Source organism: Pandoraea sp. (genome assembly GCF_004297875.1).
Taxonomy (GTDB): domain Bacteria; phylum Pseudomonadota; class Gammaproteobacteria; order Burkholderiales; family Burkholderiaceae; genus Pandoraea.
Window position 1 is genome coordinate 54,399 of record NZ_SCSK01000047.1, and the last position, 51,564, is coordinate 105,962.

Below are 51,564 nucleotides of genomic sequence, written 5' to 3' on the forward strand. Positions count from 1 at the left end.
GCTTCGACAATATCGGCGGGCTCAAGCTGCGCGCGCCGGTCAAGAGCGCCGGCGTGGTGGTCGGACGGGTCGCTGCGATCAAATTCGACGACAAGCGCTTTCAGGCTGACGTCACGCTCGATATCGATTCGCAGTATCAGTTTCCGAAGGACTCCTCGGCCAAGATCCTGACCTCGGGCCTGCTCGGCGAGCAGTACATCGGCATCGAGCCGGGCGGCGACGATCAAATGCTCAAACCCGGCGATACAATTTCCATGACGCAGTCCGCGATCGTACTTGAGAATCTCATCAGCCAGTTCCTTTACAGCAAGGCGGCTGACGCCGGCGGCGGGCACTCGCCAAGTGCTCCCGGCACTCCTGCCCCGCAAGGGAAATAAGCCATGAAAAACAAAAAACACATAACGTTACTTTTGGCGACGTGCATGAGCGTCGCGGGGTGTTCGACGGTCCGGGCGCCGAGTCCGGCCGATCCGCTCGAAGGATTCAACCGCACCGTTTTCCAGTTCAATGACGATCTCGATCGTTATGCGATGAAGCCGGTCGCGCAAGGGTACAAATTCGTCTTGCCCACGCCGATACGTGCCTCGGTAACCAACTTCTTTTCAAATTTGGGCGATGTCGACAACCTGGCGAACAATCTGCTTCAGGCCAATGTCACGGCGGCCACGCAGGACTTGATGCGCATTGCCATCAACTCGGTGTTTGGCGTCGGCGGGCTGTTCGATTTCGCCACGCCGGCGGGATTGCCCAAACATAACCAGGACTTTGGTGTCACGCTGGGCAAGTGGGGACTGCCCTCAGGGCCCTACCTCGTGCTGCCGCTGTTTGGTCCGAGCACGGTACGCGATACGGTTGGCACGGTAGCCGACCTGCAAATCGATCCGTCCGGCTATTTCAAACCGATCTGGTTCCGCAACACGCTTTACGGTTTGCGCGTGGTCAACACGCGCGCCAATTATCTCGGTGCCACCAATCTGTTGGCTCAGGCGGCGCTGGACAAATACTCGTTCACGCGCGACGCCTATTTGCAGCGCCGGCAATATCTGATCAAGGGCAGCTCGGCGAGTGAACAGAACCTGCCCAACTATGACGATGAAAGCGGACCGACCTCGGCTGCGCCTGCTGCGCCGTCGAGCGCATCCGAACCGGCGAGCGAGGCCGCTCCAACGGGCGCGCCCGCGCCGGCAGGCGCCTCCGCGCCAGCGGCCGAACCCTCGGGCACTGGCAACGGCAACAACAATGACAACGCGATGCCGGTGCCGAACCGGCAGATGGTGCCCAATTCGTTGCGGCTCTTCCGTTAGCGAAACAGTTTGTTACAAGGGCGCCGTTGCCGGCGCCGAACTCCGTTTGCGGTATTTGTTCCAAGTCGGACAATCATGAGAATTCAAGGAAGGCATTACATGAAAAAATTCTTTCTCATCCCCGTCATATCGTTTTTCATTGCCGGCGCGGCACTCGCGCAGAGCAATCTGGGGCCCGAGGATCTGGTCAAGCAGACGGTCAACGAGGTCATGGCCGCAGTCAAGGCGGACAAGTCGATACAAGCCGGCGATATTCAGCATATCTCCGAGTTGGTTCAGGAAAAAATCCTCCCGCACGCCGACTTCCAGCGGACGACCCGCCTGGTGATGGGGCGCAACTGGAACAAGGCAACGCCGGAGCAGCAGCAACAAATCACCGAGCAATTCAAGCAACTGCTGATCCACACCTACTCGGGCGCGATCGCGCAGATTCGTAACCAGACTGTGACCTATCTGCCCTATCGAGGCCAGCCTGGCGACACCGATGCGGTGATTCGCACGCAAGTGATCAATAACGGCCAGCCGATCGAGATCGACTATCGTCTCGAGAAAACCCCGGCGGGTTGGAAGGTCTACGATATCAACGTGCTTGGCGCGTGGCTGATCCAGGCTTATCGGGATCAATTCACGCAGCAGATCAGCGAGCGCGGCGTCAGCGGCCTGCTGAGCTTCCTGACCGAGCGCAACCGTCAACTGGCATCCGGTACAGCAAAGTAACCTATGCTTGCGTTGCAACCCGAACTGACGCACGACACTGCTGCCGCGGTGCTGCGTGATGGCATGGCGTCGATCGACGCGGGGGAGACCCAGGTCGATTGCGCTGCGCTGATGCGCTTCGACTCCTCCGCGCTCGCGGTGTTGCTGGCGCTGCGGCGTCATGCGATCCGCCGTGGAGCGACACTGGCCTTCAGTAATCTGCCCGGCGAATTGGCGAGTCTGGCGCAGGTCTACGGCATCACCCATTTGTTGGCTAACTGAACATCGCGCCGGCCGGCCGCTCGGCGGTCGGGGGCGACTTCCCCTATAATCTGGGGTTTCTTCAAATTCCCGTTCCAATTTATCCGGATGCGCCGCCCGCGAGCGGCGCGGATCGTTTATGGCGGCTATCGAAATCCGTAACGTTAGAAAGCGCTATCGAGCCCTGCAGGCGCTCAAGGGCGTTACGTTCTCAATCGAGCAGGGCGAGTTCTTTGGCTTGCTCGGACCCAATGGCGCCGGCAAGACGACACTGATCAGCATTCTGGCCGGCCTCGCGCGCGCCGACTCGGGCAGCATTACGGTGCTCGGGCACGATGTGGTGCGCGACTACCGTCAGGCGCGTCGCGAGTTGGGCGTGGTACCCCAGGAATTGGTGTTCGATCCGTTCTTTACGGTGCGCGAGACGTTGCGCCTGCAGTCCGGCTATTTCGGGTTGCGCCACAACGACCCCTGGATCGACGAGGTCATGGCCAATCTGGATCTGACCGACAAGGCCGACGTCAACATGCGCGCGCTGTCCGGCGGCATGAAGCGCCGCGTGCTGGTGGCGCAGGCGCTGGTCCATCGACCGCCGGTGATCGTGCTCGACGAGCCCACCGCCGGCGTCGACGTCGAATTGCGGCAGACCCTGTGGAAGTTCATCGCTCGGCTCAACCGCGAGGGGCACACGATCGTGCTGACCACCCACTATCTGGAGGAGGCCGAGGCGCTGTGCGACCGGATCGCGATGCTCAAGCTCGGCGAAGTCGTCGCGCTCGAACCTACTGCTCAGTTGCTGCAGCGGTTCGGCGGACCCCGGCTGGTGCTGCGGTTCGCGCAGGGCACCCTGCCGGACAGCCTGCGACCGCTGCTGATCGAATCCCATAACCTGGACGGCCGGCACTTCGCGCTGCGCCTGGGGGGGTGTGACGAGGTCGAGTCGATCCTGGCGACGTGCCGCGCCAACGGCTGCGTGATCGAAGACATCGATATCCAGCGGGCCGATTTGGAAGACGTATTCGTGCAGATCATGGGCGACGCGCACGGCACCAGGCCGGCGTCGCTGGAAGAGGCGGCAATATGACAGGTTTTCGCACGCTGCTGTACAAGGAGTTGTTGCGCTTCTGGAAGGTCGGTTTTCAGACGGTCGCCGCGCCGATCATCACGGCGCTGCTTTACCTGCTGATCTTTGGCCACGTTCTCGAGGGCCGGGTAAAGGTCTACAGCCAGCTCAATTACACGGCGTTCCTGGTGCCGGGTCTGGTGATGATGAGCGTGCTGCAGAACGCGTTCGCCAACAGTTCGTCGTCGCTGATCCAATCGAAGATCACCGGCAACCTGGTGTTTGTGCTGCTGCCGCCGCTCACCCATTGGGAAATGTACGCCGCCTATGTGCTGGCATCGGTCGCGCGCGGCCTGACGGTGGGGCTGGGGGTGTTTCTTGTCACGGTGGCGTTCACGCACCTGCTGTTTGCCGATCCGCTATGGATCCTGATGTTTGCGTTTCTGGGCGCGGCGATTCTCGGTACGCTCGGATTGATTGCCGGCATCTGGGCGGAGAAGTTCGATCAGTTGGCCGCCTTCCAGAATTTCCTGATCATGCCGGCCACTTTCCTGGCGGGAGTGTTTTACTCGATTCACTCGCTTCCCCCGTTGTGGCAGGCTGTTTCTCATCTGAATCCTTTTTTCTACATGATCGATGGCTTTCGCTATGGCTTTTTCGGCGTCTCCGACGTCGATCCGTTCGTCAGCCTGACGGTCGTCGGCATCACCTTCCTGGTGCTGGCGGCGATTGCAGTGCGCCTGTTGAGCACAGGCTATAAGCTGCGCCATTGAACAAATTCGTAAGGAGCGGCCATGCTGCCCACCCCCGAACAGATCAAGCAATATATCGAGACAGGCCTGGCCTGTGAACACGTCGAAGTCGAAGGCGACGGCCAGCACTTCTATGCCACCATCGTCAGCAGCGCATTCGAGGGCAAGCGGCTGATTCAGCGCCATCAACTCGTGTACGGCGCGTTGGGTGAGCGCATGAAAGCGGAAATCCATGCGCTGTCGATGAAAACTTTGACGCCGACCGAATGGCGTGCCTGAAACCAAGCGGCAACCCCCGACATCACGGCAGGAACGAGAGCAAGGTGACAAACGCATCAAACGAGCGGCGTGACTCATGAGAATCACGCAAGACGATGGGCTATCGGGCGTTGCTCGGTCCAAAGCAAAGCAGACCACGGAAGAGCCAAGTATGGATAAACTGGTTATTGAGGGGGGGGGACGTCTGGCCGGGGAAATACCCGTATCCGGCGCGAAAAATGCGGCCTTGCCGATCCTCTGCGCCAGTTTGCTGAGCGCCGAGCCTATCGCACTGAGCAACGTACCCGAACTGCACGATATACGCACAATGCTCAAGCTGCTGCGGCAGATGGGCGTGACGGCGACTCGCGACGGCGACGCGGTGACGATCGGCGCGCAGCATATCACGCACCCCGAGGCGCCATACGATCTGGTCAAGACCATGCGCGCGTCGATTCTGGTGCTTGGCCCGCTGCTGGCGCGCTGCGGCGAGGCACGCGTCTCGCTGCCAGGCGGTTGCGCGATCGGTGCGCGGCCGGTGGACCAGCACATCAAGGGCCTGCAGGCAATGGGCGCGCAGATCAGCGTCGAGCACGGTTACCTGGTGGCCAAGGCCGCCCGCCTCAAGGGCGGAGCGCGCATCGTCACCGACATGATCACGGTCACCGGCACGGAAAACCTCATGATGGCCGCGGTACTGGCCGATGGCGAAACGGTCCTGGAAAATGCAGCCCGGGAGCCCGAAGTGGGTGATCTGGCAAATCTGCTGGTAAAGATGGGCGCCCGCATCGATGGCATCGGTACCGACCGTCTGGTGATTCACGGTGTCGAGCGACTGCATGGCGCCGAGCACCGCGTGATCCCCGATCGCATCGAAGCCGGCACGTTTCTCTGCGCGGCCGCAGCGACCATGGGCGACATCGTGCTGCGTGAAGTGATGCCGGGGCTGCTCGATGCCGTGCTGGAAAAACTGCGCGAGACGGGGGCCGCCGTCAGCGCGGGCGACGACTGGATCCGGGTCGCCATGCAGCGCCGGCCCAAGGCCGTGAGTTTCCGCACCTCTGAATACCCGGCGTTTCCGACCGATATGCAGGCGCAGTTCATGGCCCTCAACAGCGTGGCCGAAGGAACGTCGCAGGTAGTGGAAACGATTTTCGAGAATCGTTTCATGCACGTGCAGGAATTGACTCGACTGGGCGCGAACATCGTCGTCGAGGGCAATACCGCCGTGGTGACCGGTGTGCCGCGCCTGTCCGGCGCCACGGTCATGGCCACCGACTTGCGTGCCTCGGCCAGCCTGGTGCTGGCCGGGCTGGTGGCCGACGGCCAGACCACGATCGACCGCATTTATCATCTGGATCGCGGCTACGACCGCATGGAAGCCAAGCTGTGCGCGGCTGGCGCGTCAGTGCGTCGTGTCGGCGCCCGTCAGGGAGATCTTGCATGACTCGCACCACTGCCACCCCCTCCGTGAACACGCCGGAACCGGTTCGTCGCGGCTCGCCGCAACCGCTCACACTGGCGTTGTCAAAAGGGCGTATCTTTACAGAAACGATGCCCTTGCTGGCGGCGGCGGGCATCGAGGTCACCGAGGACCCGGAAACGTCGCGCAAATTGATCTTGCCAACCACCGATCCGAATTTGCGTGTCATTATCGTGCGCGCCTCCGACGTGCCGACCTACGTGCAGTATGGTGCGGCCGATTTCGGAGTGGCGGGCAAGGATGTGCTGCTCGAGCATGGCGGCAATGGGCTGTATCAGCCGATCGATCTGAACATTGCCCGATGCCGCATGTCGGTGGCCGTGCCGGCGGGCTTCGACTACGCCAACGCGGTGCGACAAGGCGCCCGCCTGCGAGTCGCGACCAAATACGTGCAGACGGCACGCGAGCATTTTGCCGCCAAAGGGGTTCATGTCGACCTGATCAAGCTTTACGGGTCGATGGAATTGGCGCCGCTGGTGGGTCTGGCCGACGCAATTGTCGATCTGGTCAGTACGGGCAGCACCCTGCGGGCGAATCATCTGGTTGAGGTGGAGGAAATCATGCCGATTTCCTCGCGCCTGGTCATCAATCAGGCTGCGCTGAAGCTCAAACGGGCATCATTGCAACCTATTTTGGCGGCTTTTGAACGGGCCGCCCGGTAACACAGCATGAAGATGAAGATACGCAAACTCGATGCGGCCGCGGCGGACTTCCCGCAGCAGCTGAGCCAGTTGCTCGCATTCGAAGCGAGTGAGGACGAAGCGATCGAACGCGCGGTTGCCGCGATCCTGGCCGACGTCAAAGCGCGCGGCGACGATGCGGTGCTTGAATACACCAATAATTTCGACAAGCTCGATGCGACCAGCATGGCGAGTCTCGAACTGCCGCCCGGCGAGCTCGAGGCCGCGCTCGATGGCCTCGAGCCCAAGCGTCGCGCCGCGCTCGAAGCGGCGGCCGCCCGTGTGCGCGCCTATCACGAAAAGCAGCGCATCGAATGCGGCAGCCACAGCTGGCAGTACACCGAGGCCGACGGCACCGTACTGGGGCAAAAAGTCACGCCGCTGGACCGCGTCGGCATTTATGTGCCTGGCGGCAAGGCGGCCTACCCGTCGTCAGTGCTGATGAACGCGATTCCGGCGCGCGTGGCCGGTGTCAAGGAAATCATCATGGTGGTGCCAACGCCGGGTGGCGTGCGCAACCAACTCGTATTGGCGGCCGCCCATATTGCCGGAGTCGACCGGGTCTTCACTGTCGGCGGCGCGCAGGCGGTCGGCGCCCTCGCGTATGGCACCGCGACCCTGCCGGCGGTCGACAAGATCGTCGGGCCGGGCAACGCCTATGTTGCCGCCGCCAAGCGGCGGGTGTTCGGCACCGTCGGCATCGACATGATTGCCGGTCCGTCCGAAATCCTGGTGCTGTGCGACGGTACCACCAACCCCGACTGGGTGGCGATGGATCTGTTTTCTCAGGCCGAGCACGATGAGTTGGCCCAATCGATCTTGCTGTGCCCGGACGCCGCGTATCTGGCCAAAGTCGAAGCGGCCATTCAACGATTGATCGACGAGATGCCCCGGCAAGCGGTCATCCGCGCTTCGCTGGAAGGGCGCGGCGCGCTCATCAAAGTGCGCGACATGGACGAGGCGTGCGATATCGCCAACCAGATTGCCCCCGAACACCTCGAGATTTCCGCATTGAATCCCCAGCCGTGGGCCGACAGGATCCGCCACGCCGGTGCGATTTTCCTGGGGCAGTTCGCCAGCGAGAGCCTGGGCGATTACTGTGCCGGACCGAATCACGTGTTGCCGACCTCGCGTACCGCGCGCTTCTCGTCGCCGCTGGGGGTATATGACTTTCTCAAGCGCTCCAGCCTGATCCAGGTCAGCGAGGAAGGCGCCCAGATGCTGGGCGAGATCGCCGCCGAATTGGCTTACGGCGAGGGATTGCAGGCGCATGCCCGCAGCGCCGAATATCGATTGCGCTCTTCCTGAACCCTCGAGAACAGGCTATGTCCGCTTCGCTCGTGCAGCAACTGATTCGTCCTGACGTGCTGTCGATGCACAGCTACCCGGTGCCTGATGCCGCCGGCTTGCTCAAGCTGGATGCGATGGAAAATCCCTACCGCCTGCCCGATGATTTGCGCGTTGCGCTGGGCCGGCACCTGAGCGAGGTGGCGCTGAACCGCTATCCGGCGCCGCGGCCGCAGGCGCTGCTCGACAAACTCAAGCACGTCATGCAGGTGCCCGCCGGCCATGAGCTCCTGCTGGGCAACGGTTCGGATGAAATCATCAGCATGATCGCGCTGGCCTGCGCGCGGCCCGGCGCCTGCGTGCTGGCGCCGGTGCCGGGTTTTGTGATGTACGAGATGTCGGCCCGCCTGAACGGCCTCGAATTCGTTGGCGTGCCGCTGCAGGAAGATTTCACGCTCGACCTGCCCGCCATGCTGACGGCGATCGAGCGCCACCGGCCGGCCGTTATCTATCTGGCCTACCCGAACAATCCGACCGGCAATCTGTTCGACGAGCAGGCGATGCAAGCGATCATCGTGGCCGCAGCCCATAGCCTGGTGGTCGTCGACGAGGCTTATCAGCCATTCGCGCAACGCACATGGATGGCGCGCCTGCCCGATTTCGCCAATTTGGTGGTGATGCGCACCGTGTCCAAGCTTGGCCTGGCGGGCATTCGACTTGGTTACCTGGCTGGCTCGCCGGCGTGGCTGGCGCAATTCGATAAAGTGCGGCCGCCCTACAACGTCAATGTGCTGACGCAGGCGACGACTGATTTCATGCTCGATCACGTCGACGTGCTCGACGCGCAGGCTGCCGCCCTGAGGGCCGAACGGCAGCGCCTGAGCGAGGCGCTCGGCGCGATACCGGGCGTGACGGTGTATCCCAGCGACGCCAACTTCCTGCTGATCCGCGTGCCGGACGCCGCAAAAATCTTCGATGGGATGCTGGCTCGCGGGGTTTTGATCAAAAACGTGGGTAAAATGCACACATTGCTGTCTCAATGCCTGCGTCTGACCGTCAGCTCGCCGGAAGAAAATGCCGTTATGTTGGCGGCACTCAAGGCCTCGCTGTGAGTGGGCGACCGGGATAGGCGGCAATTACCATTTCTCTGAACGGACCCAACAACATCATGCGCATCGCGGAAGTCGTTCGCAACACCAGCGAAACGCAAATACGCGTCCAGGTCAATCTCGACGGCACCGGTGAGCGCCGTCTGGCCACGGGCGTGCCGTTTCTCGATCACATGCTGGATCAGATCGCCCGCCATGGACTCATCGATCTGGATGTCGAGGCCAACGGAGATCTGCATATCGACGATCACCACACCGTGGAAGACGTCGGCATCACGCTGGGTCAGGCAGTAGCCAAGGCCGTTGGCGACAAGAAAGGCATCGTGCGCTACGGGCACAGTTACGTGCCGCTCGACGAAGCGTTGTCGCGCGTCGTCGTCGATTTCTCGGGGCGTCCGGGGCTCGAGTTCCATGTGCCGTTCACGCGCGCGCGGGTCGGCAGTTTCGATGTCGACCTGACCATCGAGTTTTTCCGCGGCTTCGTCAATCATGCCGGCGTGACGCTTCACGTCGACAATCTGCGTGGCATCAATGCCCACCATCAGTGCGAAACGGTGTTCAAGGCGTTTGGCCGCGCATTGCGCATGGCGCTTGAAATCGATCCGCGTGCCGCTGGAGCGATTCCGTCGACCAAGGGCAGTCTATGAAATCGCCGGCGTGGCCGTTCGGGTGCTGAGGTCATGACGAACACCCATACGCTGGATGTTCTCAAATCGTTCATTTCGCTGTTGGCGCTGATCAACCCGGTAGGCGCCATCCCGCTGTTCATCAGCCTGACGGAGCAGCAAACACCCGCCGAGAAGCACGCCACGCTCCGGACGACAGCGATTTCGGTGGCGCTGGTGGTGGCTTGCTCGGCGCTGTTCGGCGAGCGAATCATTCATTTTTTCGGGATCTCGGTGGCGTCGCTGGAAGTCGGCGGGGGCGTGATCATGTTGTTGATGGCTGTCAACATGCTGAATGCGCAGGTTGGCAACACGCGCTCCACCGCCGAGGAGCGCGACGAAGCGGGGGCGCGCCAGAACGTGGCGGTCGTGCCGTTGGCGATCCCGCTGTTGACGGGACCGGGAACGATCAGCACGGTAATCGTCTACGCCGGACGGTCCCAGCATTGGTATGACCTGTTGTTCCTGTTGGCAGTCGGGGCGTTGCTCGGGTTTGTCACTTGGCTGGCCTTGCGCATGGCCGAGCCGATTGAAGGCTGGATCGGCCGCACCGGCATCAATGTCGGCACCCGACTGATGGGTTTGATTCTGTCCGCATTGGCGGTGGAATTTATCGTGGATGGTTTGAAAATACTGTTGCCAGGTTTGAGATGACGAACAAGATTGCGATTGTCGACTATGGGATGGGCAATATCCGCTCGGTCTATCAGGCCCTGCGTGCCGCCGCGCCGCAAGCCGACGTCCACGTCAGCGCCGATGCCGGCCGGATCCTGGCGGCCGATCGCGTCGTTTTGCCCGGTCAGGGGGCAATGCCCGACTGCATGCGCAGCCTGCGCGAATCGGGTCTGCGCGATGCGGTGCTGGAAGTCGCACGGCGCGGCAGCCCGTTGCTGGGCGTGTGCGTTGGCGAACAGATGTTGTTCGACGCGAGCGAGGAAGGCGATACGCCGGGGCTCGGTTTGTTACCCGGCAAGGTGGTGCGCTTCAGGCTGGAAGGCCGCCTGCAGGACGACGGCTCCCGTTTCAAGGTGCCGCAGATGGGCTGGAATCGCGTCCATCAGCGCCGCTCGCATGCCCTGTGGCAGGGCATTGCGGACAATAGCTATTTCTATTTCGTGCACAGCTACTACGTGCAGCCGGCCAACGAGGCCGATATCGTCGGCGAAACCGAGTACGGCGTGCGCTTTACGTGCGCGGTGGCAAACGCTAATATTTTCGCGACGCAGTTTCACCCTGAAAAAAGCGCAGAGGCGGGCCTGACCTTATATCGCAATTTTGTTCACTGGAACCCCTGAAATCTTCCTGCGGCGGGGCTTGGCGCGGTCACCGCGATCCGAGCGCCGGTGCGGGATACCCATCGCGCCGCATGTTGTACTAATATGAACCCGACACGCCGTCGCCAAGCCTGGCTAGTATCGCAGCCGGCCTGATTCCTTTCTTTTACTTGTAAGCGTCACGATTATCTATGCTGCTCATCCCGGCCATCGACCTGAAAGACGGTCAATGTGTTCGCCTCAAGCAAGGCGATATGGATCAAGCCACCGTGTTTTCCGAAGACCCCGCCGCCATGGCGCGCCATTGGGTGGAACAAGGGGCTCGCCGGCTGCATCTTGTCGACCTGAACGGCGCCTTTGCCGGCAAGCCCCGCAATGAGGCGGCCATCCGCTCGATCATTGCGGAGGTTGGCGACGAAGTGCCGGTGCAGCTGGGCGGCGGTATTCGCGATCTGAACACGATCGAGCGTTATCTCGACGGCGGTCTGTCCTACGTCATCATCGGCACCGCGGCGGTCAAGAATCCGGGTTTCCTCAAGGACGCCTGTGCAGCCTTCGGCGGCCATATCATCGTCGGACTCGACGCCAAGGACGGCAAGGTCGCCACCGACGGATGGAGCAAGCTGACCGGCCACGAGGTCGTCGATCTGGCACGCAAGTTCGAGGACTACGGCGTCGAGGCGATCGTCTATACCGACATCGGCCGTGACGGCATGCTGCAGGGGATCAATATCGACGCAACGGTGCGCCTGGCGCAAGCCGTCACGGTGTCGGTGATTGCCAGTGGCGGTCTGTCCAGGCTCGACGATATCAACGCGCTTTGCGCGGTCGAAAGCGAAGGCGTCGACGGCGTGATTTGCGGCCGCGCGATCTATTCCGGCGAATTGAATTTCGCCAGCGCGCAAGACCGCGCAGACCAATTGAGCGAAGGAGCGGCGTAGCCGGCCGGCGGCCGCGCGCACATCTATGGCACTACCCAAACGCATTATCCCCTGTCTTGATGTGACGGCAGGACGAGTTGTCAAAGGGGTCAATTTCGTCGAACTGCGCGACGCCGGAGATCCCGTCGAAATCGCGCGCCGCTACGGTGACCAGGGCGCCGACGAACTGACCTTTCTCGACATCACGGCGACGTCTGACGGGCGTGACCTGATTTTGCCGATCATCGAGGCCGTTGCAGCGCAGGTATTCATTCCGCTGACCGTCGGCGGCGGCGTGCGCACGGTGCCGGATGTGCGGCGCCTGCTCAACGCCGGTGCCGACAAGGTCAGCATGAACTCCTCTGCCGTGGCCGATCCACAACTGGTGGGCGACGCCGCCGGCAAATACGGCTCTCAATGCATCGTCGTGGCGATCGACGCCAAGCGCAGCGCCAGCGCCGAGGCCGGCGAGGCGCCCCGCTGGGAGGTCTTCACGCACGGCGGGCGCAAGGGCACCGGGCTCGACGTGATCGAGTGGGCCAGGCGCGTCGAATCTCTCGGCGCCGGCGAAATCCTGCTCACCAGCATGGATCGAGATGGCACGAAGAATGGATTCGACCTTGCGCTCACACGCGCGGTGTCGGACGCCGTCGGCATTCCGGTGATTGCCTCCGGCGGGGTCGGCAGCCTGGCCGATCTGGCCGACGGCATCACGCAGGGGCACGCCGACGCGGTGCTGGCCGCCAGCATTTTCCATTATGGCGAGTTCACGGTGGGGCAGGCCAAGCGCTACATGGCAGACCACGGCATTGCCGTGAGGCTCTAGCTCGGGCATCCACTGGCGCTTGTGAATCGGCAGGTGCCAACGAACCGCAACAACAGGACACGATCATGTCTGCGAACTGGCTGGACAAAGTGAATTGGGACGAACGCGGGCTGGTGCCTGCGATCGCCCAGGAGGTCGGCAGCAACGATGTGCTGATGGTCGCGTGGATGAATCGCGAGGCACTGGCGCGCACGGTCGAGACGGGCGAAGCGGTTTACTGGTCGCGCTCGCGCAACCGGCTATGGCACAAGGGCGAGGAATCCGGCCACGTGCAGGCGGTCCACGAAATCCGTCTGGACTGCGATGAAGACGTGGTGCTGCTCAAGGTCGAGCAGCGCGGCGGCATCGCCTGCCACACGGGGCGGCACGCCTGTTTCTTTCAGAAGTTCGAGGGCAATGCGGCCGATGGCACCTGGACCGCGGTCGAGCCGGTACTAAAAGATCCGCACTGCATTTACAAGTAAATAGGTCCCAGCATGAGCGATACCCTGCGCCGCCTGGCGGCTGTCATCGAATCCCGCAAGGGTGGCGATCCCGAGAAGTCGTATGTGGCTCGCCTGTTTCATAAGGGCGACGATGGCATCCTCAAGAAGATCGGCGAGGAAGCCACCGAAGTCGTGATGGCGGCCAAGGACGCCCAGCATGCGGGCAACCAGGGCGATACGCGCGCCAGGCTGGTCGGCGAAACAGCCGATCTCTGGTTTCATTGCATGGTGATGCTGGCCCACCACGGCCTGTCGCCGGATGACGTACTGGCCGAACTGGGGCGTCGCGAAGGGCTCTCGGGCATCGAGGAAAAGGCCCTGCGCAAGGTGCGCGCGCGCGAGCAGGCGGGCGACTGAGTCGCCTGCGGCGCATCTCACCATTACTTGTCGGGAAGACCTGATGACCGATTATCCTGCGATGCACACGCCGCTCGACGCCGAAAAAGATGAGAAGCTTCGCAAGCTCACGCATATTCTGTACGCGTTGTACGCCATCTTCTGGCTGACCGGCGGGGTGACCGCCCTGGTGGCGATCATTATTAATTACGTCAAGCGAGACGACGTCGCCGGCACGCTTTACGAATCTCATTTCGACTGGCAAATTCGCACGTTCTGGTGGTCGGTTCTCTGGGGCGTGATCGGTGTGGCGCTGGCTCTGGTGCTGGTCGGCTTTGCCGTGCTGTGGGTGCTGGGCATCTGGACGCTTTACCGCATCGTCAAGGGTTGGCTCTATCTCCATGACGGCAAGCGCATGTACTCATGATGGCGACCCGGCCATGACAACGTCGCGCCGCGCGACTCAAAAAAACGAGGGCATATGAGTCACGAAAACTGTATCTTCTGCAAGATCGCCGCCGGCCAAATTCCCGGCAAGCGAGTGTTCGAGGACGACCAGCTGATCGTCATTCACGACATCAACCCTGCCGCGAAGCTGCACTTGCTGGTCATCCCCAGGCGGCACATCGAGACGCTGGCCGATTGCCGGCTCGAAAATCCGGCGGATCAGGCGTTGCTTGGTAGAATGCTTGCGTTGGCGCCCAATCTGGCGCGTGAGCAAGGCCATGGTTATGCCGATGGCGCAGGCGGTTTCCGTGTGGTAATTAATACGGGGCCGGATGGCGGCCAGGAGGTCTATCATTTACATATGCATGTGCTGGCCGGACCACGGCCATGGAAGCGCATGGGGTGACGGTGTGGCAACCGGTCAAATACCGGACACCACGGGTTTTTTGAAGGGGTTGACGCCCATCCGAGTGGAGCGGCGTCGTGTTCGCCGAGCGGCATCGCCGCGCGGCTGCAAGGAGAGAGGATATGGGTTCGTTGAGCATTTGGCATTGGCTGATCGTGCTGGTCATCGTGATGATGGTGTTCGGCACCAAGAAGTTGCGCAATATTGGCAGCGACTTGGGTGGCGCGGTCAAGGGTTTCAAGGAAGGCATGAAGGAGAGCGATAGCACTGCAGCGGCGTCATCCGCCGCCGAGAAGCCGGCTGTGAAAGAACTGCGCGATGGCGACGCGATCGACGTCGAAGTCAAGGATAGCAGCGGCCACAAGCAAGGTTGAGGCGCGCGGCATGTTCGATTTCGATCTTTCCAAGATGATGCTGATCGGTATCGTGGCGCTGGTCGTCATCGGTCCCGAGCGTTTGCCCAAGGTGGCGCGTACCGCGGGCGCGCTGTTCGGCCGGGCGCAACGCTATATCAACGACGTCAAGGCTGAGGTCAGCCGCGAAATCGAACTCGATGGCCTGCGTTCCATGCGCGCGGAATTCGAGGACGCAGCCCGTCAGACCGAAGCGGCCATCCGCAAGAATCTAAAGGAGCAGGAAACCGCGCTCAACGAAGCCTGGCAAGGCGCGGTAGCGGGGGATGACGCGACTGCCGGGACGACCGACGGCATGATCGAGTCGCGTATCGGCAGTTCGTTGCGAACAACGACCAAGCGCCGCAACTGGCGCGTACGCCAGAGTGCGACACCGGTGTGGTTCAAGAAGGCGAGTCTCAAACGGACCCAGGTGCAGTCGGCGGCGGCGCGCGTGGCGCGCCACACGCCGGCCCGCATGCGGCGGCCGGCCAGATTCTTCTAATAATGCGGCGCCAGTCCGGCGAACCGCGATAACCTTTCATTAAGGTCGGGCGTGAGCGACGACAACCAAGTTTCGGATGAGGGCAACGAAACCTTCATCTCGCATCTGATCGAATTGCGTGACCGGATCATTCGGGCAGGCGCTTCGGTTATCGTGATTTTCTTCGGGCTGGTGTACTGGGCGCCGGATATTTTCCGGCTGCTGTCGCGGCCGCTGACGCGCAATCTTCCGGCCGGCGGCAAGATGATCGTGACCGACGTGACCGGCTCGTTTTTCGTGCCGATGAAAGTCACGATGATGGTCGCCTTCGTCATCGCGCTGCCATTCGTGTTGTACCAGGCCTGGGCGTTCATTGCGCCGGGGTTGTACAAGCATGAAAAAAAATTGGTCATGCCGCTGGTGGTCAGCAGCTATGTGCTGTTCCTGCTGGGGATGGTCTTCGCGTACTTTCTGGTGTTTCCCACCATCTTTCATTTCATGGCGCATTACAACGCCCCGTTGGGTGCGCAGATGAACACCGACATCGATAACTACGTCAGCTTCGTGCTGACCATGTTCCTTGCGTTCGGCGTGACATTCGAGGTGCCGGTGGTGCTGGTGGTGCTGGTGCGCATGGGTTTCGTCAGCATCGCCAAGCTCAAGCAGATGCGCCCCTACGCGGTCGTCGGCGCGTTCATCATCGCTGCCGTCGTCACGCCGCCCGACATGCTCTCAATGATGATGCTCGCGGTGCCCTTGTGCCTGCTTTACGAATTCGGCATCATCGCGGCTCGCCTGTGGGCCAGGGGACGGCCGGATGAGGATACCGACGAGGCCGACGAGGCGGAGGAATCCGCGTCCTGAGTGTCGCCCCCCGACCGGGCGCTGCGCGCGGCTCACCGCGCGTCGGCGCTGAGGCGCTGACTCACGAGCGACCGTTACTCGGTGCTGCCGCCATCGTCCGATTGCGGCGGCGGCGGCGGGCGTTTGCCGATCGACACTGTGATATCCATCGGCTTTTGCTTGCGCAGTACGTGCAGGACGGCAGCGCTGCCGGGCTTGAGCTGCGCGATGACGTTCAGCAGTTGCGACGTATCTGTAATCGATTGCTTGTTGACCTGGGTGAGAATGTCACCCGGTTGAATGCCGCCAAGGTCGGCCGGCCCGCCTTGCACGACGCCGGCGACGATCACCCCGGTGTCCTGCTGCAGGTTGAACGATTCGGCGATGTCGGAGGTAATATCCTGCGGCTCGACGCCGATCCAGCCACGCGTCACCGCACCGGTCGTGATGATGCTCTCCATCACCGAGCGCGCGGTGGACACTGGAATGGCGAAGCCGATCCCCATGTTGCCGCCGTTGCGCGAGTAGATTGCCGTATTGATGCCAACCAGGTTGCCCTGCGTGTCCACCAGCGCGCCGCCCGAATTTCCGGGATTGATCGCAGCATCCGTCTGGATGAAGTTTTCGAACGCACTGATGTCGAGATGATTGCGCCCCAGCGCACTGATGATGCCCATCGTCACCGTCTGGCCGACGCCAAACGGGTTGCCAATAGCCAGCACGACGTCCCCGACATGGACGCGGTCCATACGACCGAGCGTGATGGCGGGCAAATGATCGAGATTGATCTTCAGTACCGCGAGATCGGTTTCCGGATCGCTGCCTACCAGCTTGGCGGCCGCTTTACGGCCATCCGAGAGCGCCACCTCGATCTCGTTGGCACCCGCGACCACATGATGGTTGGTTAGAATGTATCCGTCGGAACTGACGATAACGCCCGAGCCCAGGCTCGACACCGGTTCCTGGTGCACGGCGCCGCCGTCGCCGAAGAAATAGCGGAATAGCGGATCGTTTGCGCGCGGATCGGGGCGCGGGCCGGTATCCTTGCTCGAAAAAATGCTGACCACCGCTGGCGTCGCGCGCTCGGCTGCGTCGGCGTATGAGCCAGGCGCCGGCTTGTCGCTGAAGCTGGGAGCGACTTCCTGAAGGGCGATGATCGGGCTGGCCAGTTGACGTCCGAACGAGCCTTGGCGCTGCAGCCACTGCGGTTTAAGCGTCGCAACGATGAACAGCAGTGCCAGCAGGACCGTCACGGCTTGCGCAAATAACAGCCAGAAGCGTCTGAGCATGTAAGGGATATGGACGATGAACCGAGTTGAACTGGAATTGTATCTGAACGAAGCCCTGCAAACCGCGCAATTTCGAGATTACTGCCCCAACGGGCTGCAAGTCGAAGGGCGTCCCGAAGTGAATCGGTTGATCACTGGCGTCACGGCCAGCCAGGCCCTGCTCGAGGAAGCCATGCGGTGGCAGGCCGATGCCGTGCTGGTGCATCACGGCTACTTCTGGAAGGGCGAGGACCCCCGCATCGTCGGCTACAAGCGGCGACGTCTGGGCCTGTTGCTTGCCCATGACATCAATCTGTTTGCCTACCATTTGCCGCTCGACGCGCATCCCGAGCTCGGCAATAACGCGCAGCTTGGCGCCCGGCTCGGGTTGAGCGCAACGGATCGTTTCGGCCCTGACCAACTGGGCTGGCTGGGCACGCTCGAGACGCCCACGGATGCCGGCGCGCTGGCTGAACGGGTCGCTGCGGCGCTGGGGCGCACGCCATTACTGCTGGGTGAGCCCGGCCGGTTGGTGCGGCGCGTGGCGTGGTGCACTGGTGCGGCGCAGAGCATGTTCGAGGCGGCCGTGGCAACCGGCGCCGATGTCTACCTCAGCGGCGAGGTCTCGGAACAGACCACCCATCTGGCGCGCGAGACGGGCATCGTCTATATCGCGGCCGGGCATCACGCCACCGAACGCTGGGGTGTCATGGCGCTGGGCGAGCACCTGGCCCAGCGCTTCGGCATCGAGCACCGTTTCGTCGACATCGCCAATCCGGTGTGAACCGGGGCTGTACGTTCCGGCTCAATGAGGATTTATTTTTTCAGGCTGTCGCGAATTTCACGCAATAACAGGATATCTTCTGGGGTAGGCGCGGGCGGTGCGGGCGGCGGCTCTTTTCGCAGACGGTTGACCTGCTTGACCATCACGAAGATGATGAAGGCCAGGATGATAAAGTTCAGCAAGGCAGTGATGAAGCTGCCATAGCCGAGCACCGCGACGCCGGCCTTCGTCAGGTCGGCATACGATTCCGGATTGCCCTTGAAGGTTGGCGGAATCGCGGCAAGCCTGATGAAATGATTTGAGAAATCCAGACCGCCGAACAAGGCCCCGACCACTGGCATGATGAGATCCTTGACGACTGAATCGACGATTTTGCCGAAGGCGGCGCCGATGATGACGCCCACCGCCAGATCCATCACATTGCCTTTGAGTGCGAATGTCTTGAATTCCTGCAGCATACTCATGCTAAACCTCCCGCTGTTGGTTTTGTTTCGCGCCGGTCGAGACTGCACGACGATCATGAACAAATACGCGCCTGGCGTCAATGCAAGGCGCTGGTCGATACCGAGATGCGTTATGACGGCGATACCTGCCAACAGACGGGTCGCCGAGGGTGGTGGAGTATAATTTACGGTTGACGGAAAATCCAAATTCAAACTTGGGGACTGTGATGGGTGACAATCAACAAAAAAAAGTCGACAACAGCCGCCGAACTTGGCTAATCGCAACGTCTGTCGTCGGAGGAGTCGGCGGTGTAGCAACCCTGGTGCCTTTCGTCAGTTCAATGGAGCCCTCGGAACGCGCCAAGGCGGGGGGGGCGCCGGTCGAGGCGGACATCAGCGGTCTCAAGCCCGGCGACAAGATGACCGTCAGCTGGCGCGGTTTGCCGGTCTGGATCGTGCGGCGTACCCCCGATGAAATGGCCTCCCTGAGCGCCGACACCAGTCAGCTGGCAGACCCCGATTCAAAAAGTCCGTTCAATTACCCGATGCCGTCCTACTGCGAGAACCCTTACCGGGCCCGCGTCGAGCACAAAGACATCCTCGTCGTCATCGGCATCTGCACTCACCTCGGTTGCATTCCTTCCGGTCCGTTCGAAGCCGATATTGTTCCGGCTCTCGGCAACTATCCTGGCTTCTTCTGCCCCTGTCACGGTTCGACCTACGATATGTCCGGGCGGGTCTTCAAGAACAAGCCGGCGCCCAAGAATCTCGATGTCCCCCGTTACATGTACCTGTCCGACACGCACATGGTGATCGGTAAAGACGAAAAAGGAGAGGCGTAACATGGCCGCCGATAAGAAAGTCGAAACGACAGGGCTGATCGGCTGGATCGATCGGCGTTTTCCGTTGACCAAGCTCTGGAAGGAGCATCTCTCCGAATACTACGCGCCCAAGAACTTCAACTTCTGGTACTTCTTCGGCTCGCTGGCCATGCTGGTTCTGGTGATTCAGGTACTCACCGGCATCTTCCTGGTGATGAACTACAAGCCCGACGCGAAGCTGGCGTTCTTCTCGGTCGAGTACATCATGCGCGACGTGCCATGGGGCTGGCTGATTCGCTACATGCACTCGACCGGCGCCTCGATGTTCTTCGTCGTGGTCTACCTGCACATGTTCCGCGGCCTGCTGTATGGCTCCTACCGCAAGCCGCGCGAACTGGTATGGATCTTCGGGTGCCTGATTTTCCTGTGCCTGATGGCCGAGGCCTTCTTCGGCTATTTGCTGCCGTGGGGGCAAATGTCGTACTGGGGCGCTCAGGTGATCGTCAACCTGTTCTCTGCCATTCCGTTCATCGGCAAGGATCTCTCGCTCTGGATTCGCGGCGACTACGTCATCAGCGACGCCACGCTCAATCGCTTCTTCGCCTTTCACGTGATCGCCATCCCGCTGGTTCTGATCGGCCTGGTGGTCGCGCATATCATCGCGCTGCATGAGGTCGGATCGAACAACCCCGACGGCATCGAAATCAAGGAAAAGAAAGACGAAAAAGGCGTACCGCTCGATGGCGTGCCGTTCCACCCCTATTACACGGTGCATGACATCATGGGGGTCGGGGTCTTCCTGATGGTGTTCAGCTTCATCGTCTTTTTCGCCCCGACCATGGGCGGTTACTTCCTCGAGGCCAACAACTTCATTCCGGCCAATCCGCTGCAGACGCCGCCGCACATCGCGCCGGTGTGGTACTTCACGCCGTTCTACTCGATGCTGCGTGCCACCACCGATGACTTCAAGCACATCCTGATGGGCATCGCCGCCATCCTCACGCTGCTTTGGCTGGTGCGCGGCAAGGCGAGCCTCAGGTGCAAGGGCATCGGCACAGTGCTGGTCGTGCTGTTGCTGCTCGCGATGTACTTCACCGAGGCAAAGTTCTGGGGCGTGGTCGTCATGGGCGGCGCGGTGCTGACACTGTTCTTCCTCCCATGGCTCGACAAGAGTCCGGTCAAATCGATTCGTTATCGCCCGGGATTCCACAAGGTCCTGCTCGGCATCCTGGTGATCGTTTTCTTCATCCTCGGCTACCTCGGCACGCAAGAGCCGACCCCGCTCAAGACCGCGCTGTCGCAAGTCTTCGCGCTGTACTATTTCGCGTTCTTCTGGGGCATGCCGTTCTGGACGCGAGCCGGCGTTTTCAAGCCGGTGCCGGAGCGCGTCACTTACGCGGCCCACTGAGCGAAACCAAACGACACGGGATACCAAGATGAAGAAACTGTTCGCAATTCTCGCGCTCATCGGTTTGTTCGCCACGCCGGTGCTCGCCCAGGAGGCGCCTGTACCTCTCGACCCGGCCCCCAATCGCATCGACGACCTGGCGGCATTGCAGCACGGCGCGAAAATCTTCGTGAATTATTGCTTGAGCTGCCACAGCGCCGCGGCCATGCGCTACTCGCGCCTGACCGATCTCGGGCTGACCGACAAGGAAATCAAGGATAATCTGCTCTTCGCCACCGACAAGATCGGCGCCACCATGACCGTGGCGATGCGCCCCGAAGACGCCAAGAAGTGGTTCGGCGCGGCGCCCCCCGACCTGTCGGTCGAGGCCCGCGCGCGCGGCACCGCCTGGCTCTACACCTACCTGCGCGGGTTCTACCGCGACGATTCGCGCCCGACCGGATGGAACAACATTGTGTTCCCCAATGTCGGCATGCCTAACGTGCTGTGGGAGCTGCAAGGCGAGCGGGTGTTGAAGCAAACCGCTAATGCCGGCGCGGGTGGTGAGGAGGGGCATGCGACGGCCTTTGCGGGGTTCACCCAGGTGACGCCGGGCAAGCTTACGCCGGTGCAATTCGATAACACCGTGGCCGATCTGGTATCTTATCTGGATTGGATGTCCGAACCGGCCCAGCGTACCCGCCGTCAACTTGGCGTGTGGGTTTTGCTGTTCCTCGGGTTGTTCACTGTGCTGGCCTGGCGCTTGAACGCGGCCTACTGGAAAGACGTCAAGTAATTACAATTTTGGAGTGGGGCTAGGAACGGGGGAAAAGGCCTTCCCGCTGCTAGCCCCTTTGGTTTTCAAGGATAACGCTTATGATGGTTCTATATTCGGGCACCACCTGCCCCTTCTCCCAGCGATGCCGACTGGTGCTGTTCGAAAAAGGCATGGATTTCGAAATCCGCGACGTCGATCTCTTCAACAAGCCTGAAGACATCGCCGTGATGAATCCCTACGGCCAAGTGCCCATCCTGGCCGAGCGCGATCTCATTCTGTATGAGTCCAACATCATCAACGAATATATTGACGAGCGCTTTCCGCACCCGCAACTGATGCCGGCCGATCCGGTGCAGCGCGCACGCGCGCGCCTGTTCCTGTTCAACTTCGAGAAAGAACTCTTCGTGCACGTCAGCACGCTCGAGAACGACAAAGGACGCGCGGCTGAAAAGGCGCACGAAAAGGCGCGTCTGGCTATTCGCGATCGGCTCTCGCAACTCGCGCCGATCTTCCTCAAGAACAAATACATGCTGGGCGACGAATTCTCGATGCTCGACGTGGCCATCGCGCCGCTGCTGTGGCGTCTCGACCACTATGGCATCGAACTCTCCAAAAACGCCGCCCCGCTGCTCAAATACGCCGAGCGCATCTTCAGCCGGCCTGCCTACATCGAAGCACTGACCCCATCGGAGAAAGTGATGCGCCGCTGATCCATCAGCGGTCCGAGGCGCGCCCGCCTGTCGGCGCGCCGGTTTTCACGCCACACCTCATGCCAGAAACCTCAACCAAACCCTACCTGCTGCGCGCGCTCTACGAGTGGTGCACCGACAACGGCTACACCCCGTACATGGCGGTACATGTCGACGCGGCCACACGCGTGCCGCGCGAATTCGTCAAGGACGGCGAAATCGTCCTGAACATCAGCTTCGACGCCACCAGCGGATTGCAAATGGGCAACGACTGGATCGAATTCAGCGCGCGCTTTGGCGGCGTCGCGCAGAAAATCGAAATCCCGGTCAACAACGTGCTCGCCATCTACGCCCGCGAAAACGGACAAGGCATGGCTTTCCCGGTCGACAAAACCGCCCCGGCCCTCGCGCCGCTGTCGACCGCCGGCGCCGCCCCGGAGCTCGCCTCGACCGATGCCGGTGACGACAACGACGAACCGCCGCGCGGCCCCAACGGCAATCGCGGCCACCTCAAAGTCATCAAATAGCGCAACTCGGCTCACTGCGCCGCACGCGGCCCGATTCGGGTGAATGCGGCCAACGGAATCGGGTACAATACGCGTCTTCGCCGGCTTAGCTCATCTGGTAGAGCAGTTGATTTGTAATCATCAGGTGGCGGGTTCGAGTCCTGCAGCCGGCACCAATACAGGCGGGGTTTAGCGGTTGTTTTTCGTTAAGCCCCGCCGTTTCCAAAAGCGCCACCGCGTTTCCAAAAATCATCTTGACGGCTTTACGGGGCGTGCGCCGCGCGAGTAGTGCGCAGTCATGTTCGGGCTGCTATGGCCGGCCAGTCGCTGAGCCTCTTCCAGTCCCTCGTTGATCGCCTTGCGAGTCACGCTGCGTGCTCGTAAATCGCGAAATTGGAATGTCGTTTTGTCGATTTGAGCCAGCTCGCGCGCCCTGTCAAACCGCGAGCGCAGTTGCCCTTTCGAGAGCGGGTTGCCTTTCTCGTCGCGCACCAAATACGGCGACATATCGATTTCGGAACCGCGCCAAGCCAGGAGTTGCTCAATAAGTGTCTTGAGCGCGCCGGAGATCTCGATGACTACATTACGACCTGTCTTGCCTTGTCGTAGCACCAGATGCGAGCCAATGAGATTGCCGCGTGTGAGCGATAGCACGTCCGACGGGCGCTGGCCGGTAAGATCGGCGAGATCCATTGCATGTTTGAGCGGCTGGTCGGCGGCCGCGTGGACTCGTTCATACAGCTCGTCCGTCACCAGCACATTCTTGCGGCCATGCTCCTTGCGCCCGCGTACGCCGCCACAGGGGTTTGCCTGAACCATCATTCCCCAGACCCTAGCGCAATTCAACGTGGCCGAGAGAATGGCCTTTGTCCGATTGGCTGTAACGGTGCCACGTTTGGCCGCTGTGGTTTGCCAAATCTCCGCCACGTCCGATGGCTGGATCGAATCGAGTGCGCGGTCGCCCAGAATGGCTTGCAGTCTCGTCAACACGATATCGTACAAACGCCGGGTAGCGGGGGCTTTCGCAGGCAATTCGCGTCGTCGATATTCGGTTGCCAAATCGCTGAACCGATGGCCTGACTCATCTGCGGTTGGAACTCGACGTCCCTCGATCTCGGCCCATAACTGCAATGCTACCGCTCGGTTGTTGCCGAGCGGTTGAAGCACACGCCGGCCGCCCACCAGCCCGTGATCGTAGTAGTACCTGATCGTACGATCGGCGTTTCGCCGCGATCGAAGGCGGGGTATCGCACCTGGCGAGGAGGCTTTTCGGCCCATTTATGCAGCATCCAAATTAAGAGGCACATCAGCTCGCGTCGCGCGCCCAGTACCGTGTTCGGAGATACCCAGGCGTTTGTCGTGATAAGCGCGCGCGACTCGGATTTGGCCTTGCACAGTGACGACAAATGGCCAACCCTGCTCGGTGAGCCACGATATTTGACGCGCCCGACGCGGCGTGCCTGTGAGTTCGCACAGCTCGTTTCGGGAAAGGTATTGTGTCATGCCGTTTCCGCCTCCGATAACCCCCCCACACGCAGCGCAACTCGTGGATTGATGGATAGCCGCCGTTTTCCATCTATCCAATTGATTTCATTAAATATTTTTCCCATCAATTCCCATGAATCAACACGTGGGAACACGTGTGACTCGTGGCTCAAAAAATAGGCAGCACCGCCAACTCGTGGGAAATCGGCATCGACTCGTGGGAGCGTCCGCGTTCGCCTGCTACCTGCCTTCTTCTCAGTATTCTTCTTTCTTTTCAATAAAATAAGAGAGAGAAGATAGACAGGCCGAGCACCGGGGTCGCAAAGCCGACTCGTGGGAAAAATCGCCGGACTCGTGGGAAATTCGATCCAACTCATGAAAGGGTTCCTCTCAACAATCAATAACTTAGCGTGCGACTCCCATGAAATCCACGAGTCGCGTGCGCTGCCTGTGCCTTGCCGATGAAGAAAAAGGCCATCCGCAGCCCCAGATGCCCCGCCTAGCGGTAGTTTTTGCTATGCATGGAGTTGCACCGGGCGCGACATGCCAGCGCGAGCGGACGCAAGCCGGCCGCCCCGACGGGCGTCGGTAATTCGCATAGGGATCTCCTCGAGGCTACGGGGGGGTGGTGCGGATGGCCACATGCAGACCGAAGCGCTGCAGGCGATGCACCGAGATGGGCGTCAGGTAGGTCACGCGCCGGTTGTAGATTTGCTTTTCGGTCTCGCTGTTGCCCACCACCACGCCCGCGCCATACAACTGGCGCTTGAAAACGCGGTCGCTCTTCACCGGCAGGGCGTTCCACTTCTCGCGCAGGCTCGACGAATGCGCGATGTGATCCATCACATGACTGGTGCGCACCAGCAGGCACGACTCGCCTTCCACATCGTCGAACGTGTATGGGTGCTTGAAATTGCCCGCGTCGATCTCGGAGAGCACCGTTTCCATGATCCACACCCACGGCTCGCGATCGGCGCTCGTCTCGGCGATATGCGTATTCATCTCCGCCAGCAAATCGCGCGAGAAATCGCCCTCGCTCTCGTCCATGCCGGCGAACTCGCACAGCAACTGCCAAGCCAGCAACACCGCCGCGTAGTTGCCCGCCATGCGCATCGCGCCATCGTCGGCCCCGCTGGCCCGGCTGTTCCGAACGCAGAACTCGCGCAGCGCGGCATACGTGGCTCGAACCTCGATCTTGTTCAAGCCCGCCAGAAACGTCAGCCACTGGCGCAACGGAAATCGTGGCAAGTCCTCTGGCATGAGCGGCCCTTTCTTGCCCGTCAGTGTCGTGCGCACCAACTTACCCAGCAGACTGCGCACCGGCACATCCTCGCCGGCCAGCATCACCGGGGCCGCCAGCAGGTACTCCGTCATGTCCGCCCCGCGCCGTGTCACCGTGTACTGATAGTTCTCCTGCAACAGGCCCACGGCCTTGTCGATCACCTCCTGCCGGCGTGCCGAAAGCTCTTCCCACCCGACCGGATGGCTCGTATGGCTGATGCTCGTAAGCAAGCGAAACTCCGTCTGCAAGCTCTGCCCGGAAAACATCGTGAACGCCAAAGTACGCTCCAGCCGCTTGATCAGCGTGGACTTGCCCGCCCCCTTGTCGGCCTGTACGGTCATGTGCGGCCAGAAGCCCAGCAGCGCCTTCAAGTGCCCGCCCAGGCCCCACACCAGGGGCAATGCCGCGGCATTGCGCCCGAACGTCGCCTGATAAGCCTTCACCACGCGGCGCGCATCGGCCACGGGCCCGGAGGGAAACGTCAGATTGTGATACGGACATTGCTTGTCGGCCTCGGTGAAATAGCAGTCCGGCCCCTCGTTGACAATCAGCGCGCCATCGCGCCACGCCAGCCCCACGAAATTCGCGGCGTGCCGCGCCCCCAAATGGGCGGTACGCTCCAGAATGTTCACCATGCGCAGAAACGGCGAGCGTTGCCAGATCGGGCCGAACTTCGCCCACTGGTCGGTGTTGTGCAGCTGCTCATCGAGCATCACCTTGCGCAACAGCGTCGGCCCGTGGCGCGGCGCCTGCACCGACACCGCGAAATACACCGTCGGCGACTGGTCGGCATCGCCGGTCATAGTCGCCGTCGCGCTGGCTACCGACACCCGGGTAATCGACGCGATGCGAAACCCGGCCAGGTCGACGTGAATCGGCGTCTCCACGCCGGTATCCTCGTTTTTCTCGACCTTTGCCACATAGCTCGTGAAGTCCGGCCGCACCCGAAACTTCCAGTACTGCGCGAAATCGTGCGACGGTAAATACACACGCGGTTTGCCCTGGCGCGAATCGTCGCCCGGCAGCCCGGCAATCAGCCACGGCTCATATCGCTCCAGCGCACGCGCCAGCGCCGGTGCACTGCGCAACTGCAAGTAATCGTTCACATCGTTAATCGGCTCGGCCTTGCGCTCGCCGTCAGCTAAATCCTTCAGCCATTCGCTTTGATCCACCAACACCGCGCTGATGTTCAGCGCCGTCAGCCGCTCATACAACGTCCAGGCCGCTTCGGGCCCCGGCCGGTGGCCGGCACGCGGCTTGCCCTCGGCGATCGGCGCATCATTATCCAGGCAGATCACGCACTGCTTGCCGCGCAAAAACGTGAAATCGATGCCCGACACATTCGCCAGCCCGCGCAGCGCGAACGCGGCCACGCCGGGCAACCCGCAAGTGTCGATCGACAAAGCATTGATCGCGCTTTCCACCAGATACACCCGGCCGGCGTGGCGCAACCTGCGAGGGTCTGCTGTCCAGCCAATGCCATCCTTGGCGCCCTTGGTCTGCGTTTTCACGCCGCCGTTGAGCGAAGGGTCGACATAACGCATATCGACCGCCGCCACCTGGCCCGAGTCCAACGCGCGCACGATAAACGCCGCGGCCGGCCCGCCATGGCCGACCTGGCCGCTGGCCACCTTGGCGCTGGTCCACGTATTGAAGCCGAGCGTGCGCGCGCCGAGCGCGGCGTCGATCGCCGCCTCGCTTATGCCGCGGCCGGCAAGGTAAGCGCGCACCGGGTCTGGCTCCGCCAGGCAGCGGTCGGCGATGAACTCAATCGTGGTCTTCTCGCGCCGCTCGACCGGCGCTGGCGAGTCGAGCGGCAGGCCGTACGCCTCATGCAAAAACCTCACCGCCTCGCTCACGCCACCGCCGCGCGCATACATCACCAGGTCGACGCACGAGCCGCCGGCATCCGAGCTATGGTCGCGCCAGCCCGTGCCATGCTTCGGGTGAGCCTGAAAAATCGACAGCGACGGCGTCGTGTCCGCGTGCGCCGGCGAGTGATACAACGCCTTGTCGCCCCCCGGCCCGCGCTTGAGGCCCAAGCGCTCGGCCAGGTCGTGCAAATCGATACGCTGCTTGAGTTGCTCGATGCTCGCCACGGCCACCTCACAAATTCAGGACGGCGCACCGCCTACCGTCGTACCCTGTAAAAGCCGCCCCCATCACCGGCCACCCGTGCGCTGCGCAATGATCAAATTCGCCATGCCGCGATGCATCACCGCCGTACGCAGCGCGTAAAGCAAGTCCGCCTGATTGCCGGCGTAAGCCAATTGCGCCACGCGCCGCAGGGCCGTCACCTCCTGGTACGAGAACATCTCCCCGTCGGGCGCCCCCACCACGATCACATCGTTTGCCACCACATGCAGTTCGGGTTTCATCGCCAACCTCCCAGCCAGTGAAAAAAGCGCGTGAGCGTTTGCCGCAGCGTGCGGCGCCGGTAATACGGGCCGTCGATCGTGTAGCCGCCCAGGCCAGTGGGGTGAACGCGTTGTGTTTTCTTCATGACAAGGCCCCCTCGACGCGAAAGACTGAACGAGCGCCTGGCGCAGGCCAGGGCACAGACATAGGGCAACACTTTGCTTGGTGCATGAATAAGCTCCTGATCCGCCAAGATCGAGACAAAACCATCCCCTCGCGCCGGGCGGGCGCGATGCGAGGGGAAGCGGGGGGAGTAAGAAAGGAGAGGGAGCTAGCCGGCCTTGTCGAGCAGATCCAGCTGCCTGGCATCATGCGCTTGCCGATCGCCCTTGCCGACCCGCAGAAACACCTTGGGGTTCGGCCGTTGGCTGGGGTTGCGGGTGCGCACGATCTCCGTGTACGACACGCACGTGTGGCCGCATTCGATATTCACGCACTGCCACTCGGCTTCCTTGAGCAGCAGTGAAATCCGGCGGCTGGTGCGAATATGCATGCGCTGGTCGCAATGCGGGCAAGACAATTTCATGCGCGACCTCCTTGCGACGAACCGCATTCGCCCATGCCCTGCCGGGCGCACTCGCAATGCATGCCGACTTCGCCCAGGGTGGCCACCGCGTCCAGATACTTGCGCGTGACCAGCACATATCCCACCGACGACACCAGCGTGTCGAGCTTCTCGATCACCACGCCCTGGGTGCCGCTCAGGAAGCGACTCACCTGCGAGTCGTCCCAATTCACCGAGCGCTGCACCGCGCCGCGATCCTTGCCGGCCAGCGCCGCGCGCAGGGCTTCTTCGATACGAACGGGTTTTCTCATCGCTCAACCCTCCACACAAGAAGTTGCGAGCGGTTGCGTCGCGCATTGGTTAAGCTGCGAGCGGTACATTGCCACGCCGAGCAGGTAGATCTGCCGGGCAATGCTCGAGTGCGAACAGCGCGCGCCGTGGGCGATCTGCTCGAGCTCGCGGCGCTCATCGGACATCAAACGCATATAAACCGGCTTGCTCGACAGCACGCCGCGTGGAGCGCGTCGGATAGGGGTTCGTTTCAGGGTCATGGCGATATACTTGGGACTGTTAACCTTGCACAATAGCAATATTAGTGGTCGTTTGACCACATGTCAAACTTGATTGTATTTATATGACCATCTTTTCCGAGAGGCTGCGAGAAGAACGCAAGCGCCTGGGGCTCAACCAAGCAGACTTCGCCAAGCAAGGTGGCGTGAAGAAGGATGCCCAGTTGAACTATGAAAACGGAACACGGAGGCCGGACGCCTCATACCTTGAAGCGCTGGCAGCTATCGGCGTGGATGTTCTGTACGTCCTGACCGGCGAGCACTCGGCGAGTACACTCTCCGCCGACGAGCAAATGCTCCTCGCCGGCTATCGGTCCCTCGATGCCCGCGGTCGTGCCGGTGTATTGGGTGCCATCAGCGGCCTGACACAAACGCCCGCGGCCGAGCGCAAGAGCAAAAGCCAAGTCATGGTCGGCGGCAGCAATAATCAGCAAGCCGGCGGCGCCATCAAAACCACGACGCGCACCAAGAAGCGCGCGACGTAAATCAACTCGTCCCCTGCATCAAACGATGCGAGCGGGAATGCCCACACAATATCCACACGGGTGCTCAACACCCGGCAGCCACGGGGTGTCTCGATGAGCGTGCCGCACTCACGCTCATGCATTGCAGGGAGATTCGCAAAATTCTTTGTGCGGTTCCAACGATTTGTTCAGGGAGAGCAGGGGCGGCCGTGTCCGCTTCACAAGAGCCACCAATGGAGAAACAATATGGCCATCATCAAATGCAAGGAATGCAAACAAGACGTTTCGAGCAAAGCAAAAAGCTGTCCGCATTGCGGTGTCAAAAGCCCGGGTGTGACGAAAAAGGACATGCTCCTGGGCGCCCTGGTGCTCGCCGGCGCGGCCTATGCCATCGCGAGTTGTGTCGATGGCGGTGAAGCCAAGAAAGACGGTGGGGCGGCACGTGCCGCGATGACCGCCGAGGAAAAAACCAAGGCTGATGCTCAGTGCAAGGCGGAGCTCAGTTGCTGGGGAGAAAAGCATATTATTGCCGCTTCTGTGTACTGCAAAGAGCCGATCGAGCGATTGGCGAAATACGATGTGAAATGGACAGACGGTTTGATGGAAACGGCGATGAGCCGTTATCGCTTTGCCGATCGTGAGGCCGCCACACTGACCTACGTGGGTGACAAGGCGCAGTTCCAGAATGGCTTTGGCGCGTGGCAGAACGTGGTCTACGAGTGCGACATCGATCCCGCCAGCAACCGTATCCTGGGCGTCCGGGTCAGCGAGGGCAGGCTGTAGCTCCCGCACCTCATGCTGATTGCCCGCATATTTCAGCGCTTTCCCATTGCGCTCCTGTAAATCCCTCCAATACTGCTGCAATTGCCGAGCCTCGGCCAAGCGTCGGCTGGGCGGCAACACAACAAGTATCAGGGAGAACGCGCATGACAGATTCACAGGAATCCTGGGGCGGCTGCGGTAACTCGCAAGCGGGGCGAGACATCCACATTCAACAGTGCGCGCCATGCTGCCCATTGCAGGTGCGCGCCAAAGTGCCCGCCGTGGAAGTGCGATTCGGCCTGTTGTATATCTCTGTTCGCAAGCCCGTGGCTTGCGGCGCGCAGTGCGAGCGACGTCGCTCAGAAGTCCAGGTGCGCCAAAGCCTCTGGATACGCCTGGCGCTCTTGCTGCTGGCGGCGCTGTGCATCTGGCGGTACTTCGAACTGGTTGTGCTGGATGTGCCGGCGGTGTTTCCGCTGGTGTTGGCCTGCGTGGCTGGGGTGGCGTGTTGGGCAGGCCTGGGGGGTACTGCCCGGATTACCCAAAGAAAAGGTTGAGCCTGAATAGACACAAGACGCGATGTGTCGGCGTCAGAATGTCGCGACCAGGGTCGCTGTGCCAGCAGGTATTTTGACCTTGCGTCCCTCCGCTTCCCGCCAAAATATTCGATGTTCTTTCTGCCACGCATCCGCCGACGACTTTAGAAAGTGGTTGCGTTGATGATCGTTCGTGTAGCGACAGTCGCCGATGATGCCAGCCTTTCCAATTTGTCGGTCAATCTCTGCTTTCAATTCCTGGATATTGCGAATCTTCACGCACGCCTTCTTCCTCAACCGGCGGGCGATAGCGCCATTCAGCACGTTGCAAAATGAGAGGATGATTCCGTCTTCCAAATAGTAGTTGGCGTTGACGATGTCCGGCACCCGCTGGCCATTAATGGTGCATCCGACGAATGTAAAGTTCTTCACGTTCTCTACACGGATTGCGGGTCGTAGGCTGGTCAGATCGACCGGAGAATCGTGGATTCGATTCTCATCGGGCGTATATATTCCATCGCGTGTATCGCCCAAATAAGAGCTCGCTAAGGAGATCGGGACATCGCCACCTTCAACCCATGCGTTTGACCACTCAATGTGCGTGAGGTACAGGAATTTTTCAAGCGGGGAATCGGGTGCGAATTCGCGATCATAGTCGGTAATTTTTCTGATCTGTCCGAAGGTGGGATCCCGCTCTGCTCTTCTTCTCGCTTCACCCATGCTTGCTCCGTTCGATTCGGGCTCACGTCACCTAATTCGACAACCCAAGTTTCGCTTCTTCAAGGCACTTTTGTTGTGCATTTCCATAGTCTTGATTGATTGAATCGGCCCGGGGTGTTGGCAAGGAGCAATTCGGCGATGGATCGCTGGCACCGAATGTGTTCTTGCAGTAAGTTGCGCCCATGAAGGAGTTGGACATGATTAGCTTGTTCGACAAACAATTCCTGAGTTGCACGAGTTGTTGGTGGGCGACGTCTTTACAAGCCGCCGCCCATTCCTCCAAATAACTCTGGTCTGCCAAGGTCTTGCAGGTTTGGTATTGCAAGTTCCTGGCAGCTTCTTCCTGGGCAACTTTCGCTTTTTCCTGTTCGGCTTGCGCTGCCGCTTGACGCTCAACAGCGGGAAGAAATATGACGTAGTGATAGAAAACCCCACCGCCAGCCAGCAACAGCGCTATTGCCAAGGCGAGTTTTAGCATCTTGTCCATGGTGTTCCGCCCCGTTAGTAATATCGCTTAACCAGCCGCGTCAAAGCCAACACGGTGCCGGGGGCATCGAGTGCGGGCAATTGGGGGGTAATCATGCGATCAGGAATTGTTTTCGTGCGCTCTCGATGACGTGAGCCAGAACAGGCTCGCATTCCATCACGGGTCTTCCGCTGCAACGGAGATTGGCGGTAGACCAGTTGCACCCGTCGGCATCGATGCCAACAATTTTCTGTATGGACGTCACACGACAGTCGGCACAAGCGTCATGCTTGCGTATTTCCGTGTTAAGCCAATCAAGAAGCTCTGCTTGCGATACCACGGCCTTGGCCATAGCGTCCCCCGGTTCAAGCATTCGTTGTCGCGCTTTATGAACGAACTAAACGGCGAGCATGTGTGGCGCCATTTTGCGCGTGGGTCGATAAAAATTCAATCTCTCGGCTGCGCCCACTCTTTCGTACCGGATTCACACCTCACCTCCAACCCCACCCCCGTCCGAAACCCCCCATCCGCGCTCAGCGAATGCATGGTTTCCTTGATGACCCATCTGTCCCCATCGATCCCTGCTTTCCAGCCTCGCACCACCACCGGCCGCTCGGGAAATAGGGCGGCATCTCCGCGCGCGAGCGTGATGCTGAAGGTCGCCAGCCCGCGCTGAATGCGTTGCCACTCGGCCTGGGCGGCGCGCTGGGCGTTTTGCCTGTTGGCGTATAGGTGTCGAAGCTCCTTGATATTCGAGGGTGCCGAGGCATTGCCGTGGGACGGCGGCGCGTCGGCCGGTACCGACACCTCGCCTTTCCTTGCGCGGCGGGTGTCCTGATAGTAGGCGCGCACGCCGGTGTAGGCGTCGCGCTCGGCCATGCTGAAGCGGTGCTCATCGCCGCTGGCGCGGGTGAGGATGAACGGGGGCAGTGGCAGGCCGCTGGCGCTAAGAGCCTCGCCCGGTTTCATGAAAAGCAGCCGGTCCTGCTTGACGGTGGCCACGGCGCCGACCAGGTCCGCCAGGCGCGTCAGCAGGTTGGCGTCGGACTCGCCGGTCTGGTCGAGGTGGTCGACTGCGAGCTCGCGCAGCGCAGGGTGGATGACGGCCATCAGGCTGTGGCGCTGGGCTATGGCGCGCACGACTTCGCCGACCGTGTTGCGGTGGAATGAACGTTCCTGCTTGGCTGCCATGCCGCCGCGCAGGTCGGCGCTGCGCGCGCGGATGATCAACCGGTCGGGCGCGCCGGTGTGTTCGATTTCGTCGACCACGAAAGTACCCTTGGGCACCAGCGGCTGCCCGGCCCAGCCCAACGCGAGGCAGAGCTTGGCACCGCGCGCGGGCAGCGCCAGCTGGCCGTCGCCGTCGTCGAGCTCGATGTCGAGCTGGTCGGCCTCGAGGCCGCGCCTCTCGGTGAGCGTGAGAGCGATGAGGCGCCCGGTAAGGCGGCCGGTGATGTCCTGCCCGGCTTGCAATAAACGATAGGCCGGGGCCGGTGCGGCACGGGTTTGTGGCTCTCCCAGCGGGCTGGCGAACGAAGGCAATTTCATTACCGCAGCCAGCCGGGCAGATCGGTGAGGGTGCCAAGCCGATCGCGCTCGTCGTCTTCGCAACGTTGCAGCGTCATGCGGAATTCGATGCGTCGTGCCGCGCCGTCGGCGAAGAAGAGGGTGCGGGTCACGTCGAGGCTCTCCAGCGCGTATAGGCCGTGGATCTTGCCCGTGCCTTCGATCAGCGGCCACGCGCGGCCGTCGTCGCCGAGTGATTTGAGGGCGTCGAGCGAGAGCGATCCCCCGGTGAGCTCGGGCAGCAGCACGCCTTCGAGGGTGATGGTGTCCTCGCCCTGGCCGAGAAATTGGCGCCTGGCGCGTTGCCCCACGCGCAGGTTGGCCGGGTGCCGCCACGACAGTTGCTGTTGCAGCGCTTGATAAGGCAGCGTGCCGAGGCTGAAAACGAACATGCCCCAAGTCATCATCATCGCGCGCCGCTCCTATTCATCGTCGACCAGGCGCGAACGGCGGCGAGCCATGCCGCGCCGCTGCTGTTCGTCGAGCTGGCGGGCCACCAGCCGGGCCAGTTGGGCCTCGTTCATGCCGGGGGCGGGGTAGACGTTGATCGTGACCGGCGCGGCGCCGGCGAGCCCGGCCGGCTGGCGCGCGTGAGGTGCGATCAACGGTGGGCGCAGGTCAAACGGGATGGTCGCGCCCGTGCCCGCCAGGTCTTCGCCGGCGGTGGCAAACTGCCGGCTAAAGCGCAGCAGGGTCGACAGCGGCGCACGCTGCCCGTCTTGCAAACCCTGATCGAAGCCCGCCATCGTGAAGCCGCCCAGGCTGGCGAAGACTCGGCTGGGGGAGTGAATGCCTAGCTTGTCCTTGAACCAACCGGCCACCGAATCCGCCAGGCCGCTGACCATACGCTTGAGTGAGGCCCACCGATCGCGTATGCCGCCGACCAGGCCGTCGACAATCTGTTTGCCGAAACTCACGAAGCGCGATGCCTGGCTGCCGAACCATGTCGTGATGCCTTGCCACAACTGCTTGAATTTGGGGCCGAGCGTATCCCAATGACGCCAGATCAGCACGGCGCCGGCGGCAATGGCGGCGATCGCCAGCAGGATCGGGTTCGTCAGAAGCGCTTTGCCCAATATCATCACCGCTTGCACGACCGCGGGCAGGGCGGCGCGCGCCAGTTGCCACAGGCCGCCAAGCACGTTCGGCAGGGCGATGCCGAGCTGTGCAAAGCTCAGTTTGACCAGCGCCAACGGTCCGATGATCGCGGCCAGCGCCAGCATGGCGCCGCTCACTGCTGCAGTGAGGGCGGCCACGGCGGCGACGGTTTTCATGAGGGCGCCGGCCAGCGCCGGGTTGGCTTGCGTCCAGGCCGTCACGCGGTCGATCACGCGATCGATGGCATCCATGATGTCCATCAGCGCCGGCCGCAGCGTTTCACCCAGCGCGCTGCTTTCGTTGAAAGCGCGGTTCAGGGTCATTTGCCAGCGGCCCGAGAGCGTGTTTTTGCGCGCGTCGAGCTCGCGCTGCATCGAGCCTTGCGCGCGCGGATCATTCACCAATGCCATCTGGCGTGCCAGCTCGGCCCGGTTGTTCACCAGCTTGGCGGCGTCCTTGCCGAATTCCTTGCCGAAGATCCGCGTGGCCACTTCCATCTGCTGGTCTTTGGGCAGACGCTCGATCGCGTCGAGCACGCGCAAGATGGTGCCCATCGCGTCGCGGCTCATGCTTTTTTGAATCGCGGCGCCGTCGAGCCTGAGCATTTGCATGCCGTCACGAAAGCGCTTGGACTGCATATTGGCCACCGCCAGCTCGCGCACCATCGCGCGCGAGGCCATGGCGGCTGTCTCGGGCACGGCCCCCAGCGACAGGAACGTGCTGCCCAGCGCGGCGGCCTGCTTGTAGTCGAGCTTGTCGGCCACGTCGCCCATGCGCGTCATCACCTCGATAAGGGCCTGGCCCTTGGTGCGCGTGTTGTCGTCGAGCGTGTTGATGGTGTCGCCCAGCGTGCCGATGGTGTCGAGCGGCACCTTGTACAGGCCGGCGATGCGCCCCATGGCTTCGCCGGCCTCGTATGCCGGCATGTCGAAGGCCACCGCGGCCGTGGCAGCCACGCGCGCCATTTCGAGCAGGGTCGCCTGGCCCTGAATGCCGGCGCGTGCCTGGGCCTCGATCAGGGCGGCAAACTCGGTGGTCGCGATCGGCAGGTTGTTGGTGGCCGCCTTGATCGCATCGGCCATCGCATAGTAGGTCGGCGTGAGCCGGTTATTGTCGTCGCGCGCGCCGTCGACCTGCTTGGCCACGCCCAGCATCGCATCCTCGAAGCTGACGAAATCCTTGACCGGCTTGACGACCGGCAACCCAATGGTCGCCGCCGCGGCGGTGCCGGTGATGCCGCCGCCGAGCAGCCGCTGGCGCGTGTGCATCGAATGCTCGTAGCGGGCTTTGGCCGCGTGACGTTGCCGCTGAAGTTCGTTGAGCCGGGCCAGGTGGGCCTGCTGCGATTTGAGAGCGGCATTGGCTTCGTTCGTCGCTTTGCGCAAGTCGTGTTCATAGGCTGTGAACGTGCGGGCGCCGATGCCGGCGGCGTTCAACTTCTCTCGCACAACGCCCAACTCGCCGGCCTGGGCTCTGTGTCGCAACGTCAGGTCGTTGACGCTACGCGCCGCACGCTGGTAGCGCCGCGTGAGATCGGCGGCAGGACGGTCTGCGCGCTGGATTTCCTGGGCCAGCGACTGCATGCGCGCACGCGCCTCTTTCAATGCGGTGGCGGTTTTGCCCAAACCACCGCGCAGTGCTCGCAGCGCGTCGATCTGGCGCTGCGCCTGATCGAGTTCCTTGAGCCGCGCGCGCGTTTCCTTGAGCGCGCGCGCCGCGTGGCTATTGCTCTCGCGCAGGCGGCGCAATGGCTTGGTCGCGCGGTCCACCGCCTGCAAGATCACTTCCAGGCGCAACTGGCGTGCAGCGCTGCTCATCGGGTCGCCTCGCCGCGCTGGCGGGCGCGCTCACGCCAAGCCATGAGTTCCGCGAGACTCATCTCGTTCATCGCTGCCGGCGGCCAATGAAAAATCACGGCGATGTCGGCGAAGGCGTCTTCGACGCAGCGGGCGAGCCCTCCGCTTGCGCGGCCTTCGGCAGCAAAAAACCGCTCACCGCCAGCGCGCATTGCGTGAGGTCGGCCGGGTCCATCGCGCCAACGTCGTGTTCGGTGAGCGCCGGCTGCGTCAGGCGCGGCAGCACCTTGATCAGCGCGGCAACGTCCATTTGCAGCAGGTCGGCAAGATGAACGCCGCGCAGCTCGCCCGCGTTCGGCTTGCGAATATCGAGCGTCGCAATGCGCTGCTCGCCGCGTGTGAGGGGCGTGTCGAGGGTGACGGTCTCGGTGTGCATGGTGATTTCCTGAGAATGAGTGATGGCGTTTCCTACAGGCCTATGGCCTTGCGTTGCGCAGCCAGGCGATCTTCGCCCTGCACGTTTTCGATGAGGTTCACGAGGTCGATCTCGACCAGCACGGCGCCGTTGAGGGTGAGCTTGTAATACGACAACGACGATGTCACCTTGAATTCGGTGTCGTCGCCTGCCTTGGCGCTGCCGGCGTCGATTTCTTTGTGCCGGCCGCGCACGACCACTTCGACGGCATCGACTTCACCGGTGTCGTCGCGCTGATAGGCGCCGGCAAAGCGCAGCTGCACGCCGTCGACCTTGCTCAGGCCGAACTGCTCGAAGATCTGGCGCATGAAGCCGCCGTAGGAGTGCTCGAGTTCGAGCTTTTCCATGCCGAGGTCGACATCGACCGGCCCGTTCATGCCGCCGCCGCGATATTCCTCCATCTTGCGCGAGAGCTTGGGCAGCGTCAGCTCCGTGCCTTGCCCGAGGTAGTTGTGACCTTCGTTGAAGATATTGAACAGCTTGAGTTTGGTCGGTAGTGCCATGGTGTGTCCTCTGTGAGCGAGCCCGATGGGTGCGTCAAGCCGCGACGCGCTGCGCGAAATCGATCAGGTACCGATCGGTGATGCGCTGGCGCAAGACCAGGTTCTCCAGCGGCGGCACGGGCGTGTAGTCATAGTCGATGGTCAGCTTGCCGGCCTTCAGGGTGTCCTTGGTATTGATCGTGTCGTCATACCAGGCGTCGCCGCCGATCAGATAACCCTGGCTCACCAGTTCGCGGAATTTGGCGCGGATGCTCTCGATGATGTCGCGCGCCAGGCTCGGGTTGAGCGGGCCGTCGATGGCCCAGAATTGCGCCTCGGCGATGGAGTCGGCCACCACCTGGCTGGTGCGCGTGTAATTCTCAAAGGCGAACAGCGGGTCGGCTGAGCAGGTGCGCGAGCCCCAGAAACGAAAGCCCTTGAAATTGACCAGCGTCGTCACGTCGTGGCTGTTCAGATAGCCCGCGTCGGTCGCCGGGTCCTGCAGGTCCCAGAACACGTCTTTGGTCAGGCCCGTCACGCCACCCACCGGCACGTTCGACAACGTCTTGTGCCAGCCGGTCTCGGCGTCGATCCTGGCGCGCAGCCCCAGGGCGCGCGCCGTGGCCCAGGCGGCGGTCTCGCGATTGGCGGCGGTGTCCCAGCTCACGAAGTCGGGCCAGATCACCATCACCTCGCGCTGCCCGAAATTGTCGCGATATGCCGCCGCGTCTTCCTTGGTCGAGGCATCGGCCGCGCTCACATACGCGAACGCGCGCAGCTTGCGCGCCAGACTCGCCAGCTCGGCGGCCACCGGCGGGACATCGAGGCCGGGCACGCCCAGAATGCGCGGGCTCACGCCCAGTTTGTTCTTTGCGGCCAGCAGGGCTTTCATGCCGGTATAGCGGCCGTTGGCATCGGCGCCGCCGATGATCCGGCCGATGGTCTCGTGCGCGTCCTGGCCTTCCTCGACGCGCACCACCACGGTGGCCGGATTGGTTTGCCCCACGATCGCATCGAGCGAGCGCGCCAGCGTGCCTTGTTCGCCGGCACGGCCAAGCGCACCTTGTACGTTGGTGAGCAGCACCGGCGTATCGAGCGGAAAGGTCGCGGCATCGGCGTCGCTGGCGGTGCAAACCATGCCGATCACGGCGGTCTCGATCGTGCGAATCGGGCGCGTGCCGTCGTTGAGCTCGAGCACGCGCACGCCATGGTGGTAATCGGTGGCCATGAAATTCTCCGGAGGAATGGGTGGAAAAGCCTGCCGGTAGCGTCGCCCAGGCTCGCGCGAGATGCACTCAAGTTTTGTTGTTGAGCGACGAGGCACAAGCCATGCGCTGTTTGGCTACGTCGTAGTACTCAGGCTCGATCTCGCTGCCAATCCAATGATGACCCGCGTCGCGTGCCGCGACGAGGAAAGTGCCGGATCCCGCGAAAGGGTCCAGTACTGTGCTGCCGGCAGGCACGAGGCGCATCACCTCACGTGCCAAGCCGATTGGCTTTTCCGTCATGTGTCGCTTTGGGTAGGCAAGACGCTCGGTGAACACGCCAGGAAGATAGACGTCAGTGCTGGCCGTACCTTCGCGGGTAGCCCACACCATGTACTCGGCCTGATGGCTAAAGCCGCCGCGTCGCGGTCGCGCGCGACCCTGCGTTTTGTCCCACACGGCAATTCCCTGCCAGATGAATCCGGCGCCCTGGACAGCGTCGGTCAGGCTCGGTAACTGGCGCCAGTCGATGAAGCACACCAGATAGCCGCGCCGCTTGGTAACGCGCAGCGCTTGCTCTAGCCAGGTCATGCACCAGAAGGTCCACGAGCGCTGATCCTTGTTGTCATGCGAAAAATCCGGGTAACGCGGCCCGGACGACGTAATGTATTTTTCGCCCGCGGGCCTGGCGCGCGCGCTGCTGTGCAGGCCGCCCGACGAATATGGCGGGTCGGTAAACAGCAAGTCGACACTTTCATCGGGCAGCCGCCGCAGCAAGTCAATGGCGTTTTCACGGAACAGATGATTCTGAAATGCCGCGATTGGCGGCCGAGTGAGCGAGGATGTCATTCGAATGCTTCCTTGAATCTGACGCTCGGCGGCATTCGGGTTCGGGGCGCTCGGCCCTCAACACGTTTAATGCCCGGCAGCGCGGGCATTTGATGCTCAGGCGGGTGTACTCCGCCATGGCCAGTTTGCGGCGGCAGTTCTCGCAGCGAATTTCCTTCATCGTGGTTAGCCTTGCATAAATATGGTAGGCTGCGCCCGCCTGTACAGGTGGCGCGGCCTTGGCCAAACTTGCAGGGCTTATCTGCGAGGGCGGGGCGTGTTCGGTGTTCGCGCACCGATGCACGTCGCCGCGTCTTTTCCTAACTATCTGCTGGTCGCGCCACCGATCGTTATTTCAACGCCGGGTGCTCGCGGCCACACCACCTCAAACGGGAAGCCTTCCTGCGCGGTCAGGTCGCGCAATGCCTGCCGGTAGCGAGATGCCGCCGCCTCCAGCCCGGCATCGCCGGCATCCCGCGCCTTGTTGATCAGCTGATCGGCTTCGAGCAAGTGCTGCGCCCGCTGCGCGCGAATCTGCGCCGCCACCTGGTCGCGCTCGAAATCTTGCTGATACTTTGCCCAGGCCGCCTGGATGCCCTTGAGCGTGGGTGGTTTGGCGGGCAAGTGCCAGGCGACGATGCGTGCGGTGCCAGCCTGCTTGCCGTCGGGGCCGAGTGGGTGCGCCACCCAGAAATCGCGACCGTGTTCGGCCTGCGGATATAGGCGCAGGATCGTGTAAATGGTTTGATCGTGAGTCAGCATGGTTGCCTTATTGATTTCGCAGGGTGGCCGCGCGCAAATAAATATACGAGCCGCCGGTGCGATCGCCGACCGCCCTCAGGCCGGTCATCACGTAGGGCGCCGGGACATCGGCGACTACCGAACTGCCGGTGATACCCACAAAAACCCGACCGAATTCAACCGTGCCGGAGTGTCGCTGCACGGCCGCGCCGGCTGTCGCCTTGCTGTTGAGGCTGTTGTAGATCGCATGGAAATTAGCGTCGACGTGACTCGTGCTGGCCTTGGTTGCCACCGCCGCATTGATGGCGTCGGCGTAGCTCCTGTCGGCCTTGCCGGCCGGATCGAAATTCCACGAGCCCCAGACTTGGCCGCCCGCGCCGCGCGTGATGTCGGACGCGTTGAAAGTCCATGCGTTGTTTCGATCGGCGAGATGCAAAACGATCACGGACGGCGATGAATCGCCGCCGCCGGCATAGGCATCGATCGCGGCGATATGGCGCTTTCCCCATTGCGTCCAGCGAATGCCCATGTAGGCGGCCTGGTTGTCGGGGCAATCGATCTGCAAGGCTGGCGTGCGCTCGGCGTTCCACGCAACGAACGCGCCGCCGATGGAGTTCGTGCCGTTGGGGCTGACCCGATAGGCGAACTTGCCGTAGCTCGTTCGTGTGGCCATGCCCTTATCGGGTTTCAGTGTGCCGCCGTCGGTCGTGAGCGGGTTGGGTAGATTGCCGGTGTCGTAGGGCACCTGGCCGGCAATCGTTGGGCGCACGTCGAATTCGACCGGGCCAGTCACACGGCCGCCCGAGCTGGGCAAGGCCGCGTCAGCGATACTTTTGGCCCGGTCGGCGGTGGCTTGCGCGTTTGCCACCGCCTGGGGGCTGGCATAGCGCTTGTCGGCTTGCGCTAGCGGCACGGCATGGCGTGCGCTCGTGGCATCGGCGACCGCGAAGGTTTGATCAGCCGAGCCGGCCAGCGCCGCCTTTGTCGCCAACCGCCTGGCCAGATTGCCTGGCGTGACGGCGGCCGAATTGTCCGTGCCGGCCGCGATCTCGGCCTGGCTGGCGATTCTGATCAGGCCGGCGCGTTCTTCATTGGCGGTGCGCGCGGCCAGGCCGGCCGGCGTCACCGCGCGGCCCGCGTCGGTGCCGCGCCGGGTTTCTTCCGCTGTGGCGAGTTCGACCACCCCCTGGCGTTCGGTGGTGGCCGGCGGGTTGGTAAAGCTCGCGTCGCCGAACGTCAGGCGGGTGGCGTCGACGGTCACGAGGCGCACGTCGGTCGACAGCAGCAGGATGGCGACCGAGGACTTTTCCATGATCGGCGTGGGCTGGCAGTAGGTGCCGAGCAGCACGCCGTTATCCAGATACAGCCCAAAGCCGTACAGCACAAACTGGTCCGGGCCGTCGTCGCGAATCGTCACGTGAATGGTGTCGGGCGCGACGTTCTCGCCGGCGATGGTGCTCACGCGCTTGATCTCGTGCGGCAGCGTCTGCAGCGAGCCGGCAGGCTCGAAAGGCGCGCCGGCGAAGCCGACCTCGTTGACACGACGCATGGCGGTACCGGTGTTGTCAGGGCCGATCAGTGCGGCGCGTCCGGCATCGGTCAGGGTGAGGAGCGTTCCAGCCATATCAGGCATCCGATAGAGAAAGTCGGCAATACAACGCGGGTCGAATTGCCGCAGCGACGGCGAGCGCGCCGAGTTGCTCGAAGCCTTGGGTGAACGTGAAATGCGCGCGTACCGGCTTGGTGCGTTGCACTTCGTCGATCACATCGGCCACCAGGGCGGCGGTGGCCCGCTCGCCATCGCGGCTGGAGATTGTCATCACCAGCTCGAAGGTGTGTGGTGGCCCCGGCGGGTCGCATTGCCACCACTCGCGCACCACGATATTGGCGCCGAAGGCGGCGACCGCGTCGCGCACGGCCGCCGCCGTGCCTTTGCGCCGCGCTACCGGAATGGCGGCTCGCACACGCGCGCGCTTGACCTGTTCCGGCCAGTAGTCTTTCCAGGCATCGATGCCCAGATGCCAGGCCAGCCAGGGCAACAATGACGCCGGGCAGGTATCCGGGTTCATCAACGCGCGCAGCGGCACGCGCAATGCGCCCAGCTCGGCCGTCACGGCGCTCACATGCCGCTCGAGCGGCGTCGTATTGGGGGGCAACAGCTCAGCCATAAACACCCCCATGCTCGATGTCGACGGCGACACAATAGGGCGCCTGCGCTTTCGTGGTGCTCACATTGGCGCCCGGCGCGAGCAATTCGACGCGCTCGACGCCCTCGACGTGCAGTGCGGCATACAAGCCCGAGATCGTGACTTCGCGTGCCAGTCGATGACAGCTCTCGACGTAGGCATCGAGCCGGCGGCGAGCTACCGCCAGCACCACGCTCGAATCGGGCCCGCTGAACGTGTAGAGCCTGGCATGCACCCGATACGTCACGATTTGCGCCGACTGCACGGTAACGTGATCGGTGAGGGGGCGCACGTCGTCGGCCCGCAGCACCGACGCGACCGCGTCGAGCAGATCCTGTGGCGCGCTGCCGTCACCGATGCGCGACAGGATCGTAATCACGACCTCGCCTGGGGCCGGACTGCCGGCGGAAGCATCGAGCACACGGCCGTCCGCGCCGAGCGCATGCGAGCGGTATGCGCCCTCCGGGCCGGCCACCGAAAAGCCTTGCGGCGCGAGCTGAATGCGCTTGCGCAGATCCGTGTCCTCTTCCCGGATGGCGGGCAGGTTATGCGCCGGGTCGGCGGGACGGATGGTCAGCCGCTTGATTTCGAAGAGTGCGGCGAGCTGCTCGAGGTCGGCGCCTGCCGCGTAAGCCAGCATCACGGCATGCGCCGCCTCGTTGATGCGCTGGCGCAGCAGCAGCTCACGGTAGGCGTTTTCCTCGAGATGCTTCACCAGGGGCTCCGATTCGAGCGAGAGCAGGGCAGCCATGCCGGGCTGCTGCTCGGCCGGGTAGCGGGCGACAAGCGCCGCCTTGCGCGCCGCGAGTATCGTCTCGTAATCGAGTGTTTCGATTACCTCGGGCGGCGGCAGTTGGGATAGATCGATGACGCTGGTCATTTGAACGTGCCTCGCAGCGGTACCGACAAGGTCACGGCGTGCGCGCCGCGCGGCCCATCGATGCGGGCGCCGGTAAGGTCGATAATGAGCGATGGCCCTTGCGTGTCGAAAGCCACCGAGCCCAGGCGAAGGCGCGGTTCCCACTGCATCAGCGCGATCACCGAGGCGGCATAGGCCCGCAAGCGCGTGGCGCCGTTAAGCGGCTGGTCGATCAACTCGGGCAGCAGTGAGCCATAGTCGCGTCGCATCACGCGCGTGCCAAGCGGCGTGCCAAGAATGTCGCTCACTGATTGCCGAATATGCGCCAGGTCGTCCAGCCAACGGCCGGTGGCCGCATCCATCCCGACGCCCTTCATCGCGTGCCCACCGTCTCGTTGCTGCCTCGCTGCACGCCACCGTGGCGATGGTTGTCGAGCGCGACACCATTCGAGGTCAGCCTGCCATCGCTGTGCGCGATATCGCCGGTAATCACCGTGCGCCCGCCGGCGCCCGGCCGGCCGCTCATGCCGCCGTTATAGGTGAGAAGTTTGTCGACCACCAGCGCGCCCTTCACATGCACGTCGCCCGTGAATTGCGCCTTGGGGAAGTCTACCGTTGCCCGGCCGCTGCCCTGAACGATCGCGGTCTTCACGCCCGTCGCGCGCAGCGCTCCGGTGGCGTGGTTGTAATCGATGCGCGCACCATCCGGATAGCGCGTTACATGCTCGGCGGGAGCGTTGCTCGGCGTGGGGTGCGTGTCAGACGGCAAGCCGCGCAGCACGATGCCCGCCGCCAACTCGCCGCTGGGCGACAGCACGACGACCTGCTCGCCCTCGGTCGGCGGGTTCCACGTCGACGTCTTGCCCGCACAGGGCTCGACCCAGGGAAGCCACTCCGTCATGCGCTTGCCGATCGCCACCCGACAGCACGGCGGGTTGTGCCGCACCTGCGCCACGGTGCCCGTGGCGATCAGGTTGGCAAGACGGCGGTTGAGTTCGGCAATGGCATCCATGGGGGTAGGATGCCGTGCGCGCGTGGACGGATCACGTTAATGGGGTTGTTTGGTAGTCGGCTACAACACATCAAGGGAGTGCCAGTGTTTGAGACCTATCGTCCCCAACCGCTATCGAATCCTTCTGGATGGAAATTGCGAAAAGGTCGCCCTGGCTGGCCAGGATCTGATGAGAAATTTTTGTTTGCACCCCAACCTGAGATAAACACTATATGATCGTTGCCCAACGAGGTCGCTCGGGAATAGGGGGTAATTTTCCAGCGCAAGGGTCTTTGCAGGAGATAGGTGAATGAGCGGTAACTCAAGTGGAAATAAAAAAACGAAATCTTTAGAAGATATCTTTGCGGTTCCCTCTGACAAGCTCAGAGATTTGAGGAAAGTCATTCAAAACCTGAAAGACTTTCGAGAGTTCTTCGGTGCCAATGTTCAGTTTCCCTTGGTCGTCGACAGCAACATCGTTCTGGGGGACATTCTCTGGCTTGTCGCCGAGCGACGGGATGTCGCTGCCAGAACCAATCTAATGGAGATCATCGACGCTGAAACCATTGAGCTCTACGCGCCTCCACGGTTGGTATGCGAAGTCGAAGAGAAAATACCATTGCTTGCCGAACAAAGAGGGCTGGACATCAATGAAATGAATGAGCATTGGCAAACATATAAGTCGAAGATAAAAATTGTCCAACCTGATGACGAAAGTGTGCGGTTGCTAAGAAGTGGAGTTGACCCAGACGACGCGGATTTTGTCGCGCTCGAGAAAGAGATTCCCGCTGCTGGCACGATTACGAAGGATAAGCACATCCGCGCGATGGGAGGGAACCAGATTTCGATCAACTGCATAGTTCACCTGCGCAATTATTCTCGCGCAACCGTAATTGAACTGAATATCAAAGTTAACGGGTTTTGGTTGGCGGTGCTTAGTATGTCTGCAATGCGGGGTCTGTATCTTGCTGTTAAAGCACTGGCCGGTAGGATCAAAGGCGCACCAGACTGGTTCAAGGTGGCATTGCTAGGGGGGGGCGTGCTTATGGTTTGTCATCCCGGCGCTCGTGCCAAGGTGGCAAATAGTCTGCAGACGCTTTTGGGTGGCATTTCTGATGCAACGCCGGTCGTCATATCGTTGATCGCCAATGCCGCGACTTTGATGGATAAGAATAAAACTGAGGCGCAAATGCACCTGGCGCGAGCGATGAAAGAGCTTGGTGGGAACGAGTAACCGTAATGGGCGTTGGGCGCCTGCCGAGATCGCCAGAGCGCGCGAGCGCAATGATTTCGCTCGCTAGAGAGTCTCACCGGATTGAATCCTCTTAAAGGTATCTATGAGCAAATTGTCAGCTTGCCGAAGCGTTAGCGTCACCTTGAAATTATGTTTGATATGTACAACAAGCCAATGTAACCGCGCACAGAATTCAGCGTAAGACTTATCGTTGTCCGGAGACCAATTGAGCCATATGTTTTTCGGCGGTTGGACAGTCAGCTTGGAGAGCGCGTATTTTGCCTGGGTGTCATAGATAGGGAACAACCTGGGGTTATGGAAGTGCAAATATTTGGAGACAAAAGATCTGGGTTGTCTAGCCATCATGCCGTCTAATGTAGCCAATACTGAGCCGTGTATTTGAACTGCGCGACCTGGGTCTTTAACAAAGTGGGTGCGCTGCCGCAAGGTGTCTGCCAGATTGCTATCCAGCGTGCTGCTTTTTAGTAGTTCGGCGGCCTTCCCGGACGCGGACTTGCGCTCTAAATCGAGATTTTTAATTGCCTGTCTTTCGATCGCCGCCGCATAAGCACGACCGATAATCCAAATCTTTGAGATGACCGCCCCTTCGTCTCTATGTGCTGGATGTTTTTCGCACATTTTATAGAGGGTATCGTTACCTATGTCCGTAACGCGTGGGTCTAGCGCCTTATCAATATCAGACTGACTGAGCGAGATGGCCGGGCTTTTCATTTTTTATTCTGCAGGAGATGTGGAGTCTTACTATGGCGCCGCCATTATAGGATGCCCACCCGCGGTAAAGCAGCATAGACATTTATCCTGAAAAGCCGTCATCGACTATATGGGAGTTGCCAGTGAGCGTTATTCAACCGAGCGGGAAAACATCATATTTGCTCGATACAAACGTCTTCAACAAACTGCTCGATCGGGTTCTGAAGTCGGAAGAGTTGCCGACCGACGGCGAGTTTGTCGTCACTCATCTTCAAATAGACGAAATCAATAAGACCAGCGATGCCGAACGTCGGGTAGGGCTTGTGCTGGTCCAGACTGCATTGAGGGTTCAACTGGTTCCGACCGAGACGATGGTGTTTGATGTTTCGCGTTTTGATCACGCCAAACTTAGTGACGGCAAGGTCTATACAGAACTGAAGAATTCGCTCGACGCGCTCAACAAAAGTAAAAGCAACAACGTTCACGATGCGCTAATTGGTGAAGTTGGCATCGTGAACGGATATACGCTGATAACAGCGGACCGCGATCTGGCCAAGGTCGTTGTTGATATGGGTGGGAAGGTGCTGCTCATTCAGCCTCAGGCAAAGCCGAAACGCTAGTTACGTCGTTGGCTAACCTTCGGTAAGCCGATGGTGTAATCCGTCGTAACTGCCAATGAATTCCCCCAGCGCCGCAACAAGGCCGGCAAGGGGGTGTTCCTCATTCGCCGCGCCGGCGTCCAGCAGGGCGTCCATTACCCGAATTGCGGCGTCGTACTCTTCAGGCGTCGTGATTGGGCACAACGGCACTTTGACGGTGAGGGCTTCGAAATGCACTGCCAATGCATCGAGTTCATCAGTGGAAAAACTCAGCGGCTTCATCGATTTGGCGTAAGCTCAAACGATCGCATGCGACTTCAACCACTCCCGCGGCGCGTTGTTCATGCGCATTTGCCAGCCGTCGCCCGTTGAGCGGAAAGACTCGACGATGTCCGCATCGTAGCGGATGGAGACCAGGACCTTGGGCGACTCGCTGCGCGGTCGTCCGCGCTGGCCGAGTGGCTTCAGTTTCTTGAAGTCTTCGGCGGGCACTTCATAGGTGTCCGGGTCGGCGGCGATGCCGCGGTTGATGGCGGCATCTTCCTCGTCGGTGGGCATGATGACTTTAGGATTGTCCGACATAATTTCAAGTGTCACGTTGTTTCGCCGATTTGGCCACATGTCGCGCCCCCCTTTGTCGCGGCAACGTCGACGATTCAGGTGCGCCATCTGCCATACGTCTCACCGCGCCATGCAGGATGAAATCAAATGGCTTCGACATGGCACGACGAACCCGATTCAAGGGTGAGCCGCCACGAGCGCCTCGACTCGCGGGCGCGGCTTTTGCGATGCTTGCCAAAGGTCGTAATCGGTTTGCAGGCCGAGCCACATTTCGGCGCTGGTTCCCAGCGCTGCCTCAAGGCGCAGCGCCATGTCCGCCGAGATGCCGGCGCTGCCATTCAGGATGCGCGACAGCGCGGCACGGGTCACGCCGAGATGGCGCGCGGCCTCCGTGACGGTTATTTCACCCAGATATTCGCGCAATACCTCACCGGGATGCGGTGGGTTGAACATGCGTGCCATTTTCAAACTCCTGTCAATGATAGTCCTGGTAATCGACCAAGACGGCGTCCTCGCCTTCAAACGTGAAGGTGAGGCGCCAGTTACCGCTTACCCAAATCGACCAATGCCCTTGGGTGGCTTGCCCCTTCGGGTTCTTGCCCGACAGGCTATGAAGATGCCAGCCTGGAGCGGCCATGTCTTCGGGCTTTTTGGCTCGGTTCAGCGCGGCCAGTTGCAAGCGCAGACGCGCTGCGTGCTTGGCTTGAATGCCGGCCTTCGAGCCTGTTTCGAAGAATTGCGCGATGCCTTTGTGTCGGAAGCTCTTGATCATGAACGTATTGTATAGCGTATATATACGGTATTCAACCGGATGAGTCTGATTGCTGCGCGAGATGATTCAGAACCAGCGCTTCGATGGACCGGCAATCCTCGTCACTGAGCCCCAACAACCCCCGCGCCGGATACTTCACCACCGGCCCGCGCCGTTGCACGCGGTCGCGCAGCCCGTAGTGATGCACGCGCGCGACGTGTTGCACTTGGCCGGTGAAATAGAGCATCGCATGATCGGGGGTCGCGCTCGTCTTCAAGTGGCGAGCCAGCCGCAGTTTCGGAAACATCTTGCGTCGAATGCGCCCAGCCTTGCCGCGGAATTGCGGTTTGCGCGGCTCGTAGGGCGTGCCGTCGGGGTTGGTTTGCGCGGCGATGCGCTGTTGCTGGCGGCGCCGCAGGTCGGTGGCGATCTGACGGGCGAGGTGTCGCCGGGCGGCAGGGCTCAGCTGGGCGAGCAGGGCATCGGCCCAGGCGTCGAGGGGCTGGTGAGGATTGTTTGTCACGTCGCGCCGATCGCATCGAGGCCGGGTTCGTCGACGTGCTCGACCACGAGGCGGCCGTCGACGGTTCGCACGCGCACGGCTTCGGTCAGTTGCAGGTCGATCGATAGGTCGACGGTGTCGTGATTGAGGATATCGACTTCGAAGGTGAAACCCTCGCGCCGGCGTTCTCGACTGAGCAGCATGTCGGGCTGGTGGGTACGCAGCCAGATCAGGATGGGGAGCGTGACGGTGGCCGCATCGTCGGGGTAATCGGTGATGACGATGTTGAGGGTGTAGGCGTATTCGAACGAGAGCGCTGGCCCGCCGGTGGCGATGACGCGGCCTTTGTCGACGAACATGTGCAGTGTGTCGGGATGCCCGGCCAGGCGCGGCACGGCGGCGGTGAGCGCCTGGCGAAGTTGGCCGGGTTTTTTCATGGCGGTGGCGTGGGTTGACGTTCGCGCAGCAGGGCTTGCAGGGCGCTTAGCTGCTCGGCGTTTTCGTGGCAGGCGGTGTAGTTGTCGGCGACGGTGCCGGCGACGGCAGAGAGCGCAAGGCCCGAGGCGGCCGCATCAGCGCCTCGGGGATCGCCCACTGGCACATTGGCGGCGGCGGCGTCGTGCAGGCGCACAAAGCCAGCGGGAACAGGGCAAGCGGTATCCGCTTTGCGGCTGACATAAACGGGGATCTCCTTGACGATGGTGTGGCCGCGCTCGCGCACGGTGTGCACGCGGTCGACGTAGCGGGTGACGACGCGGGTGTCGGCTCGCGCGGCCGCGAGGTCGGAGCGCAGATGACGGACTTGCGCCTGCGCTTGACGGGCCTCCAGCCGGGCATTGGTTACGCGTTGCTGCTGGTGGATAAGGGCCAGCACGGCCGCGCCGAAAAGCCCCAGACCGGTGAGGATTTGCGTGAGCCGATTCACGCGCGCCCCCGGTTGGCGTGACGCTCATAAGCATGCGCGAGCTTCTCGTCGTATCGATTGGCGCGGTAGGCCGGCCCGTTGTAGGCCCGCGCGAAGGTGGCCCATTGGCGCGCCCCGAGCGCGCGGTGCAGCGCGGGGTCGGTCTCGATGAAGCGCGCGAAGGCGTCGAGCTGCTCGCCCTCGCTCGCTCCCATGGCCTTGGCGAGCGCCGCGACGCTGGGGTAGCCCAGGCGCCGCCAATGAAAGCCCATGATCTGGAACAGCCCCCAGCTGGCCGAGGCGAGTGCGCAATCCGGATCGATGTCGCTGGCGCGGGCCAGGCGCGCGTGTTCGGCAGCGCCGCCCCGGTAGCCGCCGCGCCGGCGGTTGACCACGTTCGGGTGGCGCGCGGCCAGCGCGTCGGCATCGTGCCCGGCGGTTTTCAGGGTGCGGTACATGACGTGCCGCTCGAAGAGGATGACCGGGCGGCCATCGGGCAGGAACCCTCGCCCCCGGCTTTCGACTTCGATGACGGCGCGCACGGTGGCGGGCCGCACGCCCAGGCGTTCGGCGGCGGCTTGCAGATCGGCCTCGGTCAGGCGGGCAGGGTGGAGGGGCTCGGTCATGGTTGTGTCGTGCCGGCGGCGTCGGCGCGGTTCGCGGGCCTGCGCGGGCGCAACAGGTCCATCACATTGCCGCGCGCGGCAAACACCGCCGCGCACAGCACCGCGTTGATCGGCAATTCGGTGATGTCGATGCAGGTGTAGCCGCCGAATGCCACGCGAATCGGTACAGACGCGCTCAATAGCACGAGTCCGTAGGCCAGCCGCGCGGCCCATGGGCGATACGTGAGCCCGGCCCGGCGAAAGGTGAGCAGGCGCAGCGCGATCGCGCCGCACAGGATGGCGTTGATGATGATCAGGATCTTCATTGGCCGCCCCGCTTGATGCGATCGAGCCATTTGTCCGGATGCTCGGCGCGGCGAATCAGCCATTGCAGCAGGCGCACGATGATGGCTGATGCAATCAGCGCACCCACCGCGGGGCTCACCTCGACGCGCTCGGGCACGATGGCGCGCAGGCCGGTGGCGAACAGCCGGGCGGCCAGGCATCCGGCGACGAACGAAATCACGAAGAACACGGCGCGTTTGACGAGCGCGAGGTCGTCGGAGGCCATCACGAATACCACGGCGCCGGCGAAGGCCCCCATGACGACGGCGGCATCGACGCCGGGGAAAAGCGACAGCAGGGCCACGCCGACGGTGGCGGTGGTGACGTAGGTGGTGGTCGGCTCGGTCATATCAGTCCCAAAGTTGCACCAGCCGCGCGATGGGCTGGGGTGGTAGGTCGGGCAGCTCGACAAGATGCCCGTGCGGCAGCACCGGCCCCAGGTCGGCCAGCCCCGGATTGGCCGCCAACGCCGCTTCGGTGACGCCGGCCGTGCGGCCGTACACGCGCCAGCACAGCGCGTCGAGCGTTTCGCCTTGTTGCGCTCGCACTTGCATCAGATCAGCGCCACCGTGCCGCGCGCCCTGCCGAGAATGTCGCGCACGGCCCAGCGGGCGTCGCGCCGCAGTTCGTCGGCGGGCGGCAGTTCGGAGGTGGCTTCCGCTCGCGCGCCGGTGGCGTCGAAGTTGCGATAGCGTTCGATCAGGCTGGCGTGCGCCAGGCAATACACCGCGCGCCGGTAGCGCAGCACGAGGGCGCTGGTGCCGTCGACCGCGCGGGCGGGTACCTCCGCGAGCGTGGCGTGGCCGGCGGCCTGCTGGGCTGCGCGCCAGGCCGCCAGCTCGCTGTTGACGGCGAGCATGGCCTCGATGGTTTCGTGCGCGAGGCGCTCGTGCGTGACGGTGCCGTCAAGACGTTGGACGGCGCGCAGCGCGGCTAGGTCGATGGCGGGGAAGAAGCCGTCGTTGGCCAGGAGCGTGCGTGAAGGCGAACCCGGGCTGGAGGCGATGAAAGACATGGTCTGCGGCAAAAGTGGGCGGTGGAGGGGGCGCGTCGGCTGCGGAATCAACTGGCCTCGGCCCCCTGCCGCCCGGCGCGAGGTTCGCGGGGTGTCCGCCTGGCCGGTGGGGCCTCGGCAGCGTTCTTGAGCTCGCGTTCGAGCTTTTCGATATCTTTTTTGACGCCGACGTCCTTGTGCAATTCGAGGGCGCGGCGCAGGTTCGACAGGGCCTGGGCCGGATCGGTCTCGGCGAGCCCGTAGCCGATGGCCTTAT

Annotated in this window: 75 protein-coding genes, 1 tRNA gene and 1 pseudogene (2 of these 77 running past the window's edge); 35 read left to right on the plus strand and 42 right to left on the minus strand. The window is 62.1% G+C overall.

What is annotated here, in order from left to right; all coding sequences use genetic code 11:
* The 23 genes from mlaD to tatC form a co-directional block, all read left to right on the plus strand.
* Window positions 1-377, plus strand: the 3' portion of a protein-coding gene (gene mlaD, locus EPN80_RS14015) for an outer membrane lipid asymmetry maintenance protein MlaD (protein WP_293028323.1). It extends 139 nt beyond the left edge of the window; only the last 377 of its 516 coding nucleotides appear in the window; its start codon lies off the left edge, out of view; it ends in the stop codon at window positions 375-377.
* A 3-nt stretch (window positions 378-380) separates the two neighbouring features.
* Window positions 381-1,304 carry a VacJ family lipoprotein gene (locus EPN80_RS14020; RefSeq protein WP_293028326.1) on the plus strand — a complete coding sequence of 308 codons (924 nt, stop codon included), beginning with the start codon at window positions 381-383 and terminating at the stop codon, window positions 1,302-1,304.
* A 99-nt stretch (window positions 1,305-1,403) separates the two neighbouring features.
* On the plus strand, window positions 1,404-2,021 hold the full coding sequence (locus EPN80_RS14025; protein WP_293028329.1) for a phospholipid-binding protein MlaC: 618 nt from the start codon (window positions 1,404-1,406) through the stop codon (window positions 2,019-2,021).
* Between the two features lie 3 nt (window positions 2,022-2,024).
* Entirely contained in the window at window positions 2,025-2,282 is a 258-nt protein-coding gene (locus tag EPN80_RS14030; protein ID WP_293028332.1) for an STAS domain-containing protein, read from the plus strand.
* A gap of 118 nt (window positions 2,283-2,400) precedes the next feature.
* Entirely contained in the window at window positions 2,401-3,345 is a 945-nt protein-coding gene (locus EPN80_RS14035; RefSeq protein ID WP_293028335.1) for an ABC transporter ATP-binding protein, read from the plus strand.
* On the plus strand, window positions 3,342-4,097 hold the full coding sequence (locus EPN80_RS14040) for an ABC transporter permease (RefSeq protein ID WP_293028338.1): 756 nt from the start codon (window positions 3,342-3,344) through the stop codon (window positions 4,095-4,097). The genes EPN80_RS14035 and EPN80_RS14040 overlap by 4 nt, the downstream gene beginning before the upstream one ends.
* Window positions 4,098-4,118: 21 nt before the next feature.
* On the plus strand, window positions 4,119-4,355 hold the full coding sequence (locus EPN80_RS14045) for a BolA family protein (RefSeq protein ID WP_293028341.1): 237 nt from the start codon (window positions 4,119-4,121) through the stop codon (window positions 4,353-4,355).
* A gap of 151 nt (window positions 4,356-4,506) precedes the next feature.
* On the plus strand, window positions 4,507-5,781 hold the full coding sequence (gene murA, locus EPN80_RS14050) for a UDP-N-acetylglucosamine 1-carboxyvinyltransferase (RefSeq protein WP_293028344.1): 1,275 nt from the start codon (window positions 4,507-4,509) through the stop codon (window positions 5,779-5,781).
* A complete protein-coding gene (gene hisG, locus EPN80_RS14055) occupies window positions 5,778-6,479 on the plus strand; it encodes an ATP phosphoribosyltransferase (RefSeq protein ID WP_293028347.1) in 702 nt (233 codons plus the stop codon). Before murA ends, hisG begins: the two co-directional genes overlap by 4 nt.
* Window positions 6,480-6,485: 6 nt before the next feature.
* On the plus strand, window positions 6,486-7,805 hold the full coding sequence (gene hisD, locus EPN80_RS14060) for a histidinol dehydrogenase (RefSeq protein ID WP_293028350.1): 1,320 nt from the start codon (window positions 6,486-6,488) through the stop codon (window positions 7,803-7,805).
* A gap of 17 nt (window positions 7,806-7,822) precedes the next feature.
* Window positions 7,823-8,896, plus strand: a complete 1,074-nt coding sequence (gene hisC / locus EPN80_RS14065; RefSeq protein ID WP_293028353.1) for a histidinol-phosphate transaminase — start codon at window positions 7,823-7,825, stop codon at window positions 8,894-8,896.
* Between the two features lie 56 nt (window positions 8,897-8,952).
* Window positions 8,953-9,540 carry an imidazoleglycerol-phosphate dehydratase HisB gene (gene hisB / locus EPN80_RS14070; RefSeq protein WP_293028356.1) on the plus strand — a complete coding sequence of 196 codons (588 nt, stop codon included), beginning with the start codon at window positions 8,953-8,955 and terminating at the stop codon, window positions 9,538-9,540.
* Between the two features lie 51 nt (window positions 9,541-9,591).
* Entirely contained in the window at window positions 9,592-10,212 is a 621-nt protein-coding gene (locus EPN80_RS14075; RefSeq protein WP_293028550.1) for a MarC family protein, read from the plus strand.
* Window positions 10,209-10,853 (plus strand): imidazole glycerol phosphate synthase subunit HisH, encoded by a 645-nt coding sequence (hisH, locus tag EPN80_RS14080; RefSeq protein ID WP_293028358.1) that lies wholly within the window; start codon window positions 10,209-10,211, stop codon window positions 10,851-10,853. Before EPN80_RS14075 ends, hisH begins: the two co-directional genes overlap by 4 nt.
* 170 nt (window positions 10,854-11,023) lie before the next feature.
* Window positions 11,024-11,773, plus strand: a complete 750-nt coding sequence (hisA, locus tag EPN80_RS14085) for a 1-(5-phosphoribosyl)-5-[(5-phosphoribosylamino)methylideneamino]imidazole-4-carboxamide isomerase (protein ID WP_293028360.1) — start codon at window positions 11,024-11,026, stop codon at window positions 11,771-11,773.
* A gap of 25 nt (window positions 11,774-11,798) precedes the next feature.
* A complete protein-coding gene (gene hisF, locus EPN80_RS14090) occupies window positions 11,799-12,578 on the plus strand; it encodes an imidazole glycerol phosphate synthase subunit HisF (protein WP_293028362.1) in 780 nt (259 codons plus the stop codon).
* A gap of 65 nt (window positions 12,579-12,643) precedes the next feature.
* The gene (gene hisI / locus EPN80_RS14095) at window positions 12,644-13,042 is read left to right on the plus strand and encodes a phosphoribosyl-AMP cyclohydrolase (RefSeq protein ID WP_293028365.1); all 399 of its coding nucleotides are present in this window, start codon (window positions 12,644-12,646) and stop codon (window positions 13,040-13,042) included.
* Between the two features lie 12 nt (window positions 13,043-13,054).
* On the plus strand, window positions 13,055-13,420 hold the full coding sequence (locus EPN80_RS14100) for a phosphoribosyl-ATP diphosphatase (RefSeq protein WP_293028368.1): 366 nt from the start codon (window positions 13,055-13,057) through the stop codon (window positions 13,418-13,420).
* Window positions 13,421-13,463: 43 nt separating this feature from the next.
* Window positions 13,464-13,826: a hypothetical protein gene (locus tag EPN80_RS14105; RefSeq protein WP_293028371.1), complete on the plus strand. Its 363-nt coding sequence runs from the start codon at window positions 13,464-13,466 to the stop codon at window positions 13,824-13,826.
* 54 nt (window positions 13,827-13,880) lie between these two features.
* A complete protein-coding gene (locus tag EPN80_RS14110; protein ID WP_293028374.1) occupies window positions 13,881-14,252 on the plus strand; it encodes a histidine triad nucleotide-binding protein in 372 nt (123 codons plus the stop codon).
* Window positions 14,253-14,374: 122 nt separating this feature from the next.
* Window positions 14,375-14,626, plus strand: a complete 252-nt coding sequence (gene tatA, locus EPN80_RS14115; protein ID WP_293028377.1) for a Sec-independent protein translocase subunit TatA — start codon at window positions 14,375-14,377, stop codon at window positions 14,624-14,626.
* A 10-nt stretch (window positions 14,627-14,636) separates the two neighbouring features.
* Window positions 14,637-15,149, plus strand: coding sequence for a Sec-independent protein translocase protein TatB (gene tatB, locus EPN80_RS14120; protein WP_293028379.1), 513 nt, complete (start codon window positions 14,637-14,639; stop codon window positions 15,147-15,149).
* Between the two features lie 51 nt (window positions 15,150-15,200).
* Entirely contained in the window at window positions 15,201-15,992 is a 792-nt protein-coding gene (gene tatC / locus EPN80_RS14125; protein WP_293028382.1) for a twin-arginine translocase subunit TatC, read from the plus strand.
* Between the two features lie 74 nt (window positions 15,993-16,066).
* On the opposite strand, the gene EPN80_RS14130 is transcribed toward tatC, so the two are convergent.
* Window positions 16,067-17,260 (minus strand): Do family serine endopeptidase, encoded by a 1,194-nt coding sequence (locus tag EPN80_RS14130; protein WP_293028385.1) that lies wholly within the window; start codon window positions 17,258-17,260, stop codon window positions 16,067-16,069.
* Between the two features lie 16 nt (window positions 17,261-17,276).
* On the opposite strand from EPN80_RS14130, the gene EPN80_RS14135 reads away from it, so the two are divergent.
* Window positions 17,277-18,023: a Nif3-like dinuclear metal center hexameric protein gene (locus EPN80_RS14135; RefSeq protein ID WP_293028388.1), complete on the plus strand. Its 747-nt coding sequence runs from the start codon at window positions 17,277-17,279 to the stop codon at window positions 18,021-18,023.
* Between the two features lie 32 nt (window positions 18,024-18,055).
* Here EPN80_RS14135 and mscL read toward each other — a convergent pair whose 3' ends face one another.
* Window positions 18,056-18,487 carry a large conductance mechanosensitive channel protein MscL gene (mscL, locus tag EPN80_RS14140; protein ID WP_293028553.1) on the minus strand — a complete coding sequence of 144 codons (432 nt, stop codon included), beginning with the start codon at window positions 18,485-18,487 and terminating at the stop codon, window positions 18,056-18,058.
* 206 nt (window positions 18,488-18,693) lie between these two features.
* Here mscL and petA point away from each other — a divergent pair, with 206 nt between their 5' ends.
* From petA to EPN80_RS14170, 6 genes are all read left to right on the plus strand, one after another.
* A complete protein-coding gene (gene petA / locus EPN80_RS14145; protein ID WP_293028391.1) occupies window positions 18,694-19,308 on the plus strand; it encodes a ubiquinol-cytochrome c reductase iron-sulfur subunit in 615 nt (204 codons plus the stop codon).
* Window position 19,309: 1 nt separating this feature from the next.
* Window positions 19,310-20,695 (plus strand): cytochrome bc complex cytochrome b subunit, encoded by a 1,386-nt coding sequence (locus tag EPN80_RS14150; protein WP_293028394.1) that lies wholly within the window; start codon window positions 19,310-19,312, stop codon window positions 20,693-20,695.
* Window positions 20,696-20,723: 28 nt separating this feature from the next.
* Complete coding sequence (locus tag EPN80_RS14155; protein WP_293028397.1) at window positions 20,724-21,470, plus strand: cytochrome c1; 747 nt, start codon at window positions 20,724-20,726, stop codon at window positions 21,468-21,470.
* An 80-nt stretch (window positions 21,471-21,550) separates the two neighbouring features.
* Entirely contained in the window at window positions 21,551-22,162 is a 612-nt protein-coding gene (locus EPN80_RS14160; RefSeq protein WP_047215806.1) for a glutathione S-transferase N-terminal domain-containing protein, read from the plus strand.
* Window positions 22,163-22,221: 59 nt separating this feature from the next.
* The gene (locus tag EPN80_RS14165) at window positions 22,222-22,668 is read left to right on the plus strand and encodes a ClpXP protease specificity-enhancing factor (RefSeq protein ID WP_293028402.1); all 447 of its coding nucleotides are present in this window, start codon (window positions 22,222-22,224) and stop codon (window positions 22,666-22,668) included.
* Window positions 22,669-22,747: 79 nt separating this feature from the next.
* A tRNA-Thr gene (locus EPN80_RS14170) sits at window positions 22,748-22,823 on the plus strand.
* Between the two features lie 73 nt (window positions 22,824-22,896).
* Here the strand turns inward: EPN80_RS14170 and EPN80_RS14175 are convergent.
* From EPN80_RS14175 to EPN80_RS14215, 9 genes are all read right to left on the minus strand, one after another.
* Window positions 22,897-23,814 (minus strand): tyrosine-type recombinase/integrase, encoded by a 918-nt coding sequence (locus EPN80_RS14175; RefSeq protein WP_293028405.1) that lies wholly within the window; start codon window positions 23,812-23,814, stop codon window positions 22,897-22,899.
* Between the two features lie 111 nt (window positions 23,815-23,925).
* Window positions 23,926-24,150 carry a DUF4224 domain-containing protein gene (locus EPN80_RS14180; protein ID WP_293028408.1) on the minus strand — a complete coding sequence of 75 codons (225 nt, stop codon included), beginning with the start codon at window positions 24,148-24,150 and terminating at the stop codon, window positions 23,926-23,928.
* Window positions 24,147-24,509 (minus strand): hypothetical protein, encoded by a 363-nt coding sequence (locus EPN80_RS14185; protein WP_293028411.1) that lies wholly within the window; start codon window positions 24,507-24,509, stop codon window positions 24,147-24,149. The genes EPN80_RS14180 and EPN80_RS14185 overlap by 4 nt, the downstream gene beginning before the upstream one ends.
* Before the next feature lie 238 nt (window positions 24,510-24,747).
* Window positions 24,748-27,513, minus strand: coding sequence for a toprim domain-containing protein (locus EPN80_RS14190; protein WP_293028414.1), 2,766 nt, complete (start codon window positions 27,511-27,513; stop codon window positions 24,748-24,750).
* A 63-nt stretch (window positions 27,514-27,576) separates the two neighbouring features.
* Complete coding sequence (locus tag EPN80_RS14195; RefSeq protein WP_293028417.1) at window positions 27,577-27,792, minus strand: hypothetical protein; 216 nt, start codon at window positions 27,790-27,792, stop codon at window positions 27,577-27,579.
* Window positions 27,789-27,917 (minus strand): hypothetical protein, encoded by a 129-nt coding sequence (locus tag EPN80_RS14200; protein WP_293028419.1) that lies wholly within the window; start codon window positions 27,915-27,917, stop codon window positions 27,789-27,791. The genes EPN80_RS14195 and EPN80_RS14200 overlap by 4 nt, the downstream gene beginning before the upstream one ends.
* Window positions 27,918-28,103: 186 nt before the next feature.
* Window positions 28,104-28,358 (minus strand): ogr/Delta-like zinc finger family protein, encoded by a 255-nt coding sequence (locus EPN80_RS14205; protein WP_293028422.1) that lies wholly within the window; start codon window positions 28,356-28,358, stop codon window positions 28,104-28,106.
* Window positions 28,355-28,648, minus strand: a complete 294-nt coding sequence (locus tag EPN80_RS14210) for a DNA-binding protein (protein WP_293028425.1) — start codon at window positions 28,646-28,648, stop codon at window positions 28,355-28,357. The genes EPN80_RS14205 and EPN80_RS14210 overlap by 4 nt, the downstream gene beginning before the upstream one ends.
* 3 nt (window positions 28,649-28,651) lie before the next feature.
* The gene (locus tag EPN80_RS14215; protein ID WP_293028428.1) at window positions 28,652-28,888 is read right to left on the minus strand and encodes a hypothetical protein; all 237 of its coding nucleotides are present in this window, start codon (window positions 28,886-28,888) and stop codon (window positions 28,652-28,654) included.
* 83 nt (window positions 28,889-28,971) lie between these two features.
* Between EPN80_RS14215 and EPN80_RS14220 the strand changes: the two genes are divergently transcribed.
* The 3 genes from EPN80_RS14220 (at window position 28,972) to EPN80_RS14230 (ending at window position 30,689) form a co-directional block, all read left to right on the plus strand.
* A complete protein-coding gene (locus tag EPN80_RS14220) occupies window positions 28,972-29,391 on the plus strand; it encodes a helix-turn-helix transcriptional regulator (protein ID WP_293028432.1) in 420 nt (139 codons plus the stop codon).
* A gap of 225 nt (window positions 29,392-29,616) precedes the next feature.
* Window positions 29,617-30,153, plus strand: coding sequence for a zinc ribbon domain-containing protein (locus tag EPN80_RS14225; protein ID WP_293028435.1), 537 nt, complete (start codon window positions 29,617-29,619; stop codon window positions 30,151-30,153).
* A gap of 143 nt (window positions 30,154-30,296) precedes the next feature.
* Window positions 30,297-30,689: a hypothetical protein gene (locus EPN80_RS14230; protein WP_293028438.1), complete on the plus strand. Its 393-nt coding sequence runs from the start codon at window positions 30,297-30,299 to the stop codon at window positions 30,687-30,689.
* 33 nt (window positions 30,690-30,722) lie between these two features.
* Here the strand turns inward: EPN80_RS14230 and EPN80_RS14235 are convergent, their stop codons facing one another.
* The 17 genes from EPN80_RS14235 to EPN80_RS14315 all read right to left on the minus strand — a co-directional run bounded on the left by EPN80_RS14235 (window position 30,723) and on the right by EPN80_RS14315 (window position 44,102).
* Entirely contained in the window at window positions 30,723-31,388 is a 666-nt protein-coding gene (locus tag EPN80_RS14235; RefSeq protein ID WP_293028441.1) for a hypothetical protein, read from the minus strand.
* Window positions 31,389-31,419: 31 nt separating this feature from the next.
* Window positions 31,420-31,875 (minus strand): hypothetical protein, encoded by a 456-nt coding sequence (locus EPN80_RS14240; protein WP_293028444.1) that lies wholly within the window; start codon window positions 31,873-31,875, stop codon window positions 31,420-31,422.
* Window positions 31,876-32,301: 426 nt separating this feature from the next.
* Window positions 32,302-33,402, minus strand: coding sequence for a phage late control D family protein (locus EPN80_RS14245; protein WP_293028447.1), 1,101 nt, complete (start codon window positions 33,400-33,402; stop codon window positions 32,302-32,304).
* The gene (locus EPN80_RS14250) at window positions 33,402-33,830 is read right to left on the minus strand and encodes a phage tail protein (RefSeq protein ID WP_293028450.1); all 429 of its coding nucleotides are present in this window, start codon (window positions 33,828-33,830) and stop codon (window positions 33,402-33,404) included. Before EPN80_RS14250 ends, EPN80_RS14245 begins: the two co-directional genes overlap by 1 nt.
* A 12-nt stretch (window positions 33,831-33,842) precedes the next feature.
* Window positions 33,843-36,335: a phage tail tape measure protein gene (locus EPN80_RS14255; protein WP_293028452.1), complete on the minus strand. Its 2,493-nt coding sequence runs from the start codon at window positions 36,333-36,335 to the stop codon at window positions 33,843-33,845.
* On the minus strand, window positions 36,332-36,439 hold the full coding sequence (locus tag EPN80_RS14260; RefSeq protein WP_293028556.1) for a GpE family phage tail protein: 108 nt from the start codon (window positions 36,437-36,439) through the stop codon (window positions 36,332-36,334). Before EPN80_RS14260 ends, EPN80_RS14255 begins: the two co-directional genes overlap by 4 nt.
* Window positions 36,430-36,750, minus strand: coding sequence for a phage tail assembly protein (locus tag EPN80_RS14265; RefSeq protein ID WP_293028454.1), 321 nt, complete (start codon window positions 36,748-36,750; stop codon window positions 36,430-36,432). The genes EPN80_RS14260 and EPN80_RS14265 overlap by 10 nt, the downstream gene beginning before the upstream one ends.
* A gap of 32 nt (window positions 36,751-36,782) precedes the next feature.
* Entirely contained in the window at window positions 36,783-37,292 is a 510-nt protein-coding gene (locus tag EPN80_RS14270) for a phage major tail tube protein (RefSeq protein WP_293028456.1), read from the minus strand.
* A gap of 34 nt (window positions 37,293-37,326) precedes the next feature.
* On the minus strand, window positions 37,327-38,499 hold the full coding sequence (locus tag EPN80_RS14275; RefSeq protein WP_293028458.1) for a phage tail sheath protein: 1,173 nt from the start codon (window positions 38,497-38,499) through the stop codon (window positions 37,327-37,329).
* Window positions 38,500-38,566: 67 nt separating this feature from the next.
* Complete coding sequence (locus EPN80_RS14280) at window positions 38,567-39,325, minus strand: site-specific DNA-methyltransferase (protein WP_293028461.1); 759 nt, start codon at window positions 39,323-39,325, stop codon at window positions 38,567-38,569.
* Entirely contained in the window at window positions 39,267-39,485 is a 219-nt protein-coding gene (locus EPN80_RS14285; RefSeq protein WP_293028463.1) for a Com family DNA-binding transcriptional regulator, read from the minus strand. The genes EPN80_RS14280 and EPN80_RS14285 overlap by 59 nt, the downstream gene beginning before the upstream one ends.
* A 143-nt stretch (window positions 39,486-39,628) precedes the next feature.
* On the minus strand, window positions 39,629-40,066 hold the full coding sequence (locus EPN80_RS14290; RefSeq protein WP_293028465.1) for a phage tail assembly chaperone: 438 nt from the start codon (window positions 40,064-40,066) through the stop codon (window positions 39,629-39,631).
* A 7-nt stretch (window positions 40,067-40,073) separates the two neighbouring features.
* Window positions 40,074-41,669, minus strand: coding sequence for a hypothetical protein (locus EPN80_RS14295; protein WP_293028467.1), 1,596 nt, complete (start codon window positions 41,667-41,669; stop codon window positions 40,074-40,076).
* A gap of 1 nt (window position 41,670) precedes the next feature.
* The gene (locus tag EPN80_RS14300) at window positions 41,671-42,213 is read right to left on the minus strand and encodes a phage tail protein I (protein ID WP_293028469.1); all 543 of its coding nucleotides are present in this window, start codon (window positions 42,211-42,213) and stop codon (window positions 41,671-41,673) included.
* Window positions 42,206-43,111 (minus strand): baseplate J/gp47 family protein, encoded by a 906-nt coding sequence (locus tag EPN80_RS14305; RefSeq protein ID WP_293028471.1) that lies wholly within the window; start codon window positions 43,109-43,111, stop codon window positions 42,206-42,208. The genes EPN80_RS14300 and EPN80_RS14305 overlap by 8 nt, the downstream gene beginning before the upstream one ends.
* The gene (locus EPN80_RS14310) at window positions 43,108-43,467 is read right to left on the minus strand and encodes a GPW/gp25 family protein (protein WP_293028473.1); all 360 of its coding nucleotides are present in this window, start codon (window positions 43,465-43,467) and stop codon (window positions 43,108-43,110) included. Before EPN80_RS14310 ends, EPN80_RS14305 begins: the two co-directional genes overlap by 4 nt.
* Window positions 43,464-44,102, minus strand: coding sequence for a phage baseplate assembly protein V (locus EPN80_RS14315; protein ID WP_293028475.1), 639 nt, complete (start codon window positions 44,100-44,102; stop codon window positions 43,464-43,466). The genes EPN80_RS14310 and EPN80_RS14315 overlap by 4 nt, the downstream gene beginning before the upstream one ends.
* Before the next feature lie 289 nt (window positions 44,103-44,391).
* On the opposite strand from EPN80_RS14315, the gene EPN80_RS14320 reads away from it, so the two are divergent.
* The gene (locus tag EPN80_RS14320) at window positions 44,392-45,315 is read left to right on the plus strand and encodes a PIN domain-containing protein (protein WP_293028477.1); all 924 of its coding nucleotides are present in this window, start codon (window positions 44,392-44,394) and stop codon (window positions 45,313-45,315) included.
* Between the two features lie 63 nt (window positions 45,316-45,378).
* Here EPN80_RS14320 and EPN80_RS14325 read toward each other — a convergent pair whose 3' ends face one another.
* Entirely contained in the window at window positions 45,379-46,047 is a 669-nt protein-coding gene (locus EPN80_RS14325; RefSeq protein ID WP_293028479.1) for a hypothetical protein, read from the minus strand.
* A 122-nt stretch (window positions 46,048-46,169) separates the two neighbouring features.
* Between EPN80_RS14325 and EPN80_RS14330 the strand changes: the two genes are divergently transcribed.
* Window positions 46,170-46,646 (plus strand): hypothetical protein, encoded by a 477-nt coding sequence (locus EPN80_RS14330; RefSeq protein ID WP_293028482.1) that lies wholly within the window; start codon window positions 46,170-46,172, stop codon window positions 46,644-46,646.
* A gap of 12 nt (window positions 46,647-46,658) precedes the next feature.
* Here the strand turns inward: EPN80_RS14330 and EPN80_RS14335 are convergent, their stop codons facing one another.
* From EPN80_RS14335 to EPN80_RS14395, 13 genes and pseudogenes are all read right to left on the minus strand, one after another.
* Entirely contained in the window at window positions 46,659-46,907 is a 249-nt protein-coding gene (locus EPN80_RS14335) for a hypothetical protein (protein WP_293028488.1), read from the minus strand.
* Between the two features lie 15 nt (window positions 46,908-46,922).
* Window positions 46,923-47,207 carry a BrnA antitoxin family protein gene (locus EPN80_RS14340; RefSeq protein WP_293028558.1) on the minus strand — a complete coding sequence of 95 codons (285 nt, stop codon included), beginning with the start codon at window positions 47,205-47,207 and terminating at the stop codon, window positions 46,923-46,925.
* Window positions 47,208-47,363: 156 nt separating this feature from the next.
* On the minus strand, window positions 47,364-47,648 hold the full coding sequence (locus EPN80_RS14345; protein ID WP_293028491.1) for a HigA family addiction module antitoxin: 285 nt from the start codon (window positions 47,646-47,648) through the stop codon (window positions 47,364-47,366).
* A 13-nt stretch (window positions 47,649-47,661) separates the two neighbouring features.
* Window positions 47,662-47,958, minus strand: a complete 297-nt coding sequence (locus EPN80_RS14350) for a type II toxin-antitoxin system RelE/ParE family toxin (protein WP_293028494.1) — start codon at window positions 47,956-47,958, stop codon at window positions 47,662-47,664.
* A gap of 31 nt (window positions 47,959-47,989) precedes the next feature.
* Window positions 47,990-48,460, minus strand: a complete 471-nt coding sequence (locus tag EPN80_RS14355) for a phage virion morphogenesis protein (RefSeq protein ID WP_293028496.1) — start codon at window positions 48,458-48,460, stop codon at window positions 47,990-47,992.
* Window positions 48,457-48,876, minus strand: coding sequence for a phage tail protein (locus tag EPN80_RS14360; protein ID WP_293028499.1), 420 nt, complete (start codon window positions 48,874-48,876; stop codon window positions 48,457-48,459). The genes EPN80_RS14355 and EPN80_RS14360 overlap by 4 nt, the downstream gene beginning before the upstream one ends.
* Window positions 48,873-49,301 (minus strand): hypothetical protein, encoded by a 429-nt coding sequence (locus EPN80_RS14365; protein ID WP_293028560.1) that lies wholly within the window; start codon window positions 49,299-49,301, stop codon window positions 48,873-48,875. Before EPN80_RS14365 ends, EPN80_RS14360 begins: the two co-directional genes overlap by 4 nt.
* A 59-nt stretch (window positions 49,302-49,360) precedes the next feature.
* A pseudogene (locus tag EPN80_RS14370) lies at window positions 49,361-49,942 on the minus strand (N-acetylmuramidase family protein); the annotation flags it as partial.
* A gap of 23 nt (window positions 49,943-49,965) precedes the next feature.
* Window positions 49,966-50,274 carry a phage holin family protein gene (locus tag EPN80_RS14375; RefSeq protein ID WP_293028501.1) on the minus strand — a complete coding sequence of 103 codons (309 nt, stop codon included), beginning with the start codon at window positions 50,272-50,274 and terminating at the stop codon, window positions 49,966-49,968.
* Entirely contained in the window at window positions 50,271-50,642 is a 372-nt protein-coding gene (locus tag EPN80_RS14380) for a putative holin (protein ID WP_293028504.1), read from the minus strand. Before EPN80_RS14380 ends, EPN80_RS14375 begins: the two co-directional genes overlap by 4 nt.
* Window position 50,643: 1 nt before the next feature.
* Window positions 50,644-50,847 carry a tail protein X gene (locus EPN80_RS14385; protein ID WP_293028505.1) on the minus strand — a complete coding sequence of 68 codons (204 nt, stop codon included), beginning with the start codon at window positions 50,845-50,847 and terminating at the stop codon, window positions 50,644-50,646.
* The gene (locus tag EPN80_RS14390) at window positions 50,847-51,308 is read right to left on the minus strand and encodes a head completion/stabilization protein (protein WP_293028507.1); all 462 of its coding nucleotides are present in this window, start codon (window positions 51,306-51,308) and stop codon (window positions 50,847-50,849) included. The genes EPN80_RS14385 and EPN80_RS14390 overlap by 1 nt, the downstream gene beginning before the upstream one ends.
* A gap of 47 nt (window positions 51,309-51,355) precedes the next feature.
* On the minus strand, window positions 51,356-51,564 hold the final stretch of the coding sequence (locus EPN80_RS14395; RefSeq protein ID WP_293028510.1) for a terminase endonuclease subunit. It continues 517 nt past the right edge of the window; only the last 209 of its 726 coding nucleotides appear in the window; its start codon lies beyond the right edge, outside the window — the gene reads right to left on this strand; its stop codon occupies window positions 51,356-51,358.

Excerpts from the sequence above, each read along its gene's own strand:
- EPN80_RS14185 (WP_293028411.1), bottom strand. The coding sequence starts at position 24,509 with ATGAGTTGGATCGAATTTCCCACGAGTCCGGCGATTTTTCCCACGAGT.
- EPN80_RS14200 (WP_293028419.1), bottom strand. The coding sequence starts at position 27,917 with ATGAAGAAAACACAACGCGTTCACCCCACTGGCCTGGGCGGCTACACG.
- EPN80_RS14195 (WP_293028417.1), bottom strand. The coding sequence starts at position 27,792 with ATGAAACCCGAACTGCATGTGGTGGCAAACGATGTGATCGTGGTGGGG.
- EPN80_RS14135 (WP_293028388.1), top strand. The coding sequence starts at position 17,277 with ATGAACCGAGTTGAACTGGAATTGTATCTGAACGAAGCCCTGCAAACC.
- EPN80_RS14105 (WP_293028371.1), top strand. The coding sequence starts at position 13,464 with ATGACCGATTATCCTGCGATGCACACGCCGCTCGACGCCGAAAAAGAT.
- hisC (WP_293028353.1), top strand. The coding sequence starts at position 7,823 with ATGTCCGCTTCGCTCGTGCAGCAACTGATTCGTCCTGACGTGCTGTCG.
- EPN80_RS14225 (WP_293028435.1), top strand. The coding sequence starts at position 29,617 with ATGGCCATCATCAAATGCAAGGAATGCAAACAAGACGTTTCGAGCAAA.
- EPN80_RS14020 (WP_293028326.1), top strand. The coding sequence starts at position 381 with ATGAAAAACAAAAAACACATAACGTTACTTTTGGCGACGTGCATGAGC.
- mscL (WP_293028553.1), bottom strand. The coding sequence starts at position 18,487 with ATGAGTATGCTGCAGGAATTCAAGACATTCGCACTCAAAGGCAATGTG.
- EPN80_RS14040 (WP_293028338.1), top strand. The coding sequence starts at position 3,342 with ATGACAGGTTTTCGCACGCTGCTGTACAAGGAGTTGTTGCGCTTCTGG.
- EPN80_RS14380 (WP_293028504.1), bottom strand. The coding sequence starts at position 50,642 with ATGACCGAGCCGACCACCACCTACGTCACCACCGCCACCGTCGGCGTG.
- EPN80_RS14315 (WP_293028475.1), bottom strand. The coding sequence starts at position 44,102 with ATGGATGCCATTGCCGAACTCAACCGCCGTCTTGCCAACCTGATCGCC.
- EPN80_RS14350 (WP_293028494.1), bottom strand. The coding sequence starts at position 47,958 with ATGATCAAGAGCTTCCGACACAAAGGCATCGCGCAATTCTTCGAAACA.
- EPN80_RS14285 (WP_293028463.1), bottom strand. The coding sequence starts at position 39,485 with ATGAAGGAAATTCGCTGCGAGAACTGCCGCCGCAAACTGGCCATGGCG.
- EPN80_RS14180 (WP_293028408.1), bottom strand. The coding sequence starts at position 24,150 with ATGACACAATACCTTTCCCGAAACGAGCTGTGCGAACTCACAGGCACG.
- EPN80_RS14150 (WP_293028394.1), top strand. The coding sequence starts at position 19,310 with ATGGCCGCCGATAAGAAAGTCGAAACGACAGGGCTGATCGGCTGGATC.
- EPN80_RS14335 (WP_293028488.1), bottom strand. The coding sequence starts at position 46,907 with ATGAAGCCGCTGAGTTTTTCCACTGATGAACTCGATGCATTGGCAGTG.
- EPN80_RS14030 (WP_293028332.1), top strand. The coding sequence starts at position 2,025 with ATGCTTGCGTTGCAACCCGAACTGACGCACGACACTGCTGCCGCGGTG.
- EPN80_RS14275 (WP_293028458.1), bottom strand. The coding sequence starts at position 38,499 with ATGGCCACCGATTACCACCATGGCGTGCGCGTGCTCGAGCTCAACGAC.
- EPN80_RS14205 (WP_293028422.1), bottom strand. The coding sequence starts at position 28,358 with ATGAAATTGTCTTGCCCGCATTGCGACCAGCGCATGCATATTCGCACC.
- EPN80_RS14265 (WP_293028454.1), bottom strand. The coding sequence starts at position 36,750 with ATGCACACCGAGACCGTCACCCTCGACACGCCCCTCACACGCGGCGAG.
- EPN80_RS14210 (WP_293028425.1), bottom strand. The coding sequence starts at position 28,648 with ATGAGAAAACCCGTTCGTATCGAAGAAGCCCTGCGCGCGGCGCTGGCC.
- EPN80_RS14165 (WP_293028402.1), top strand. The coding sequence starts at position 22,222 with ATGCCAGAAACCTCAACCAAACCCTACCTGCTGCGCGCGCTCTACGAG.
- EPN80_RS14245 (WP_293028447.1), bottom strand. The coding sequence starts at position 33,402 with ATGAAATTGCCTTCGTTCGCCAGCCCGCTGGGAGAGCCACAAACCCGT.
- EPN80_RS14160 (WP_047215806.1), top strand. The coding sequence starts at position 21,551 with ATGATGGTTCTATATTCGGGCACCACCTGCCCCTTCTCCCAGCGATGC.
- hisF (WP_293028362.1), top strand. The coding sequence starts at position 11,799 with ATGGCACTACCCAAACGCATTATCCCCTGTCTTGATGTGACGGCAGGA.
- EPN80_RS14305 (WP_293028471.1), bottom strand. The coding sequence starts at position 43,111 with ATGACCAGCGTCATCGATCTATCCCAACTGCCGCCGCCCGAGGTAATC.
- hisB (WP_293028356.1), top strand. The coding sequence starts at position 8,953 with ATGCGCATCGCGGAAGTCGTTCGCAACACCAGCGAAACGCAAATACGC.
- EPN80_RS14375 (WP_293028501.1), bottom strand. The coding sequence starts at position 50,274 with ATGAAGATCCTGATCATCATCAACGCCATCCTGTGCGGCGCGATCGCG.
- EPN80_RS14155 (WP_293028397.1), top strand. The coding sequence starts at position 20,724 with ATGAAGAAACTGTTCGCAATTCTCGCGCTCATCGGTTTGTTCGCCACG.
- EPN80_RS14340 (WP_293028558.1), bottom strand. The coding sequence starts at position 47,207 with ATGTCGGACAATCCTAAAGTCATCATGCCCACCGACGAGGAAGATGCC.
- EPN80_RS14290 (WP_293028465.1), bottom strand. The coding sequence starts at position 40,066 with ATGCTGACTCACGATCAAACCATTTACACGATCCTGCGCCTATATCCG.
- hisH (WP_293028358.1), top strand. The coding sequence starts at position 10,209 with ATGACGAACAAGATTGCGATTGTCGACTATGGGATGGGCAATATCCGC.
- EPN80_RS14385 (WP_293028505.1), bottom strand. The coding sequence starts at position 50,847 with ATGCAAGTGCGAGCGCAACAAGGCGAAACGCTCGACGCGCTGTGCTGG.
- EPN80_RS14130 (WP_293028385.1), bottom strand. The coding sequence starts at position 17,260 with ATGCTCAGACGCTTCTGGCTGTTATTTGCGCAAGCCGTGACGGTCCTG.
- EPN80_RS14270 (WP_293028456.1), bottom strand. The coding sequence starts at position 37,292 with ATGGCACTACCGACCAAACTCAAGCTGTTCAATATCTTCAACGAAGGT.
- murA (WP_293028344.1), top strand. The coding sequence starts at position 4,507 with ATGGATAAACTGGTTATTGAGGGGGGGGGACGTCTGGCCGGGGAAATA.
- EPN80_RS14025 (WP_293028329.1), top strand. The coding sequence starts at position 1,404 with ATGAAAAAATTCTTTCTCATCCCCGTCATATCGTTTTTCATTGCCGGC.
- EPN80_RS14300 (WP_293028469.1), bottom strand. The coding sequence starts at position 42,213 with ATGGCTGAGCTGTTGCCCCCCAATACGACGCCGCTCGAGCGGCATGTG.
- EPN80_RS14110 (WP_293028374.1), top strand. The coding sequence starts at position 13,881 with ATGAGTCACGAAAACTGTATCTTCTGCAAGATCGCCGCCGGCCAAATT.
- EPN80_RS14345 (WP_293028491.1), bottom strand. The coding sequence starts at position 47,648 with ATGGCACGCATGTTCAACCCACCGCATCCCGGTGAGGTATTGCGCGAA.
- tatA (WP_293028377.1), top strand. The coding sequence starts at position 14,375 with ATGGGTTCGTTGAGCATTTGGCATTGGCTGATCGTGCTGGTCATCGTG.
- EPN80_RS14230 (WP_293028438.1), top strand. The coding sequence starts at position 30,297 with ATGACAGATTCACAGGAATCCTGGGGCGGCTGCGGTAACTCGCAAGCG.
- hisG (WP_293028347.1), top strand. The coding sequence starts at position 5,778 with ATGACTCGCACCACTGCCACCCCCTCCGTGAACACGCCGGAACCGGTT.
- petA (WP_293028391.1), top strand. The coding sequence starts at position 18,694 with ATGGGTGACAATCAACAAAAAAAAGTCGACAACAGCCGCCGAACTTGG.
- hisD (WP_293028350.1), top strand. The coding sequence starts at position 6,486 with ATGAAGATGAAGATACGCAAACTCGATGCGGCCGCGGCGGACTTCCCG.
- tatB (WP_293028379.1), top strand. The coding sequence starts at position 14,637 with ATGTTCGATTTCGATCTTTCCAAGATGATGCTGATCGGTATCGTGGCG.
- EPN80_RS14320 (WP_293028477.1), top strand. The coding sequence starts at position 44,392 with ATGAGCGGTAACTCAAGTGGAAATAAAAAAACGAAATCTTTAGAAGAT.
- EPN80_RS14360 (WP_293028499.1), bottom strand. The coding sequence starts at position 48,876 with ATGAAAAAACCCGGCCAACTTCGCCAGGCGCTCACCGCCGCCGTGCCG.
- EPN80_RS14235 (WP_293028441.1), bottom strand. The coding sequence starts at position 31,388 with ATGGGTGAAGCGAGAAGAAGAGCAGAGCGGGATCCCACCTTCGGACAG.
- EPN80_RS14045 (WP_293028341.1), top strand. The coding sequence starts at position 4,119 with ATGCTGCCCACCCCCGAACAGATCAAGCAATATATCGAGACAGGCCTG.
- EPN80_RS14390 (WP_293028507.1), bottom strand. The coding sequence starts at position 51,308 with ATGTCTTTCATCGCCTCCAGCCCGGGTTCGCCTTCACGCACGCTCCTG.
- EPN80_RS14220 (WP_293028432.1), top strand. The coding sequence starts at position 28,972 with ATGACCATCTTTTCCGAGAGGCTGCGAGAAGAACGCAAGCGCCTGGGG.
- hisA (WP_293028360.1), top strand. The coding sequence starts at position 11,024 with ATGCTGCTCATCCCGGCCATCGACCTGAAAGACGGTCAATGTGTTCGC.
- EPN80_RS14295 (WP_293028467.1), bottom strand. The coding sequence starts at position 41,669 with ATGGCTGGAACGCTCCTCACCCTGACCGATGCCGGACGCGCCGCACTG.
- EPN80_RS14325 (WP_293028479.1), bottom strand. The coding sequence starts at position 46,047 with ATGAAAAGCCCGGCCATCTCGCTCAGTCAGTCTGATATTGATAAGGCG.
- EPN80_RS14310 (WP_293028473.1), bottom strand. The coding sequence starts at position 43,467 with ATGAAGGGCGTCGGGATGGATGCGGCCACCGGCCGTTGGCTGGACGAC.
- hisI (WP_293028365.1), top strand. The coding sequence starts at position 12,644 with ATGTCTGCGAACTGGCTGGACAAAGTGAATTGGGACGAACGCGGGCTG.
- EPN80_RS14035 (WP_293028335.1), top strand. The coding sequence starts at position 2,401 with ATGGCGGCTATCGAAATCCGTAACGTTAGAAAGCGCTATCGAGCCCTG.
- EPN80_RS14250 (WP_293028450.1), bottom strand. The coding sequence starts at position 33,830 with ATGATGATGACTTGGGGCATGTTCGTTTTCAGCCTCGGCACGCTGCCT.
- EPN80_RS14280 (WP_293028461.1), bottom strand. The coding sequence starts at position 39,325 with ATGACATCCTCGCTCACTCGGCCGCCAATCGCGGCATTTCAGAATCAT.
- EPN80_RS14240 (WP_293028444.1), bottom strand. The coding sequence starts at position 31,875 with ATGGACAAGATGCTAAAACTCGCCTTGGCAATAGCGCTGTTGCTGGCT.
- EPN80_RS14215 (WP_293028428.1), bottom strand. The coding sequence starts at position 28,888 with ATGACCCTGAAACGAACCCCTATCCGACGCGCTCCACGCGGCGTGCTG.
- EPN80_RS14255 (WP_293028452.1), bottom strand. The coding sequence starts at position 36,335 with ATGAGCAGCGCTGCACGCCAGTTGCGCCTGGAAGTGATCTTGCAGGCG.
- EPN80_RS14100 (WP_293028368.1), top strand. The coding sequence starts at position 13,055 with ATGAGCGATACCCTGCGCCGCCTGGCGGCTGTCATCGAATCCCGCAAG.